This is a genomic window from Paenibacillus sp. FSL L8-0494, assembly GCF_038003695.1.
GTDB classification, from domain to species: Bacteria; Bacillota; Bacilli; order Paenibacillales; family Paenibacillaceae; genus Paenibacillus_AQ; species Paenibacillus_AQ odorifer.
Genome location: NZ_JBBOPQ010000001.1, coordinates 519,045 through 576,715, shown reverse-complemented (window position 1 = coordinate 576,715; position 57,671 = coordinate 519,045). Strand labels below are relative to the sequence as shown.

52 protein-coding genes, 1 pseudogene and 1 riboswitch (2 of these 54 cut by a window edge) are annotated in these 57,671 nt (G+C 46.3%); of the genes and pseudogenes, 18 read left to right on the top strand and 35 right to left on the bottom strand.

Annotation, left to right across the window (positions count from 1 at the left end):
* Positions 1–1,689 carry the 3' end of a 5'-nucleotidase C-terminal domain-containing protein gene (locus NYE35_RS02690; protein WP_094902049.1) on the top strand. 4,590 nt of this gene lie to the left of the window's left edge, so the window shows 1,689 of its 6,279 coding nt (coding positions 4,591–6,279); its start codon lies beyond the left edge, outside the window; it ends in the stop codon at positions 1,687–1,689.
* 104 nt (positions 1,690–1,793) lie between these two features.
* Here NYE35_RS02690 and NYE35_RS02685 read toward each other — a convergent pair whose 3' ends face one another.
* From NYE35_RS02685 to NYE35_RS02630, 12 genes are all read right to left on the bottom strand, one after another.
* Complete coding sequence (locus NYE35_RS02685) at positions 1,794–2,432, bottom strand: histidine phosphatase family protein (RefSeq protein ID WP_076273094.1); 639 nt, start codon at positions 2,430–2,432, stop codon at positions 1,794–1,796.
* Positions 2,433–2,469: 37 nt separating this feature from the next.
* Positions 2,470–3,273 carry an aminoglycoside N(3)-acetyltransferase gene (locus tag NYE35_RS02680; RefSeq protein ID WP_076273095.1) on the bottom strand — a complete coding sequence of 268 codons (804 nt, stop codon included), beginning with the start codon at positions 3,271–3,273 and terminating at the stop codon, positions 2,470–2,472.
* 73 nt (positions 3,274–3,346) lie between these two features.
* Complete coding sequence (locus NYE35_RS02675; protein WP_076273096.1) at positions 3,347–4,906, bottom strand: response regulator; 1,560 nt, start codon at positions 4,904–4,906, stop codon at positions 3,347–3,349.
* Entirely contained in the window at positions 4,903–6,813 is a 1,911-nt protein-coding gene (locus NYE35_RS02670; protein ID WP_081384018.1) for a cache domain-containing sensor histidine kinase, read from the bottom strand. The genes NYE35_RS02675 and NYE35_RS02670 overlap by 4 nt, the downstream gene beginning before the upstream one ends.
* Positions 6,814–6,931: 118 nt before the next feature.
* A complete protein-coding gene (locus tag NYE35_RS02665; protein WP_036682600.1) occupies positions 6,932–8,626 on the bottom strand; it encodes an extracellular solute-binding protein in 1,695 nt (564 codons plus the stop codon).
* Between the two features lie 92 nt (positions 8,627–8,718).
* Entirely contained in the window at positions 8,719–9,609 is an 891-nt protein-coding gene (locus NYE35_RS02660; RefSeq protein WP_036682603.1) for a carbohydrate ABC transporter permease, read from the bottom strand.
* 17 nt (positions 9,610–9,626) lie between these two features.
* Positions 9,627–10,616, bottom strand: coding sequence for an ABC transporter permease (locus tag NYE35_RS02655; RefSeq protein ID WP_036682605.1), 990 nt, complete (start codon positions 10,614–10,616; stop codon positions 9,627–9,629).
* Positions 10,617–10,789: 173 nt separating this feature from the next.
* A complete protein-coding gene (locus NYE35_RS02650) occupies positions 10,790–14,017 on the bottom strand; it encodes a cellobiose phosphorylase (RefSeq protein WP_341120095.1) in 3,228 nt (1,075 codons plus the stop codon).
* Between the two features lie 28 nt (positions 14,018–14,045).
* Complete coding sequence (locus tag NYE35_RS02645) at positions 14,046–15,383, bottom strand: glycoside hydrolase family 30 protein (RefSeq protein WP_094902053.1); 1,338 nt, start codon at positions 15,381–15,383, stop codon at positions 14,046–14,048.
* A gap of 396 nt (positions 15,384–15,779) precedes the next feature.
* Positions 15,780–16,796, bottom strand: a complete 1,017-nt coding sequence (locus NYE35_RS02640) for a LacI family DNA-binding transcriptional regulator (protein WP_036682614.1) — start codon at positions 16,794–16,796, stop codon at positions 15,780–15,782.
* A gap of 62 nt (positions 16,797–16,858) precedes the next feature.
* Positions 16,859–17,248 (bottom strand): hypothetical protein, encoded by a 390-nt coding sequence (locus tag NYE35_RS02635; RefSeq protein ID WP_235219475.1) that lies wholly within the window; start codon positions 17,246–17,248, stop codon positions 16,859–16,861.
* A gap of 384 nt (positions 17,249–17,632) precedes the next feature.
* Positions 17,633–17,818, bottom strand: coding sequence for a hypothetical protein (locus NYE35_RS02630; RefSeq protein ID WP_254924567.1), 186 nt, complete (start codon positions 17,816–17,818; stop codon positions 17,633–17,635).
* 189 nt (positions 17,819–18,007) lie between these two features.
* Here NYE35_RS02630 and NYE35_RS02625 point away from each other — a divergent pair.
* Positions 18,008–18,337, top strand: a pseudogene (locus NYE35_RS02625) (HNH endonuclease); the annotation flags it as partial.
* A gap of 65 nt (positions 18,338–18,402) precedes the next feature.
* On the opposite strand, the gene NYE35_RS02620 reads toward NYE35_RS02625, so the two are convergent.
* On the bottom strand, positions 18,403–18,600 hold the full coding sequence (locus NYE35_RS02620) for a YwbE family protein (RefSeq protein WP_036682616.1): 198 nt from the start codon (positions 18,598–18,600) through the stop codon (positions 18,403–18,405).
* A gap of 62 nt (positions 18,601–18,662) precedes the next feature.
* Between NYE35_RS02620 and NYE35_RS02615 the strand changes: the two genes are divergently transcribed.
* Positions 18,663–18,965: a hypothetical protein gene (locus tag NYE35_RS02615; protein ID WP_036682619.1), complete on the top strand. Its 303-nt coding sequence runs from the start codon at positions 18,663–18,665 to the stop codon at positions 18,963–18,965.
* Positions 18,966–18,967: 2 nt separating this feature from the next.
* On the opposite strand, the gene sdaAA is transcribed toward NYE35_RS02615, so the two are convergent.
* From sdaAA to NYE35_RS02595, 4 genes are all read right to left on the bottom strand, one after another.
* Entirely contained in the window at positions 18,968–19,846 is an 879-nt protein-coding gene (gene sdaAA / locus NYE35_RS02610) for an L-serine ammonia-lyase, iron-sulfur-dependent, subunit alpha (protein ID WP_036682621.1), read from the bottom strand.
* A complete protein-coding gene (sdaAB, locus tag NYE35_RS02605) occupies positions 19,843–20,553 on the bottom strand; it encodes an L-serine ammonia-lyase, iron-sulfur-dependent subunit beta (protein WP_036682623.1) in 711 nt (236 codons plus the stop codon). The genes sdaAA and sdaAB overlap by 4 nt, the downstream gene beginning before the upstream one ends.
* Before the next feature lie 154 nt (positions 20,554–20,707).
* Positions 20,708–21,127: a GNAT family N-acetyltransferase gene (locus NYE35_RS02600; protein WP_094902059.1), complete on the bottom strand. Its 420-nt coding sequence runs from the start codon at positions 21,125–21,127 to the stop codon at positions 20,708–20,710.
* A gap of 2 nt (positions 21,128–21,129) precedes the next feature.
* A complete protein-coding gene (locus NYE35_RS02595; RefSeq protein WP_038574055.1) occupies positions 21,130–21,705 on the bottom strand; it encodes a DUF4269 domain-containing protein in 576 nt (191 codons plus the stop codon).
* Positions 21,706–21,829: 124 nt separating this feature from the next.
* Between NYE35_RS02595 and NYE35_RS02590 the strand changes: the two genes are divergently transcribed.
* On the top strand, positions 21,830–22,729 hold the full coding sequence (locus tag NYE35_RS02590; protein ID WP_038568476.1) for an SDR family oxidoreductase: 900 nt from the start codon (positions 21,830–21,832) through the stop codon (positions 22,727–22,729).
* Between the two features lie 31 nt (positions 22,730–22,760).
* Positions 22,761–23,216 carry a hypothetical protein gene (locus NYE35_RS02585; protein ID WP_051491252.1) on the top strand — a complete coding sequence of 152 codons (456 nt, stop codon included), beginning with the start codon at positions 22,761–22,763 and terminating at the stop codon, positions 23,214–23,216.
* A gap of 16 nt (positions 23,217–23,232) precedes the next feature.
* Here NYE35_RS02585 and NYE35_RS02580 read toward each other — a convergent pair whose 3' ends face one another.
* The 3 genes from NYE35_RS02580 to NYE35_RS02570 form a co-directional block, all read right to left on the bottom strand.
* Positions 23,233–24,879, bottom strand: a complete 1,647-nt coding sequence (locus NYE35_RS02580; protein WP_094902063.1) for an NAD(P)H-hydrate dehydratase — start codon at positions 24,877–24,879, stop codon at positions 23,233–23,235.
* A 90-nt stretch (positions 24,880–24,969) separates the two neighbouring features.
* Complete coding sequence (locus NYE35_RS02575) at positions 24,970–25,602, bottom strand: NAD(P)-dependent oxidoreductase (RefSeq protein ID WP_076101322.1); 633 nt, start codon at positions 25,600–25,602, stop codon at positions 24,970–24,972.
* Between the two features lie 232 nt (positions 25,603–25,834).
* Positions 25,835–26,248 (bottom strand): GNAT family N-acetyltransferase, encoded by a 414-nt coding sequence (locus tag NYE35_RS02570; protein WP_254924569.1) that lies wholly within the window; start codon positions 26,246–26,248, stop codon positions 25,835–25,837.
* Positions 26,249–26,427: 179 nt separating this feature from the next.
* Here NYE35_RS02570 and NYE35_RS02565 point away from each other — a divergent pair, with 179 nt between their 5' ends.
* Positions 26,428–26,736 (top strand): hypothetical protein, encoded by a 309-nt coding sequence (locus NYE35_RS02565; RefSeq protein WP_094902065.1) that lies wholly within the window; start codon positions 26,428–26,430, stop codon positions 26,734–26,736.
* A 637-nt stretch (positions 26,737–27,373) separates the two neighbouring features.
* Here the strand turns inward: NYE35_RS02565 and NYE35_RS02560 are convergent.
* The 4 genes from NYE35_RS02560 to NYE35_RS02545 form a co-directional block, all read right to left on the bottom strand.
* Positions 27,374–27,598, bottom strand: a complete 225-nt coding sequence (locus NYE35_RS02560) for a YezD family protein (RefSeq protein ID WP_036682638.1) — start codon at positions 27,596–27,598, stop codon at positions 27,374–27,376.
* A 117-nt stretch (positions 27,599–27,715) separates the two neighbouring features.
* The gene (gene cysW / locus NYE35_RS02555; protein ID WP_036682641.1) at positions 27,716–28,579 is read right to left on the bottom strand and encodes a sulfate ABC transporter permease subunit CysW; all 864 of its coding nucleotides are present in this window, start codon (positions 28,577–28,579) and stop codon (positions 27,716–27,718) included.
* A 126-nt stretch (positions 28,580–28,705) separates the two neighbouring features.
* Positions 28,706–29,554 carry a sulfate ABC transporter permease subunit CysT gene (gene cysT / locus NYE35_RS02550; protein WP_076101316.1) on the bottom strand — a complete coding sequence of 283 codons (849 nt, stop codon included), beginning with the start codon at positions 29,552–29,554 and terminating at the stop codon, positions 28,706–28,708.
* A 93-nt stretch (positions 29,555–29,647) separates the two neighbouring features.
* Positions 29,648–30,775: a sulfate ABC transporter substrate-binding protein gene (locus tag NYE35_RS02545; protein WP_076101315.1), complete on the bottom strand. Its 1,128-nt coding sequence runs from the start codon at positions 30,773–30,775 to the stop codon at positions 29,648–29,650.
* Between the two features lie 387 nt (positions 30,776–31,162).
* Here NYE35_RS02545 and NYE35_RS02540 point away from each other — a divergent pair, with 387 nt between their 5' ends.
* Positions 31,163–33,430, top strand: a complete 2,268-nt coding sequence (locus NYE35_RS02540; protein WP_176462589.1) for an alpha/beta hydrolase family protein — start codon at positions 31,163–31,165, stop codon at positions 33,428–33,430.
* 129 nt (positions 33,431–33,559) lie between these two features.
* Here the strand turns inward: NYE35_RS02540 and NYE35_RS02535 are convergent, their stop codons facing one another.
* The gene (locus NYE35_RS02535) at positions 33,560–34,609 is read right to left on the bottom strand and encodes a lactonase family protein (RefSeq protein WP_038568464.1); all 1,050 of its coding nucleotides are present in this window, start codon (positions 34,607–34,609) and stop codon (positions 33,560–33,562) included.
* A gap of 249 nt (positions 34,610–34,858) precedes the next feature.
* Between NYE35_RS02535 and NYE35_RS02530 the strand changes: the two genes are divergently transcribed.
* The 3 genes from NYE35_RS02530 to NYE35_RS02520 all read left to right on the top strand — a co-directional run bounded on the left by NYE35_RS02530 (position 34,859) and on the right by NYE35_RS02520 (position 37,192).
* A complete protein-coding gene (locus NYE35_RS02530; RefSeq protein WP_036682650.1) occupies positions 34,859–35,119 on the top strand; it encodes a GlsB/YeaQ/YmgE family stress response membrane protein in 261 nt (86 codons plus the stop codon).
* Positions 35,120–35,326: 207 nt separating this feature from the next.
* A complete protein-coding gene (locus NYE35_RS02525; RefSeq protein ID WP_036682651.1) occupies positions 35,327–35,827 on the top strand; it encodes a CcdC family protein in 501 nt (166 codons plus the stop codon).
* A gap of 402 nt (positions 35,828–36,229) precedes the next feature.
* Positions 36,230–37,192, top strand: coding sequence for an L-lactate dehydrogenase (locus tag NYE35_RS02520; RefSeq protein WP_036682652.1), 963 nt, complete (start codon positions 36,230–36,232; stop codon positions 37,190–37,192).
* 109 nt (positions 37,193–37,301) lie between these two features.
* Here NYE35_RS02520 and NYE35_RS02515 read toward each other — a convergent pair whose 3' ends face one another.
* Together NYE35_RS02515 and NYE35_RS02510 are read right to left on the bottom strand one after the other, a co-directional pair.
* A complete protein-coding gene (locus NYE35_RS02515) occupies positions 37,302–39,344 on the bottom strand; it encodes a methyl-accepting chemotaxis protein (protein ID WP_235219477.1) in 2,043 nt (680 codons plus the stop codon).
* A gap of 180 nt (positions 39,345–39,524) precedes the next feature.
* Positions 39,525–41,768 (bottom strand): heavy metal translocating P-type ATPase, encoded by a 2,244-nt coding sequence (locus NYE35_RS02510; RefSeq protein ID WP_094902069.1) that lies wholly within the window; start codon positions 41,766–41,768, stop codon positions 39,525–39,527.
* A 264-nt stretch (positions 41,769–42,032) separates the two neighbouring features.
* Between NYE35_RS02510 and NYE35_RS02505 the strand changes: the two genes are divergently transcribed.
* Positions 42,033–42,794, top strand: a complete 762-nt coding sequence (locus tag NYE35_RS02505; protein WP_036682655.1) for a CPBP family intramembrane glutamic endopeptidase — start codon at positions 42,033–42,035, stop codon at positions 42,792–42,794.
* 363 nt (positions 42,795–43,157) lie between these two features.
* Here NYE35_RS02505 and NYE35_RS02500 read toward each other — a convergent pair whose 3' ends face one another.
* The 7 genes from NYE35_RS02500 to NYE35_RS02470 all read right to left on the bottom strand — a co-directional run bounded on the left by NYE35_RS02500 (position 43,158) and on the right by NYE35_RS02470 (position 48,692).
* A complete protein-coding gene (locus tag NYE35_RS02500; protein WP_036682656.1) occupies positions 43,158–43,523 on the bottom strand; it encodes an ArsR/SmtB family transcription factor in 366 nt (121 codons plus the stop codon).
* 100 nt (positions 43,524–43,623) lie between these two features.
* Positions 43,624–44,358, bottom strand: coding sequence for an ABC transporter permease (locus tag NYE35_RS02495; protein WP_036682657.1), 735 nt, complete (start codon positions 44,356–44,358; stop codon positions 43,624–43,626).
* 1 nt (position 44,359) lies between these two features.
* Complete coding sequence (locus tag NYE35_RS02490; RefSeq protein WP_036682659.1) at positions 44,360–45,076, bottom strand: ABC transporter permease; 717 nt, start codon at positions 45,074–45,076, stop codon at positions 44,360–44,362.
* Positions 45,073–45,984: an ABC transporter ATP-binding protein gene (locus NYE35_RS02485; RefSeq protein WP_036682661.1), complete on the bottom strand. Its 912-nt coding sequence runs from the start codon at positions 45,982–45,984 to the stop codon at positions 45,073–45,075. The genes NYE35_RS02490 and NYE35_RS02485 overlap by 4 nt, the downstream gene beginning before the upstream one ends.
* A gap of 70 nt (positions 45,985–46,054) precedes the next feature.
* Positions 46,055–47,482: a HAMP domain-containing sensor histidine kinase gene (locus NYE35_RS02480; protein WP_076103828.1), complete on the bottom strand. Its 1,428-nt coding sequence runs from the start codon at positions 47,480–47,482 to the stop codon at positions 46,055–46,057.
* The gene (locus NYE35_RS02475; RefSeq protein ID WP_036682664.1) at positions 47,479–48,153 is read right to left on the bottom strand and encodes a response regulator transcription factor; all 675 of its coding nucleotides are present in this window, start codon (positions 48,151–48,153) and stop codon (positions 47,479–47,481) included. The genes NYE35_RS02480 and NYE35_RS02475 overlap by 4 nt, the downstream gene beginning before the upstream one ends.
* A gap of 119 nt (positions 48,154–48,272) precedes the next feature.
* A complete protein-coding gene (locus NYE35_RS02470) occupies positions 48,273–48,692 on the bottom strand; it encodes a pyridoxamine 5'-phosphate oxidase family protein (RefSeq protein ID WP_036682665.1) in 420 nt (139 codons plus the stop codon).
* A gap of 160 nt (positions 48,693–48,852) precedes the next feature.
* On the opposite strand from NYE35_RS02470, the gene NYE35_RS02465 reads away from it, so the two are divergent.
* The 7 genes from NYE35_RS02465 (at position 48,853) to NYE35_RS02435 (ending at position 56,577) form a co-directional block, all read left to right on the top strand.
* A complete protein-coding gene (locus NYE35_RS02465) occupies positions 48,853–50,073 on the top strand; it encodes an MFS transporter (protein WP_094902071.1) in 1,221 nt (406 codons plus the stop codon).
* Between the two features lie 72 nt (positions 50,074–50,145).
* A complete protein-coding gene (locus NYE35_RS02460; RefSeq protein ID WP_051491254.1) occupies positions 50,146–51,609 on the top strand; it encodes a hypothetical protein in 1,464 nt (487 codons plus the stop codon).
* A gap of 158 nt (positions 51,610–51,767) precedes the next feature.
* Positions 51,768–51,878, top strand: a riboswitch (TPP riboswitch).
* A 161-nt stretch (positions 51,879–52,039) separates the two neighbouring features.
* Positions 52,040–53,089: an ABC transporter substrate-binding protein gene (locus NYE35_RS02455; protein ID WP_076273109.1), complete on the top strand. Its 1,050-nt coding sequence runs from the start codon at positions 52,040–52,042 to the stop codon at positions 53,087–53,089.
* A gap of 745 nt (positions 53,090–53,834) precedes the next feature.
* Positions 53,835–54,128, top strand: a complete 294-nt coding sequence (locus tag NYE35_RS02450) for a thiamine-binding protein (RefSeq protein ID WP_036682688.1) — start codon at positions 53,835–53,837, stop codon at positions 54,126–54,128.
* The gene (locus NYE35_RS02445) at positions 54,125–54,886 is read left to right on the top strand and encodes an ABC transporter permease (protein ID WP_036682669.1); all 762 of its coding nucleotides are present in this window, start codon (positions 54,125–54,127) and stop codon (positions 54,884–54,886) included. Before NYE35_RS02450 ends, NYE35_RS02445 begins: the two co-directional genes overlap by 4 nt.
* A 34-nt stretch (positions 54,887–54,920) precedes the next feature.
* Complete coding sequence (locus NYE35_RS02440) at positions 54,921–55,754, top strand: ABC transporter ATP-binding protein (protein ID WP_076101297.1); 834 nt, start codon at positions 54,921–54,923, stop codon at positions 55,752–55,754.
* A 229-nt stretch (positions 55,755–55,983) separates the two neighbouring features.
* Positions 55,984–56,577, top strand: a complete 594-nt coding sequence (locus NYE35_RS02435) for a hypothetical protein (protein WP_341120088.1) — start codon at positions 55,984–55,986, stop codon at positions 56,575–56,577.
* A gap of 713 nt (positions 56,578–57,290) precedes the next feature.
* On the opposite strand, the gene NYE35_RS02430 is transcribed toward NYE35_RS02435, so the two are convergent.
* Positions 57,291–57,671: the 3' portion of a WecB/TagA/CpsF family glycosyltransferase gene (locus NYE35_RS02430; RefSeq protein WP_038568435.1), read on the bottom strand. Its footprint extends 369 nt past the window's final position; only the last 381 of its 750 coding nucleotides appear in the window; its start codon lies beyond the right edge, outside the window — the gene reads right to left on this strand; its stop codon occupies positions 57,291–57,293.

The window sequence follows — 57,671 nt, the reverse complement described above, 5'->3', positions numbered from 1 at the left end:
GCCATGGAGAACGGGGTTTCCAAAACGCCGGCAGCAGACGGACGTTTCCCACACGTTGCAGGGTTGAAATTCTATTACGACTCTACGAAACCTGTGAACGAACGTGTACTGCGTATTGAAGTGAAAAACGGGGATAAATACGTCCCTCTGGATCTGAACGCATCCTACGAAGTAGCTACGAATGCTTTCACAGCTAAGGGTGGAGATTTCTATACTTCACTTGAAAAGGCCTATAAAGAAGGTCGCGTGAATCTGCTGTACCTACCGGACTTTGATGTATTTACGAAGTATCTGCAGAAGGTTGGAACGGTCACTGCGAACACTTCCGCCGTTGAGGGCCGGATTGTTGATCTGAAAGGTGCACCGCTGCCGGAGACAAATCCAACTCCGACACCAGACCCAACACCAGATCCAACTTCAGTGCCTACATCAGTACCAACATCGGCTCCAACAGTACCTACCGCTACAGCTACACCATCACCAACTGTTGCTCCAACTGCGGCACCAATTGCTTCAGCACAAGTAACAACAATTGATGCTGCTGATCTAACCAAACAACTTGCTGAACTGCCAGCGGGTAGTCAAGAGCTGGTTATTCCGGTTAAAGCTACTACAGGCGGCGCTCAAGTAGTACTTCCAGGCAGTGTGCTTGTTAAACAAGCAGCAGCACAGCCTAACACAGTTCTTACCTTTACTACTGATGGCGCTTCTTATTCCTTGCCACTCCGTGTTGTAAACAGTGCAGCGCTTGCCGCTCAATTAGGCACCAGCGACTTTACAATTACGGTATCTATTCTACTAGCGAATTCGGGAACACTAAGCAGCACAAACCAAGCTATCGCATCACAGCTAGGTAATGCTACTTTAGCTGCTCCAGTAATCGAATTCAGCGTTTCAGCGCAAGCCGGAAGTAAGAGTGTGCCGCTGAACAATTTCGGCAGTACTTACGTGAAGCGCACGATCAATGTACCTGCCGTCTTAAATTCAAATAACGCAACGGCAGTGGTCTTCGATCCTGCTTCAGGTAAGATCTCCTTCGTGCCTGCTATCTTTGTTCCTAAAACAGATGGAACAACGGACGTTACGATTAAACGGAACAGCAACAGCTACTACACCGTTGTTAAGTCTTCCAAAACGTTCGCAGATATTAACGGACACTGGGCTAAATCATCCATTGATCTATTAGCTACCAAACTAATTGTCAGCGGAACAAGCAACGATACGTTCTCTCCTTCACAGTCGATCACACGTGCTGAGTTCGCCGCATTAATTACGCGTTCTCTGGGACTTGCGACAGCTAATGGTGAGACCACATTTAAAGATGTAAACCCAAGTGCTTGGTATGCTGATGCTATACGCACCGCAGCAGAAGCCGGTTTGATTTCCGGTTATACCAATGGCAGCTTTAAGCCGGGTAGCCCAATCACTCGCCAGGAAATGGCCTCGGTATTAGCAAAAGCCATCAAGTACACAGGTAAAACCTTAAATGCCGATCCTGCAGCACTGGCTAAATTCAGTGACGCAGCAAGCATTCCTGCTTGGTCCCAAGCAGCAGTAGCAGAAATCGCTGCTGAGGGCATTATCCAAGGAGCAACGGACGGTTCCTTTGCTCCACAGAAGCTGGCAACTCGTGCCGAAGCGGTTACGATGCTGGAGAAGACATTGAAATCTCTCCAGTTTATCAACTAGCAAAAACTGATCTCCAGCTCTGAAGACAAAAAGGCGGTTCCCGAGTGCGTAACGCACCCGAGGAACCGCCTTTTTTAATAAACCAACCTGATCTGTAGGAAGTGTTATGATTCCATCCCAGCTTCACTCTCTTCGTAATGGCTCGTATCCCCGTGCAGCAGGATTTCCGGCACACCATCCGTAAAATCAACCCTGCATAAGCAGGTCGGATAAATGTAAGGCAGATCCCAGAGCTTAGGCAGCGCTCTGCCCTCAAAATAGGCCATTAACAGCTTAATCACTACTGTATGTGTGACGATAAGAATGGTCTCACCCTGATGGTCAACGAGAATTTCCTGAAGCTTGCCCAGCGCCCGTGCCTGCACCTCTGCGAAGGTCTCACTGCCCTCCACTTTAAACTGCTCAGGATCTTGCCAGAAATTGCGATGCTGCTCCGAATACTCGCTCTCCAGCTCATTAGAATCACGGCCTTCCCACACACCCATACCAATCTCTTTGAACGCCTCAGAGGTCTTAAGCGGAGTACTCCGCTCTCCACGAATAATCTCAGCTGTGCGCAGCGCCCTTGGGCTGGGGCTTGCATAGATGACATCCAGCTGTTCAGTGCGCATTCCCCGGCTCAGCCATTCTGCCTGTTGCACACCAAGAGCCGTCAGTTCAGAATCCATATGTCCCTGCATCCGATGCTGCACGTTCCATTCCGTTTGACCATGCCGGGTTAAAAATATCGTTGTTATACTCATGCCAGCTTCTCCTTCCGTTTCCCCTATCCAATGAGTTTTACTTCCTGTTCTGTTCCATCCAGTTCACTGCATAATCAACGATTTCCCGTTGCGGAATCAATTGAGCGGTTGCCGAAGCAACCTGTCCATATGTAATAAGTCCCGTCTCTTGTCCAAACTGATCTGCCAGCTGAACGAAATCGTCAGAATCCCAATCCAGCTCCTTAAATTCAACCCACTGTCTAACTCCATCCACCATAATGGGCGCCCCGCCAAGGGTTTCCTTCTTGCCAGCATAAGATGCGCGGCATTCGGCAAGATGCAGGGAAGTATTATTAAGATTGCCTACTCCCAGCAACAGTACATGTCCGCCCAGATCGTAAATACGAGCCAGCGGAGAATCTTCCCCCAGACCCATTTCAAGCGCATGACCATACATAACTTCATCTCTATGCTTGCCCCAAGCGGCAAACGAATGTATCGGATGGTCACTGCGTTTTACTCCGTTTTGTTTACGGAAGCAGTCCGGAATAACCCCCATTCCTCTAAGCTGGGTCAGGTCTGGATCATAAGGCGGCATCTGCTCGCGGATACTCTGCCACCACGCCTCCGGCACCGGTGGGTTGCTCCAGCCTGCGGGATCAGTCAGGTCACTTGAATGAGTAGGCATTACCAGCGTGCCAGATTCTCCGAGGACCTCCTCCAATGCCAAAATAACAGCGACCGGGCCCCCGGCTACCCATTGGCCTAACGATTTAAAAGAAGAATGCAATAAAATCGTCATGCCCGCCTTAACGCCCAGTCGACGAAAATCCGCTGCTAATGTCTGAACCGTAATCAAATTGCCTTGTATTTCTTCCACCCTTCATTCCTCCAATGAATCTTCTCAAATCCATTATATAGGAGGGCCGCTTCTAAATGCATCTTCAATAGCCTCAACACTCTTCGGATACTATTTTCGCTCTATAATCACCTGGGGAAATCCCCTCCAGCTCTTTAAAAACACGGGCAAATTGTTTACTGTTCTCGAAGCCTACCTCTTCTGAGACTGTTGCGAGCTTACTGCAGCCTTTTGCCAATAGCTCTTTAGCGTGACGGATACGGACCTTTTTTAAATAAATAACAAAATTCTCACCGGTATATGCCTTAAAGGCTTCGCTAAAATAAGAATAATTCAAGGATACATGATTGCTGACCATAGCCATATTCAGTGGACGGGCGTAGTTGGCTTCAATATAGCTCAGTGCCTCTTCCATATCCGCATGCTCGGTATGCGCAGACCTTACACCTACAATGTATTCATTCACACTCAAGAGTAAGTTCTCCAGCGCACGATAATATTCGTGGAAATGACGATAGTTGTACATATTGCCTACCGTACGATACAGCTTCAATACCTCTACCGAGGCTTCGCCATGCACCCGAAACACTTCATCCAACACCAGCTCGTTTACATTCTGTCCCACGGACTCCAGATAAGCTAGGTCCAGTTCCTTCAAATGCTCAGTTTGAAAAATCACAGATAGAAGATGCTTCATCTCCTTCTCGCGTTCTGTTCCCAGCATATTGAGCAGCTTGCGAAGCTCCTCCTTAGGTAACGGAAAGTTAGACCGTCCCTGGCCAACATCCCCATAATCCAATAAACTCACTTGCGGATATAAAAAAGTATATTGCAGTGCCCGGCATGCTTCCTTATAACAGGAACGGAGGTCCTCAAGACTTCCTCCTTCGCTGCTAATCCCAATCGATAATCCCTTTATTTCCTTAGCTTCAGCTTGTCTGGACAGCTCCATAAAATCCTGTTTTCTACTCCCGATCAAGACTAATTTGCCATCCCAATCCGTTGTGATTTCCGAGAAAAACTTTTCAAGCGGTCCGATCAATCGTTCCGCCAGTCCCTGAACATCCCCCGACTTCATTCTTGTTCCGTCATTGTAATAGTAATTCAACACACCAACTGTAAAAGGTGCTTGCAGATCACTTAGCCACTCTTGCTGCTCACGCTCCAGCGGAACCTCCTGCTGCATTAGCAGTCCCCGTAAACGACTGGACCGCAGTTCCCTGCGGAAGTGTTCCGTTTCCTGTTCCAGCTGCCTTGCGCTGAGATCCTGTTCTTCCTGTTCCTTATCGATATTCTTCAAAATTTCGAACAACTCATCTCGGCGAATCGGCTTCAGCAAGTAATCCTTTACGCGATAACGAATCGCGCTTTTGGCATATTCGAAATCATCATACCCGCTTAAGATCAGCACTGCCGGGCTTTTCTCACCACTTGTTACCTTAGATATCTGCTCCAACAGCGTAATTCCATCCATCACTGGCATACGTATATCTGTAATAATAATATCTGCACCTTCGGTCTTAAATATATCGAAACCCTCTGCGCCATTACTCGCCATTGTGATGGTATACACGGACGGAAATTCTCTTTCTATCATAGTCTTGAGACCGTAACGGATATTCTTTTCATCATCAATGATCAGTAGCTTCTTCATAGTTGTTTTTCTCCTGTCAAAAGAACTTTCGGCAAGGTCAGACGTACCATCGTCCAACTCCCTGCCTCACTCTGTACTACAAGCCCATATTCATCACCATAAAAGATTTGCAGTCGCTGATGTACATTTCTCAGTCCAATACCACCTGTTCGGCGGTCAACATCTCTCTGTTCTGAGGCACTCTCACAGCGCTCATCTTTCGCATAAATCGCCTCGTTCAAAGCAACCAAACGCTCTGGAGTTAAGCCGATGCCATTATCACGAAGCTCTATGCAAATATCACCTTCCGTTTCCGAAATATGAATATGAATGTTCGGGTCCTGTAAATTCTCTTTCCCGTCGCACCAAGCATGCTTAACACTGTTCTCTACAATAGGCTGCAGTGACATTTTCAGCACCTCCAGCTCCAAATATCGAGGTTCAATATGAAGCACTAACTTAACCGGATATTCAAAACGAATATTCATCACTTCAATGTAATTTTCGATATGGCGGACTTCATCCCGCAGCTTCACATACTCTCCGGACCATTTAAAATTATAGCGCATCATCCCACCCAGCGAAGTCAGTGCATCCGAGATCGTTCGCTGGTTCTCAATTTCAGCCAGCATTTTTATATTTTCCAGCGTATTATATAAAAAATGTGCGTCAATCTGGTTATGCAGCGTACGCAGCTCTGCCTCTTTAGACAACGCCTGCTTGCTCACTGCCTGAGCCACCAACGTATTGATGGTGTTCATCAGCTTGGAGAAATGATGGGCAAGCTCCCCGACTTCCCCTCCACCACGAATCATTATTCCAGTGTACGCTTCACCTCTGCGCACTTTTTTCATCGTTTCGGTCAATCTACGTAGATTTTTTAGAATAAAGGCATTTGTCACATAAGCGATCAGCGTTAGTAAAGTAATAAAGCCAACATTGGCTCCAATAATTAAGTTGCGCGTGCGGGAGATATCCTTCATCACTCCCTCCATTGACACTACATTTAACAAATAAGCATCAATTCGTTCTAGCGGAGTGTTAATTAACAAAAACGATTTACCATTCTCCGAGTAATTACTGTCCCATTCGCCAGTTTCCCGGAACTGCTTATACCGTTCTGCAATCATATCAGCCATCTCTAGATTATCCTGCAAAAAAGAATTGTCCGGCCTGGTGAAAAGCTGCAGCTCACTATCCACAAGGAACATCTGGGTCTGATTATCCCGTACATCTGTATACGTCTTGGGTGTAAACCGACTCAGCAGCATATCCACCTGCACCATGCCGATATGATTGTCTGCTGGCCGACTCTTCTCACGCAGCAAAGAAACCTTTGGCAGACTCTCCGTCGGTGCTCCCAAGTATCTCTGCATCAAATCCGGATCACTTTTCTGAAAAGACCAGTATTCCTGCCCCTTCAATTGAAGCGCTTTCTGAAACCATGGGGTGGAAGAAACTCGCTCTTCGCGAAAGATAATCGGCCAAATTTCATGCACCTTATTGCTTCTCGAATACAGCCGTAAATGCTCAATATTCGGATTATTAAATTGAATACGAGTCATATTCACATAGGCATTTGTATTAAAATCAACCAAATCTACTAGCTGCGGCTCGGTTTCATTCGCTAAGAATTTTTCTACTTCGGCATCAGAATAAGCCATTTGTGCCGCCCGTTCCATCGCCTCAATCTGATTATGAATGTGCAGCTTCTCCATTTGCGACAAATAATCATTTTTCTCGACGGCATCGCGGAGATAGGTATTATTAATGGCTTTATAGGAATAGACAGAAACCAGCATACACGGGCCTAAAACAATAAAAACATAAGCTGCAATTAAACGGCTCTGAAGAGATCTCCGCCCCCACCAATAACTAAAAGAATGCCATAATGCTCTGATTCGATCTCGCCTATTCACTTTATACACTTCTGTCCTGTCCACCTCGCTAAAATAGTGAATATTCAAATACTTAATAACTATTCCTTATTATAATTCGAAAATAACCCAAAAGCCCGCAGTTAGCGGGCATTTTGGGTCATGCTTTTTATTTTATGGACAGCTTCACTTTATTCTCTTCATATTTCTTTTGTTGGTAGGCATCAAATACATCTTCGCCTTCCTTCTTTCTCTTCTCTAAATACTCATTCCAAATCTTATCGAATTCCGCATCGGAAGAAGCCATGAGCAATTTCGGCATAGTTTTGCCGCGCAACTGTTTCAGCTTCGAAGCGATGATGCCTTCAGGAGAGTTTCCTGTTGGTTCGATTTGTTGGAACTCAGAGGAGCCTATGGATTTACCTCTAGTCCAATCTTCCAATTGCTTAAATGGTTCTACCGATTTAGGAGCCCATTGGTCCGTAATGTTCGTATTTTGCAGCATCCAGAATGTAAAGGAAGATCCGATTTGCTTATCAAACGTCGAACGGTCTTTATTCATCAAATCAAACACTTCTGGTTTAAATTGATCTTTTCCATCAATCGTATCGTAGCTGACACCTTTTTCGCCTAAGAACAAGTCTTTGTTGCCTTCTTCACTGTTCAAGTAGCTGAGGAAGCGGATAGCACGTGCTTTATCCTTAACATCTTTTGAGATCAGTGTTACCGTCCAACCGGAGATACCAGGGCCATCAAGGGTTGGTTTATCCAAGTTCGTATTGGAAGGTCCGTCAACAGCAATATACGTTTTGGTTGGATCCTGTTGGTAAATCGTTCCTAGCTGTGCTGCAAAATCTGTACGTTGATACAGCATTGCGAAATAACGGCCTTGGGCAATTTTTTCTTCCATTTGTGGGCGTTTGTCGATAAAGATATCTTTAGCCAGCAGACCGTCTTGATTCGCTTGACGAAGTGCCTTCATCCAGCGGATATATTCAGGATCAGTTTCACGAGCATATACCTTGCCATCTTTTTCTCTTGGGATTGCCAAGAAGTTCTGCAGGTAACCTTCCAAAGAATCGTTACCGTTCTCGGTAAATTCATGCAAACCAAGTGGAATAAGCGGCTGTCCATTTACGTCAGGGAATTTCTCTTTCGCTAATTTAAGCGCATTCAAGAAACCTTCTGGTGTGCGCATATCTGGACTTCCAATAGCTTCATACATATCCTTGCGGACAGCGAATACTTGGTTGGATACGTAATTTTCTCCATATTTCTCATAGTCGGCAGGAGAGGAAGAAGAGTTAGGATAGCCATACACATTGCCGTCTTCTTGTGTATACCAGCCCAGCTTATCAGCATCGGATACTTTAAAGAAGTACGGATCATATTCATCAGCAAGTTTGTTCAATGGAAGAACAAGTTCACCTTCGACCATTTTCTTAATCGCATCTTCCCAGAAGCCCAAAGTGATGAAATCAGGCAATTTACCGGATGCAATCAGCGTGTTAAGCTTCTCATTCTCGTTACCAGCCGGAACGATAAAATTAATATCAACTCCGGTCTTCTTAGTTACATATTGGGAGGTTGGGTCCACGCCCCATTTATTAGGGAACCATGAGAAGTTAAGGTACCAGTCAAATGTAATGGGTGAAGTATCAATCTTCCATCCCGGTTCATCTGCTGATAATGCAGCAGCAGTCGGTTCAGCACTTGCCTCCGTATTAGTAGCTTTAGCGCTGTTAGCATTACCTTCGGCATTCTTGCCAGCATTATTCCCGCTGGAGCAGCCTGCGGCTGACAATGACATCATTATTGCGAGAAGCAGAACTCCCATTGCTTTTGGCTTACGTTTCATGCCCATGCTTGTTTACCCCTTTTCTATGAATGTTAATTATAAGCTCAACCCCAGTGCCTACAGCTGTAGGCAACCAGAGGAGTTATCACTGCTAGACATCAGCCCTTAATGGAGCCGATCATCATCCCTTTAACGAAATAACGCTGCAGGAACGGATACACGAATACTATCGGCAATGTGGTCACTACCATCGTCGCCAGCTTAATGGACTGTGACGTTACGCTTCTCGTAACGCTGCTGCCTTGTACAGCGACCATCATTTGACTAGAGCTCGATTGTGCGACGACCCGGAACAAATACGTCTGAATCGGCTGCAGATCAGTATTATTGATATAGATCATACCCGTGAAGTAATCATTCCACTGATACACGCCATGGAACAGCGCAATGGTAGCAATTACAGGCATGGATACTGGAAGTACGATTCTTAAAAAGATGGACCAATCATTAGCACCGTCAATCCGTGCCGCTTCTTCCAGCCCATCGGGAATCTCCCGGAAAAAGGTCATGAAGATAATAAGATCAAAGAAGCTAAACATAACCGGAATAATATAGACTAGGAAATTCTCCAATAGGTGAAGGTCCTTCATCAGCAGGAAGGTAGGAATGAGTCCCCCGCCAAAAAAGAGAGTCACTGTACCCATAAGCATGTAGAACTTACCGCCAATGAGGTTTTTTCTGGAGAATGCATAAGCTACCATCGCTGTGAAAAATACATGCAGTACAGTACCCAAAAGTGTTTTGGCGACAGTAACCCACATCGCCTGCATGATGCCGGGGCTGGCAAACACGGCCTCGAAATTCTCAAAGCTGAACATCCGCGGCCACCAGTAGATTCCTCCCCGCATGGCGTCATTACCGTTATTGAAGGCGTTAACCAATACGTACCAGATCGGGTAAAGCGTTATGAAGCAGATACATAACATGATGAGGTTATTGATGATATCGAACAGGGCCTCGCCCTTCGTTTTACGCTTAAGTGCAAACATATATGGTCCTCCTTATCCTAGAACAACGATGTATCGTTGATTTTTTTAGATACTTGGTTGGCAATCAGCAGCAAGATTAGAGCGATAACCGATTTTAACAATCCAACTGCAGTTGAGTAAGAGAAGCGGCCTGAGAGAATCCCTGTATAGTACACATAGTAATCAATTACATTACTTGCACTATCATTCAGTGAGTTGCGCAGGACCAGAATCTGATCAAAGTTGGAGTTCAGCACTCCGCTGACCGCGAGAATGAAGAGAATGCTGATTGTCGATTTAATCGCCGGCAAGGTAACATACCACATCTTCTGAAATCTGCCCGCGCCGTCGATTGTCGCCGCCTCGTACATTTCAGGAGATACACCAGAAATTGCTGCTAAATAGATAATCGCTGACCATCCAAGTTCTTTCCAGATATCAGAGGAGATAATAATTGTCCAGAAGTAACCCGGCTCAGCCAAGTATGTAATTGGCTGATCAATAAGATGAAGCGCTAGCAAAATGTTATTGATAATTCCTACATCAGCAAGCCATGTAGCCAAAATCCCTCCGAGTACCACCCATGAGAGAAAGTGGGGCAAATACGAAATCGTCTGTATGGTCTTCTTGAATTTCATTGAACGAACTTCGTTCAGAAATAGAGCGAAGATTATCGGCAAGGGAAATCCGATAATTAGCTTAAACAAGCTAATGCCGAGTGTATTTTTAATTACATTCGAGAGATTGTCATCATCCATGAACTCTTTGAAATGTGTAAGTCCCACCCATGGGGCTTCTGCAATCGTTTTAACGATGTTGTAATCTTTAAAAGCAATGATAATTCCATACATGGGAATGTAGTTAAAGATTATCATCCACGCAATGCCGAGTAGAGCCATTGTCTGCAAATGACGCTGGGCAATGAACCTCTTCCAAAGCGGACTGCGATTTACTTTACCGGTTTCGAAATTGCCAGGAATTAACGGCTTCATCGCTGAGCTTACTTCCATGCTTTTTTTGTTCTCCATCCTTTGGACCTCCAGGCTCTATATCTGTATTTAATCTAAAGCGCTTACAATGTTTATGTATCCATTGTATTTGCTTTTGCCTGTCTCCGTAAGGCTTTGAATTTCGGATTATAGGTTCCATTTTTCGGATTCATTGAAAATTTAAGGGCGAGCCGCAGCTCGCCCCTCTATTTTTATGCTAATACTGCTTGAATTTGCGCGATTTCTCCACGCCGCAGAGCCTCTGCCTCTTCACCGCGCACGAATGCTCCAGATATTTTAGTCACAGTTCCATTACGGTATACAAGCATCAAAGATTGAATGCTAACCTTCTTCTCGCCAAAGGTATTTTCACGTTTTGGGTTAGAATAGATTACCGCCGTATTCCCAAGGAAAGTGAAGGACAGATTGCCCTCTTCATCAAACAGCCATCCTGGCAATACCGGATCGAGAGACAGCGTAAGCGCTCCATCCTCCATTCTGAAAACATGGCTTCCAGCCATCATTGTTCTCCACATGCTTAAGAATTCCGCGGTCGATCCACTAAGTCTCGCTACGAACCCTCTACCGTGGTTATTTGGATCAGGATTGCCTCCAGTTGCGATAAAAGATGAATTCTCCAGTGTACTGCGTCCATAAACAGCAGGATCAAGGAATGGCACCAGCGACGTCTTCAGCTCACCGTAGAATTCCTCGTACAGCCCGCCCTTCAGCAGCTCAAGCAGATACTTATAGGACATGTGCAGGAAGTTAGACTCCCGTTCTAGCCAGCCTGGTGTGAAGGCTCTCATTCGTCCGATTTCATGCGATTCACCTTCTAGACTAACAGAGGTCTGATACATAGATGTTGCCCGATCATACAGCTCTGTTTGCTTAATCAGATTATAGATCTCTTTTGCCTGCACCGGGTTCTTCATCGTTTTCAACCAGCGGGTAGGTCCTTCCAGGAAATAAGGCAAGGCATAAGCCTTAAACTCCTCAACCACAGTTTTTGGCAGTCCGTATCCGCTAATGACTGGCTGACCCTCAGCATCTGTTACCTGATGGAATTTCTCCGCTTCAAAACGGAAATAGGTGGGGGTAAGTCCATTGCCCATTTCTACCGCCTTGTTGATCCCCTCATCAATTTTAACTAGGAACTTGGAAAGGGCTTCGCGGATGTGCTCCAGCGTTACTGCGGACTCAACACCAGTAATGCCAAACCGGATACTTGCTCTATAAGCTTCACGGGCTGAAGCTACTGTATCCCAATAGTTGAATTGTCCCACTTCTCCTGCTAGGACAGCAGTTACCGCGTGATATACCGCTTCAAGCAGCTCCGCGATTTCTTCTGGCAGCTTTACAGCTCCCTGTACATTCTCAGCACCGTTCAGCACATCCAGCAAAAAGACTACAGTACGCTTCAGCTCAAAAGTCTCACTCATTCCGGAGCCAAACAATCCTGGCAGACCGTTCATGGCATCGTTCCAGCCCGGCTTGTTGCCTTCCATCTCCACACCCATGCCGTAAGGGTCAAGCGTAGCAAATTTATTCAAAGCAAGAGACAACATCTTCACGAACAGATTGGTGTGGTAAATAGCACCTTGCCCACCTTCAGCACGCAGCCAATGGGTATCTCCTGCTTTCCATTTCAGCTTATGCAGCTTCTCCTCATCCTCCAGGAGGGCGCCATATTGCCGGGCTTTTCCATCACTAATTACATACTTCTCACTACGTGGCAGCACATATGCTGGGCTGTCATAGAACGCATAAGTGTTATCCCCAAATAAAAGCTCCTGCTTCTTGTCAGGGAAGATGTCCAAATAACCTACTACGAGATCCAAATTATACGTCCAGTGATCAGACCAGAAGCCTTCGCCAAAAGCAGCCTCAATGTTTTGCTGTGACAGGGCTAGCAGACCCGACAGAAACTCCTGCTCACTAACCTTCAACGTAACGTTATGATCCGCAATGTAATTGATCAGGCTGCCTGGGGTGAACCGACTGTTGCATAGCTTAACAAGCTCAGCTTGATGATCCGCAGCCGCTTCTCCGATCCATTCCGCAGCCTTCGCTCTGCTGTCTGACTTCACTTCAAAGGTTGTTCCTTGAACACTAAGTGGGTTGTAGCCATCTGCTTGAATTAAGCTATAGAACATTTTGATGTTGAAGCTGCCCACCTTCGGATTAAAAAACACATCATTCCGGCGGTTCTGATTCATATCGCGGAAGTTTCCGTTCCCCTGTGAATAGTATTCTGGGGCAAGCGAGAAGAAGTTATAGTCGCGCTCCAAATCGCCATGTTTACGGGAATATAAATGAACCACAAAGCCATCTCCGCCATTGTCAAAAATAAAAGGATAGCCTCCACGCAGGAAGTTATCGAGATAGGACTGACGGCAATAAGCATCAAACACAGCCGATGAAGTGTGCGTGGCAATGTCTTCTGTTAATTCCTCTGTCAGACCTGCGGCTTCTTGGGATTTGGACAGAATATATTCATCTCGGCATAAATGCTCTGCCTTTTTATTGATTTTATCGATGTCATTTACATGCCCAACCAAAGTATTCAGGGTCAAGCTGCTGCCGGGTGCCAAACGTCTAGCCACACCACTGAAGCCGCAAGGAACCTTATTGACTGGATATTGTGGAAGCTCACTCAGCTCCGAAAGCGTTAATCCCGCAAAGCGGTCTGGGTAAGTAAGAGAGGTATTGCCGCCGAAAATAAGCTCGAAATCAACGATTGGCGCGACTTTTTCTCCTTCTCCAGTAAACGACAGATAGAAATGCCCATTTGTGATTTCGCTAACCTGCGCGCTATCGTTGGTGCTGGAACGCAGCTTATAGAACGGAATACCGTTCTCCAGATTGTATACGTCCATCCAGCTGCGCAGCAGGTTACCAATCTCCTTGTAGCCGCTGTTTTCTACTCCGTAAGGCAAGATCTCAGGCAGACCATCCATCAGCTCCAGTTCAATCTCTTTGCCCCCGATATTCTCAATCTCCACCCGACGTACCAACGCGGCATAATCGTCATTAGGCAGATTGAAATAGTGTACGGTCGTCTTCAGCCCATGCCCGGCATGGCTTTCTTCAAGGGTCAGTCCGTTAGGCAAAATGGTCATGATCCGCTTGGCGGCAGGATCTGGACGTGCCGATTGAAATGGCTCATAAATCTCTTGCTCGCCTTTTATTTTAATAAAGGTTCGGAAGCCGGTGGTTCCTACGTCTTTATAAGAGATATTTGCTGGAGAAAATTCCATGATTGGCGAGTTCTTGTCGCGTACTCCAAAGCTGCAAATCGCTTGCCCCCGGTTCACATAAAAAGTCCACATTGGAATTCCCTTAAGACCTGCAAGACCTGGCAGGAAACTAGAGAAAGGCTTTCCTGTATCAAACTGCTCCATTACAAAATTACCTGATTCGAAATAATAATTACTCACGTTAATGTCCTCCTAAACTGTTACTTATTTATGAAATCAGATGCGTTACGATAGAATGAGGGGATAGCTCGCAGTTGGCAATCTCTTCGCCAAGCCCCAAGGTTACCGTGCGAGCTTCTTCGCTCTCATTCATCAATATGACAGCAAGGCTGCCGTCCGGATTACGGAATGCTGTGGGTAGGATTCCTTCCGCTTCAGAAGTAAAGCCAATCCGTACCGCACCTGGCGCGATAAATTTACTGAAATGCCCGATATAATAATAAGAGCTGTTATAGTGCAATTCGTCTGTTGTTGTATCTGCAATAATTGGAGCATCACAGAGATTCCCTACATGATTGGGCCCGCCGGTCTCATCCAGTACCAGGTTCCAGTCCAGATACCCTTCTGTCCATGCATTGAGATCCCCAATCATATTTCTGCCGTAACGTTCACCTGTAAACCATTCGCCAAGCTTGACACCGCCCTCTTGACAGCCCTCAGTGAACAATAGATGTTTGTCAGGAAATAGATCATGTACCTTCTCTACCTTGTCGAACTCCTCACCACCATACCAGTGGATGCCTGTACCCCACACATATTGTGCAGCTTCAGGATCAGACAACACGACCGAAGCACGTTCGACCATAATATCGCGGTTATGATCCCAGATGACAATGTTCACATCGGAATGGCCTGCCTGCTGCATCACTGGACCGAGATGATTTTTAACAAAATCGCGTTCCTCTTCCGCACTATAAATGCAAGAATCCCAGACTTGAACAGCAGCCGGCTCATTCTGCACGGAAACCGCCCAAATAGGTACGCCTTCCTTCCCATAAGCTTCAATAAATTTGGTATAGTAGCGTGCCCAAACTTCAGCGTATTCTGGCTTGAGCGATCCTCCATTATTCATTTCACCATTTGTTTTCATCCATGCCGGAGGGCTCCAAGGAGAGGCCAACATCGTGAACGGTCCACCTTTTACCTGCATTGCATCCTTAATCAGCGGAAGCACCCACTTATGATCATGGGAGATATCAAAGGTAGCCAGCTCCGTATCATGATCAGCGACATAAGTATAATTTCCAAGCGCAAAATCACAGCTATGAATATGAACACGACCCATGTTATAGCCTAATCCCTCTACCGGATGAAAGTAGCGATGAATAACCTCTGCCCGTTTCTCAGGACTGAGCCGTGACAACGTATATGCCGCAGCTTCTGTGAAAGCGCCGCCAAATCCTATCATCTTTTGGAACTCCTGCTCTGGCTTAAGCTCTACATCGGCAGATCCAGAATCAACTCTTGTGCTAAAAACAATTGCCTCTTTCGGAGTTAAGCGTTCCCCTGTATCTTTTGCAGTTACTACAGTTTGAACTTTTGCCATTTCATCCATCTCCTCTAATTGTTTTGTTACTAACAACAAGCACTGTCTTTACTGGATCACCATCCGATGTTAGGGTTCGGAGCGATGGGCCACTGAAACGTTTGAGAAAATTCAAGGAAGCCTTCGGTAAACTTTGATTTCAGCTCATTCGAAACTTAAAATCGAAACCGGTTTCGAATGTTGCGAAAAAAAATGATCTAACGAAGAGCAGGAAAAAAAAGCGGCATAACAATATACCCATTATAGCCCCATTCCTCTGAATAAGCTGTAGCAAATACCACATAGGAAGAATTCGAGCTATGATGTCCTCTACTTTATCAGGACTCTTTTCTTTTCGTCAAGATTTATCCTGTGGGCAGCAGCCTGCTCTCTGTACTTATGGAATTTGATACAGCCCTAATTTCCGCTCGGAGGCGCACAGGATTCCCGTTCGATCACTTCTACCGGAACTAGAACCGCTTCCTTATCCAACTGTTTCCCTTCAATCGATGCTAAAAGAATGTCCGCTGCTCGGCTTCCTAAAAGTTCCGTATCCTGACGAATGGTTGTCAATGCAGGTGTAACATACTCAGCTAGATCAATATCATCGTACCCCACAACTGAAATGTCCAGCGGTACGGAAAGTCCACTATCTTTTACCGCCATAATAGCCCCTAAAGCTAACATGTCACCAGAAGCAAAAACAGCGGTTGGCCGATCAGGCAGCTTAAGAAGCTCCAGCATCGCTTGATAACCACTTTCACGAGAATAAAAAGCTCCATTCACAACATAGGATTCCGGCACTTCAAGCCCCTGCTGCTTCATAGCGTTCTTATATCCTAACTCCCGGGTTTTACCAGGGAAAGTGTTCATACCTCCGGAAATATGAGCAATCTTGCGATGACCCAAAGAAACTAAATACTCTATCGCAAGCTGAGCTCCAGCCGTATTATCCGAACATACCGTATGCGACTGCGTAGTCTCAAAATCCAGAATCACAGTAGGAATATCACTCTCTAGCAGCTCACGGAAATAAGGGTCCTCGTAATCAGACAAGAATACGACAACACCATCTACACCACGAATTCGGCAATTCTCCAAATAACCACTTTGTTTACCTCCAACATCCTTGGAAATAAACATGAGGGCATACCCCTTATCCACAGCAACCTTCTTAAAGCTCTCAATCACAGCGCTAAAAAAGGGATGGCGAATACCAAATCCCGTATTCTCTACAAACAATACACCGATGGTCCATGATTTCTTAGTAGTCAGTGTACGGGCATGGGAATTCGGCAAATATCCCATTTCTTGGGCAACCCGGAAAATTTCCTGGCGAGTCTTCTCCCGTACATCGGAATAATTATTAAACGCCTTGGATACCGTTGTAGGAGAGTAACCGGTTCTTTTGGCAATATCATATATAGTTGTCAATCCGGTTCACTCCTTGCCCAGACTAATGAAATACCTTCTGATACCTTCTGTTCACTGCAATTTTAACGTCTTTCGGTACCGCCGTCCAGCAAAAAGTAACTTTGTACGGAAGGAAGCAGCGTAAAGACTTGGATCAAAAGCCCTAGACTCATATAGATCAGATGTATGATTGCCACACTGTTCAACATATACGTCTGCACCATAATCCAAATAATTAACCCAAATCCGATATATAGGGACAATGCCCAGAAGCTATATAATTTCTTAAAGGGATTCAAAGTATTCACCCAGCGCAATTCTGGTCTCTTGATCAACCCATAAAACACAAACAAGGGCAGGATACCAAATACGATGAATAGCAGAATACCCGGAATTAAAAAATCTGAAAATGGCGATCTTTCCAGCATAGATGTGGGCATGTGTATCAGATCACCACTAGGATCTATGACCATTGACCCGCCTCCTGCTAACGCTCCAACCCCCAAAAATATATGAAGAATATAAAGCAATGTTACCGTAAACGGCCTTCTTTTGGTTGGTTCCATTTCAATACCCCTTCCCATGTTAAAAAAGTAGAGCATTCCTTACTGCTCTTTTCAATTTTACATGTTTTTCCTGAACGTCACCAAGATAGATATCACACAAAAAGCCGTATTTAAGCTTTTTTTGAGTGCGATGTGAACGATTGTATTTTACGCTATACTAAGATTAGAACGAAATGTTAACCCTGCCGACTGAATCTAATAAATAAAATACATTGGATCCTAAAAAACAAGGAGACAGGACGGGCGCAAAGACGCGCTGAACCTAACATATCTATGAACGATACCCATCTTTTATCCACCAAACAATGCACCTATTGCCAGCAACAGAAGCCGCTCTCTGAATTTCGTAAACGTACCGGCAAACGTTCCAAAGGCCAGTCTCGCCGTGGTGCTTGTCGGGAGTGCCGCAAACAACGACAAAACATAGATCTCACTCTTGCAGCAGGTCCCATTCCAGTACAACCTGATACCATTCAACCCCCTTCTTCAGCTGTCAAGGAACGCTCCAAACAAGGAAAGCCTTCTCCCACGGTTGCTTCTTCACCGCAATCCAACCCAAATCAGCGCATACGGGGCTTGGAACAACGAAGGAAACATTCTCATTCTCAAGGCGCGAAACTGAGTCCCAAAGATCCAACGCAATTGATTCCCTCTGCCAAAGGGAAAATTCTAATGCGTGGCCACAGTGATAAAGGACGGCACTGGCATCAGGAAATTGACTACGAGCTTGCGGTTACTCTAGTCAGAGAACATGCCGCTATCGTAGTGAATCGCCGAACCATCCGCAGGATATACAGCAATAAGGATTTCCGTGCTTATATATTGACCAGAGACAACTATACCTGCTACTTCTGTGGCTCCTATGGAGACACTATAGATCATCTGCTGCCCCGTGCTAAAGGTGGTCATACTACTCCGGATAATTGCGTTTGCGCTTGTACGTTATGTAATCAGACCAAGGCCGATCAGTCCGTTGAGGATTTTATGAGCAGATAAAATAGAAAAACGCCCCAATCTCAGTTGATTAGGGGCGCTTTTTAAATTAAAGGTGAATTTTATTATTAGTTAGCAACAATATTTTTAACTCGTCCTACCTGTCCACTGGTTAAACGCACCTTGATGCCATGCGGATGTCGAGGTGAGTTGGTGAGAATATCCTTCACCGTTCCATGTGTTAGCTTACCCGTCGGCTGATCCTGCTTAAGCACAATATCCACTTCAAGCCCAGGACGAATATCGGCTCTTACCTGTCCGTTCATGATGTAATCCCCTTTCAATGGGTTATAATGTTGTCAACTATACTAGATAAGGAGGAGACGTAATGGCCTTCGGCATCAACAGAGAAGAATTAACCCGCTGGAAAAAAGCAGTCTCCGCAGGAGAAATCGCCTTCTTAACCCATTACTGGCTAGACCCGCGTTTTCCCGGCATGACTACTGTCACCAAGGTAGGCTGTAGTGACCTAACCAGATTAACCTATTGGTGTGAGGAAAATGGACTGCCGGCTAAATATATTCATAATCGTTCCCCATTCCCCCACTTTGACCTTATGGGACCCAAACAAGCAGAAATCCTTCGGAAGGAAGGCTTATGGGAACAGTTGGAACGTTTCAAAATGCTCTAAAATTATTTCTTTTTACGTAAATCCTGCATGATCTTGCGGCCGGTAGGTGTCTGTGCTAATCCGCCACCTGCGGTCTCGCGGTGTTTTTCTGGCATAGCTGAGCCTACCTCAAGCATGACCTTGATTACTTCATCTGAAGGGATCACGCTACGTACACCAGCCAGTGCCATATCGGCGGCGGCGAGCGCGGTCACTGCACCGAATCCGTTTCTAACGATACAAGGAATCTCTACAAGTCCTCCCACCGGATCGCAAATCAGTCCTAATGTGTTCTTAAGCGCCAGTCCAACAGCATGCACTGCTTGTGCAGGCGTCCCTCCACGCAGTTCGGTTAAAGCTCCTGCCGCCATCCCGATGGCCGATCCGACCTCGGCCTGACAGCCACCCTCTGCGCCAGATACAAACGAATTGTTGGCAATGACATAACCGATTGCTCCCGCAGCGAACAAACCGGAAACCATATAATCATCATCCCAGCCAAACCGTTCCTGGCAGCTGAGAAATACACCCGGAATAATTCCGCATGAACCTGCGGTAGGTGTAGCAATTATTCGGCCCATTGAGGCATTAACCTCGGATACAGCCAAAGCATAGGCCATTGCTTGACCAGCGGGTCCACCTAGGCATGGTTCATCTGCTGCGTTATAGGCTCCTACACGCTGGGCATCCATTCCCGTAAGGCCGCTGCGCGAAGTGGTATCTTCATGCATCCCACGATGAACAGCCTCTTTCATGACCCCATAATACTCACGCATAGTGGCAAATTCCTGTTCACTGGAACGTCCAGATTCCGCGCTTTGCTCTTCGAGCATAAGAGCTCCAATGGTGAGGCCACGTTCCTCACATAATACAGCCAGTTGGCTAAGTGTTTGAAAATTCATGTTAAGCTTTCCTTCCCCTTCTCATCTTGCTTACCTTCGTTTAAATTAACCAATTTCACCGATTTCACCGCAGTGAGCGCTTTAAGCGCTTCAATAAGCTCAGGAGTAGCAGCTTCATCCAGCTCCAGTACCGTTAAGGCTGCACCGCTGCGATTCTTCCGATCCAGAGACATATGCCCTATATTAAATTGTCCGTTACGCATCACTTCTGTAACACTCGCCAGAACACCTAAATAATCCATATGATGAATCAATACCGTCGGATACATTCCCGTAAGCTTTACTCCAAAACCATCCACATCGACGATCTCAATGTTTCCACCACCGATGGATGTCCCCGTTAAAGTCAGCTCACTTCCTGTCTCTTGTCCGATAAGATGCAGTTTAACCGTGTTAGGATGAGGAAACAATCCCGTTCCTTGCTCAAAAGATACTTCCATCCCAGCTTCAGCCGCCAACTCCAGAGAGTCGGGTAACCGATGATCATCGGTAGCGTAATCCATAAGTCCTCCGACAATAGCCCGGTCTGTACCATGTCCCTGATAAGTAGCTGCAAAAGAACCAAAAAACGTCACTTCTGCCACACGCGGCACTTCACCCAGCACCTGCCTTGCAGCCCTTCCGATCCGTGCTGCACCGGCTGTATGCGAGCTTGAAGGCCCGACCATGGCCGGACCAATAATTGAAAACACATCTTTAAAACGCATAAAAGACCTCCTGCCTGCAAATAGGCAATTATCAAACTCATATATAGTATACTGCACTGGCAGTCGGAGTTCACCGTTACATTTGCTGTGATATATCCACTTCTAATCTAATGATATTTTACTTAGATAGTATCTTCATTTCGCATCTTATGTATCACAAGATATCCTGGGAGTATAACATAATTCCACCTCTATACTGCCAGCCTATCCCTTCCCAGAATCCTCTTCCTTGTTCATTGGTTCCTATAACCATCAGATGGCATTTTGCAATACCAGCTGTATGTAAATTACCGAGACAACGCTTTACAAGCTCACGCCCGATGCCCATGCCTCGGCAGTCATTACTAATCGCCACATGATACATATAACCTCTTCGCCCATCATGTCCACACAATGCAGTTCCTACAATCCGCCCGTCTTCATTCTCGCAGATCTGGCTGAAGCCAGCATTACGCTCCAGATAACGCGCAATCTCCAGCCTCGAATCTGCTTCGCTGAGTCCCATTCCCTCTGTATTTGCCCATAGCTGGTAGGCAGCTTCATAGTCATCTGCAATCATCTCTCGATAATTCATGTCTATCCCCTCGCTTGTATAGAATGACAAAAAGCATAAAGAGCACTCCGCGGAAGCTTCTCCAGCATCAGCAGCGCTTCGTAAGGGTCACCTTCCAAACCCAGCACTTGCGCGAAGGCAGGTTCGGTCTTCCACCCGTTCGTTTTCATTGTAATGATCTGCTGGCGAAAATCATTATCCAGCTGAGCTAGAATTTCCGCTTCAATGATCATATGTAAGTAACCATTCTGCAGAGCTGTGGGTCGCGGCTGCCCAAACAGTTCTATAGGCCAGCCCCCGGCCATAAAGTTAATTTTCGTTCGAGGGACCCCATCAACCACACGCGATACACTAGTAAAATCATCCATGGTTCCGAAATATCGACTAACAATGTCCGTAAACATTACGGAATCATGAACCTCACAAATAATATCCAGGTCGCTGCCCTTCACCTGAATTCCAAGCGGCACTGTGCCAACCAGCACCGGGTTATAGTCGGCCAGCAAACTCATAATATTTAATTTTCTTAACAGGGCATAGACCTCTTTTTGCACTGGAGTTCCGTGATTCAAATAATCTATATTTCGCCAATCATTCATCTCGGACAAACGCCCCTCCGACTAGGATATAAACACAGGTATAACTGGATAACAGCGCACGCTTTTCTAGGCGCATGCATAGAAATATACGGAAGATAGAAGGCAAGGAGGAGTGTATGTAAAAATGAATCCCACCTACCCCTACTATGGGGAACAAACGATATGTAAGGAACAGCCTATTGCTTTTCCCCCGCAGCACCAAGACCGTCAGCCAGGTCTAGAGAGTCTAATGAATCCTCGCCCCATCAGTGAAGATCCGGAGATTGCCGGCAGTGGAAAGCTGAAAGGAAAAATTGCACTCATCACCGGAGGCGACAGCGGGATTGGTAAAGCGGCGGCCATTGCTTTTGCAAAGGAAGGCGCAGATGTCGCTATAGCTTATTTATACGAAGCTTCAGATGCAGAGGTCACTCAGCGGCGAATTGAAGAATTAGGGCAACGTTGTTTGCGGATCGAAGTTGATTTACGCCATAAGGAAAACTGCTTCAAGGCTGTGGAGCATACCCTTCGCACTTTTGGCAAGCTGGACATCCTCGTCAACAATCATGGCGTCCAGTATCCACAAAAAAGTATTTTGGATATCACGGAAGCACAGCTCTACCAAACGTTTCAGACGAATATATTTCCATTCTTTTACCTGACGCAAGCCGCACTTCCACATCTAAAAAAAGGCGCAGCCATCATCAATACTGCGTCCATTACTGCCTATCAAGGAAATAAAGAGCTTATAGATTATTCCTCAACTAAAGGTGCGATCGTATCCTTTACCCGCTCTTTAGCCTTATCACTCGTAGACTCTGGCATTCGTGTCAATAGTGTAGCTCCCGGACCCGTATGGACACCACTAATTCCCTCCAGCTACTCCGCAGATGAGGTTAGTGTATTTGGGACGGATACACCCTTTAAACGTGCCGCACAGCCATATGAGTTAGCAGGAGCCTATCTTTATTTAGCGGGACCGGATTCTTCGTATGTTACCGGGACATGTATTCATGTCAATGGTGGAGACATGGTCACCAGCTGATGCATTACACCACGAGAGGAATGTATATCAAATGAATAAGATAAACGATTATGATATCTCTTCTGTCCGCCTGAGCAGTGGCATGTACGCATTAACCAAATTAGCCTGCGCAGGGTTAACCTACGTCCTTGTTACCTTACTTATGCTTGGATTTCCACAATCCGACGGAATCCCTGAAGGCTGGCCACTATCGATTCCTTATGCCATTTATGCTTATGGATTGCCTGCGGCGTTAGTAGCGGATATACTGCTGCATATTCTGCGTTCGAAATCGCAAATCCTGCCTCTGGCTGTATACGTCGTCACGGGTTTCGGCGCAGGTTTATGGCTGGCAGCGGAACAAGGTGCAGAGTATCTGCTATGGGGTCTGGGTGGAATTCTGGGACTGCTCATTCTTCGAGTGACCCAGCTTGGTGTGGAAAGATTCCCTCTGTTGCTGCCAGTATTCGCGCTGTTTCTGCCACTGCTCTGTTTACTGTTGTCATAAGCCTTATTAGGTGTATTCAAAGCGCTTCAATGATATCTCCGGCAATGATAGCCGCCGGATTATTCCGCTGACGGGCTGCTCTCTCTCCTGCTAATCCGTGCAGGTATACCCCAAAAGCTGCTGCCTGCGTAGCATGAAGTCCCTGAGCCAGCAGGCTGGAAATCATGCCCGTTAGCACATCACCGGCTCCACCAGTGCCCATGCCGGGATGGCCTGTGGTATTTACATAAGCTTGCCCTTCAGGAGTTGCTATCACGGTATGCGCTCCTTTTAACACAAGTGTAACCCCATGCTCCTTGGCATAGTCCATAGCCAGACCGATCCGGTCACGCTGGACCTCAGCCGTAGTTAGGTTGGCTAGACGAGCCATCTCACCTGGGTGAGGGGTCAGAATTACAGAATGACGCCGCACCCAACTCTTATAATCGGAGTCAGCCAGAATATTTAAGGCATCCGCATCGATAACCAGCGGGCAATCACTGCCTTCCCAAAGACTGCGAAGCCAATCTGTATCTCCCGGAAACCGTCCAAGACCAGGACCCACAGCTATTACATCTCGCTCTTCGCTTAACTTCAGTAGCTCTGACACGGTCTCAGCCACCCAGTTTCCCTCTTCACTGCCACCTACATCAGCCAGCATCAATTCAGGAACAACACCGATGACGGAAGGTAACAGCTTCTTAGGAAGCGCCCACGTCACCAGTCCGCAGCCCGTGCGTAGCGCAGCACGGGCTGCAAGTAGTCCAGCACCGCTCATCCGTAGGGTGCCGGCGGCAAGGAGTACATGCCCATAAGTACCCTTATGGCCTTCAGGCGACCGCCGCCGGGCCAGATCGACACCCAGATGGGCATGCAGCACTTCCGGTGTCAGCAGGTGTGCCTGCACACCGCTGTTAAGAGCCAGAGCAGTCGGAATGCCGATGGCCCGTACCTTGACATGCCCCGCCGCGCCTGCACCGGGGTATTGCAGGAGGCCTCGCTTAAGAAACGCGAGGCATACCGTCACTGACGCATGAATGCAAGGCTCATGCGTCTCTCCTGTGTCCGCGTTCAGACCACTAGGGATGTCCGCGGACACAATGACCTTGCCGCTGCTGTTCGCTGCGGCAATCAGCTCCGCATAGGCGCCGCGCGGGGCTCCCGCGCCGCCGGTGCCGAGCAGCGCATCCAAGATGCCGCTGCACTCGGCAAGGTCCAGCCGATCCCTGCCGTATACTACGGCAGGCAGGCCCATGGCTGCAGCCGCATCGCGCTGCAGGGCGGCCTCGCCGGAGAGCGACTCCGGCGGCACCGCATAGACGAGCGTGACGGCGATGCCGGTCTCGCGAAGGTACCGTGCGGCGGCGAGGCCATCGCCGCCGTTGTTGCCTTTGCCGACGAGGATGAACCATCGCTCGGCTGCGGCAGAGGCAAGCGTCAGCGCATGATCTGCGCTGACCTTAAATGCCTTGCCTGTGCCACCCAGCGCGGCCTCCCTTAGCCCGGTATCGTTCCTTTCGGCTGCATTCCTGCAGCCTGCCCCGCCTCTCTCCCGGCAAAGCGTGATGATCTCCTCGGCGATAACTCTTCCCGCATTCTCCATCAGCGCAATCGCTGGAATCCCCAGCTGCTGGATCGTTTCGCTGTCCAGCTGCCTCATTTGCTCAGCAGTTACCAGATACATGATTTAGCCCCTTTCCGCTATCTACCGTTCCAAAGCTTCACACGCAATTCCAAGTACAAGTCCGAGCGCAAGTCCGGCGCAAGTCTGATATCAGTAAGCGACAGTAAATCTGGCCCGACTAAAATTCCCTTCCTCCAGCTCGTCCACCATAGCTACAGCGAAATCCTCCACACTAATCTTGCTTTCACCATTCTCATCTAGAATAAGACGGTCCAATCCGATGCGGAAATGACCTGTACGACGACCTGGATGAACTACCGCAGCAGGACTGAGATACGTATAATCCAATTCTGTATTTTTGTAAATCTCATAAGCCTGCGCATGCGCCTCTGCAACTGGTTTAAACTCTTCCGGAAAATCCGGTGTATTCATCAGCAGCTCTCCAGTTTCAGTCTTTAAGCTACCTGCACCTCCAACAACCAACAGCCGATTTAACCCTGCCGTCTGCATACCCTCCACCAACGCTTTTGCCGCCGTAATCAGATCCTGCTCTTGCCCCGCTCCTGGTCCATAAGCACTGATTACCTCTTCATGGCCACGGACTGCAGCTGCTACTGAAGCCGGATCAAGAATATCCACCGTTGTTACATGTAAACGCTCGTGTTCGAGAGTTATTGACTCTGGATTGCGTACCGCAGCTGTTACTTCGTGTTTTCTTTTTAATGCCTCCTGTACAATTGCCTTTCCAATCGTTCCTGAAGCGCCCAATATTACAACATCCATCTTGTTGTTCCTCACATTCTACGAGCAAAGCCATTATCGTGCAGCCTTCTGCTCAATTATTTTTTTGATGCTCATCTGAATAGCTTTTCCCTTACAGCCTTTAAACATTATTTATCCCCTGAGATCCAATCGAAACCAGATCGCACCTACTAACCCGCTTTCAGACCAAAAACCCCTTAACCAATACAAGGGGCACTCTCTACTAAAAAAAGCAGCATGTATTCGCCTTAGCTTAGCGACGCAAAAACATTCCCTGAGAACGTGGCATAACCGATTCAAAACCATATTGTGCGTAGAGCTTCGAGGCTTCTCCATCTGCAATCAGACTTACATAAGCCTTGTCCGGTACAGTATTAAGGAACTCTCTAATTTCCCGTATGATCAGCTTTCCCAAACCTTGTCCTTGATGTGAAGGCTTGACCGCGATATCCGTGACCTGAAAAAAACATCCCCCATCGCCAATCACCCGCCCCATCCCGATTAGGTTATTCTCCTCATACAAAGTTACCGCAAAAATAGAACGAGGCAAACCGATCGCTGCACCTTCCACACTCATTTCACTCAGCCCAGCTTCTTTTCTCAGCGCCAAATACTGTTCCACTGAAGGCTGTTCATGGCGTATATCAAGCTTACTTGTTGTTTCCACCCGCACTCCTCCGTTCAGCATTGCTGTTCCCACTATATACGACTGCATGGTTCACAGGCAAGGCTCACTGCTAGGGATGTTTTTGAAACTGAGGGATAAGTTTTATATTCTTGAATTCCTTTACTGACTGTGTGGAATAGTATCTGTAACAATATTTATAAAAGGGTGGGTGAAGCATTATGTCTCCTGTAGCCAAGCTGTTCAAATGGGGAACATGCCTTTATGAAGCTTTTCTGGCTCTGCCGTTGATCGGCGGACTCTTTATCATTGCAAATGGTTGGGTCCCTTTGGCCATTGCCTTTTTGCTCCACGCTGTAGCCATTGTTGTGCTGCAGAGAGAGCATAAACCATTCATGGGTAACGTTCTGGGCATTATCACCTCGATTTTAGCTTTTATTCCGATCGTTGGTTGGATTATGCATGCCATCACTGTGTTCATCCTGTTAATGGAGGGCGTATCCGCCTCACGCCAAGCCCCTCGTTATTAACAAACGTACCTGCAACATCAAAATATGTAGCTGTCCCACGGGCCGAATCATTTGTAAAAGTCGTAAAAAGACAGATCATTCCCGGCGACCTATGGACCCAGATGACGTATTGCTGTGTTCTTACTGGTAAGCGGTCTGCTTCAACACTCATCATTCCCGGCGACCTACGGACCCGGATGACATATTACTGTGTTCTTACTCATGAGCGGTCTGCTTCAACACTCATCATTCCTGCGACCTACGGACCCAGATGACATATTGCTTTGTTCTTACTCATGAGCGGTCTGCTTCAACACTCATCATTCCTTGCGACCTACGGACCCAGATGACGTTATTTGCGCCTTTTCAGCTTTTGGAGCGTGGTTTCGGACTCCAGGGACGTTATTGCTTAGAATCAGGTCCATATGTGGTGTTTTTTATGCCAATAGCAGCTATGCGGTCCGTTAGCGTGGCAAATGTGGCATAATACTGCGTTTAGCGTCAACTGAGTCCGATGGGATGCGTCATACGTGCCAGAATATCCAAGCATACAAAGAAAAGGAGTTGCCCCAGCAGCCATTACGTGGCTTATGTGACAACTCCATAATCTTTTATCCAAAAAGATGAGATATATCTTTATGATTGCCCAGAGATTGAATCAACGTCCCGCGGATTGAGAATCGGCCCGCCGGCCGCCGTTTTCACCAATATAACGTCCATTTGCGTTGCCACTGCTATTCTCAAACCGTTTGCGTTCCGTACGCTCCATCTGAACAATCTGACCTTCATGCACCACAATATGCAATGAGCCAAATTCCATATCATCCAGAAGTCCTGCAATCCGCGTAAGCCATAAATCGTCCACTTTCAGCGGTTTAGCCATTCTCTAGCCTCCCTTTCTCACCAAAGGATTATATCCGCCTAAATTCCTTTTTTCCTCAATTCCGTTATTACCAACCAGTATACTATGAATTAACTTAGCATGGAACTAAAAGTCATGTCAATGGGCATTTTTTCGCGACAACCAGCTTTTAATAATCATCGTTACCAAAGCCAATAACAGGAGCAAAGAAGCTACTGCAAAAGATGCTGAAAATTGATATTCGTTGTACAAAATCTCAACATGCAGCGGCAGCGTATTCGTCTCCCCACGTATGTGCCCGGACACCACAGAAACCGCACCAAACTCACCCATGGCCCGCGCATTACACAAAATAATGCCGTATAGTAATCCCCATTTAATATTAGGCAGTGTGACTCTGAAAAAGATTTGCCACCCATGTGCTCCGAGTGTAATTGCGGCTTCTTCCTCCTGTGTACCCTGATCCTCCATCAGCGGGATTAACTCACGCGCTACAAAAGGAAACGTCACAAACAACGTGGCTAGCACGATACCCGGAAGCGCAAATACAATCTTGATATCATGTGCGCTTAGCCAAGGACCAAACCATCCGTTAGCACCGAAGACGAGCACAAAGATTAGACCGCCGATGACAGGCGAAACTGCAAAAGGGAGATCAATCAAGGTAATTAGAAACCCTTTGCCGCGGAAACGAAACTTGGTTACAGCCCACGCCGCTGTTACACCAAAAAAGGTATTCAGAGGCACCGTTACCGCTGCAACAAGCAGCGTCAATCGCAGCGCTGAGCGGGCATCCGGATCAGTCAGGGCAGCTATATATACATCCCAGCCCTTCTTCAGCGCCTCGGTTAACACAACAACTAATGGCAGAGCAATCAGCCAAAAAAGGACTAGCCCAGCCGCTCCGATCAACACCCATTTTACAATTGGGGTTTCTGTTGTCGCGGACGAGGACGCATTCTTTTGTAGCCGGGGGGTGTAGAGGGGGACGGTACCGGCCAAAATTATTCCTCCTTTAAGGGTTTTACGAAGACAAGATACTTCGAGTATGCAGTATCGACAACAGATACGAATTGTCTCCGAGTAAGTTTGAACATGATCGGATGTCAGCTGTCACGGAGATTACCCTCAACGAGAAGTCTTACGAACCCAGCGCTGAAGTGTATTAATAACAAGTAACATTAAGAAAGAGATGAGGAGCAATAGCAGGGCAACGGCGGTAGCTCCGGCATAATCATATTGCTCCAGTTTAGACATAATAAGCAGCGGAGCAATCTCCGTCCTCATCGGCATGTTACCGGAGATGAATACGACGGAGCCAAATTCACCGATGCCCCGAGCAAAAGCTAGAGCAAAACCTGTTAGCAGTGGCGGGAACAGCTCAGGCAGGACTACTGAGCGAAAGGTTCTCCAGCGGCCTGCGCCAAGGGTTGCCGAAGCTTCCTCCATATCTCTGTCCAAATCCTCCAGCACCGGCTGCACCGTCCGGACAACGAACGGTATGCCGATGAACATCAAAGCCAAGGTAATCCCGAGCGGAGTGAATGCCACCTTTAATCCCAGCGGCTCAAGCCAAGACCCAATCCAGCCATTGCCTGCATAGAGCGCCGTCAAAGAGACACCGGCTACAGCTGTCGGCAAGGCAAACGGGAGATCGATCAGCGCATCAAATATTCTTTTGCCCGGAAATTCATAACGTACCAGTACCCACGCCAGCAAAAGTCCTAGAATTGCATCTACAAAAGCGGCCGCAGCAGCTGTCGACAGGCTCACACGATACGAGGCTAATACCCGCGGGTCCGTAGCTACATCCCAGAATTTCGCCCAGCTCAGACCTGTAGAATTGAACAGCAGCGCCGAAAGTGGCAGTAGAACCACTAGACTCAGGTATAGTACACTGTAGCCCATCGTCAGCCCGAAGCCGGGCAGTATTTTGCGCCGTGTTGCTGCTGGTGTAGCCGTAGTGGTGACATTCATCCCCTATTCATCCTTTCTCGCCTTCGGCCTTTTAGCCGATCAGCCCCTACCGGGACAAATCTCAATGATTACATCCTCCGTTTCATTCATCTGTTATTTGGCACCTGGCACATAAATCTTGTCAAAGATCCCGCCATCATTAAAATGCTTCTCTTGCGTTTCTTTCCAGGTTCCGAATTTGTCAGCCAATGTGAACAGCTTGATTTCCGGGAACTTATCTTTGTATTCTTCTTTCACGCTATCTAATGTAGGACGGTAGTAGTTTTCAGCCGCGATTTTTTGTCCCTCTTCACTATAGAGGTACTTCAAGTACGCCTCGGATACCTCACGCGTGTCTCTTTTATCCACAACCTTATCTACTATAGCTACTGGCGGTTCAGCCAAAATACTCTCCGAAGGATTCACGATATCAAATTTGTCCGGTCCCAGCTCTTCCACAGATAAATAGGCTTCATTCTCCCATGCGATCAGCACATCACCAATTCCACGCTCCACAAACGTTGTCGTAGATCCACGCGCGCCGGTATCCAGCACTGGCACATGCTTGAACAGTTCTTTTACAAATTCCTCAGCCTTAGCCTCATCGTTATTGTTCTGGTCTAGTGCGTAGCCCCAAGCTGCCAAGTAGTTCCAGCGTGCTCCACCTGATGTTTTCGGGTTTGGTGTAATAACCTCTACGCCCTCTTTGAGCAGATCTGGCCAATCCTTGATTCCTTTCGGATTCCCTTTGCGTACAAGGAACACGATAGTCGAGGTGTAAGGCGAGCTATTATGATCGAATTTACTTTGCCAGCCCTCATTGATCAGTCCCTTTTCCTGCAAGGCATCAATATCATAACCAAGTGCTAATGTCACAACATCCGCTTCCAGACCATCAAGCACAGCACGGCTTTGTTTCCCTGATCCACCGTGGGATTGTTTAATGGTGACCTTCTGTCCTGTTTCTTTCTCCCAATAGGCAGCAAAAGCTTTATTATAATTCTCGTACAATTCGCGAGTAGGGTCATATGAGACGTTCAGTAGTTCTACTGGATCTTTAGATGGAGTTTTTGTTGCTTCAGCCGCATTTGTGGCCTCCGCTGAATGGGTTGTTGCTGGTGCGTCTGTTGCCGGACTAGCACTATTGCCGTTATTGTTATTGCTGCCGCAAGCAGCAGTAAGCCCTGCCGTCAGCAACAAGCTAAACCCTACAAGAAGCCCTTTATTCATCTTTTTCTTCATCTCTTCCACTCCCCCATGTTTTTTCGTACCAGACAAACCCTTGGGTAACACAAAAAGAACGGAGGAAAGCCTACGTATGGCAGGTCAAACCGGTCCTAAGACCGTGTCTGCGAGCCTAATGCAGGCGTTCCTCCGTTCGTACGGTAAGAACTTTCTTCAATTATTCCTATCTACTTAGTTGGTTTATATGGATATAATACTGAAACCCTTTAACTGTGTCAAACCTTTTTTTCCAGCCTATGTCAAAGAAAACTCCCACACACCACACCGTACAAGCTATGGGGTCGGTTCCTGTAAGATCCACTTGTTATTGATGCTATAAAGTAATATTATTGCTACAGCTTATGGGTTAAGAGAAAATACCGCTTTATGTCAGGGGAGAGAGTCATGGGTATGGAGTTAGAGTACGTCCCTGCGCCGTTGAAACCACGGCTCCACAGACGTATGGCTCAAGAAATTGGACGAAGAATTAGGGGAACCTACCGTTACGATACAGCAGTTTGGAGAACAGCTATAGCCGGTCTTTGGATAGTATGCTTTTTAGTCTTTAGTACAGCCGTGTTAGGCATTCCTACTGGATTAGGTAAACCTACCGATATCGCTCTTGCTGCAGGTGCAGGCACTGTCCTGCTGGCGATTTCCGGCAATATCTTAGCTGTTCTGCTAGCGTTGACCGGACTGCGTATCCCAAGATTATTTGCAGGCTGTGTATTGAGTGATTTTGGAGCTATTCTACTAATCTTATATTACGCAGATTTTGAGATTGAAGCCGCGGTTGTCATCGCGGTCGTGCTTGCACTGCTAGGGGCATTAGGCGGACTAGCCATCGGCCTGCTCCGCAGCAAAAGAATAACACTAGGGCTTCTGCTAACAGTGGCGGTGACTTTTTCCCCACTTGCGCTGGCAAGCGGAGTACAAGAACTTCCTATTTCAGAGTCGGTCGATATCAACGATACGGAAGTCGTTCCACTGACAGCCTCCGATCCGGGAATACCAGGCAATCTAGCTTATCAGACCTTCACCTATGCCAGTGGTACCGATCTTCATCGTGCCGAATACGGCAAGGATACAAGCTTGATATCCTCTACGGCCGATGCTTCTGCTTATATTAAGGATTGGTCAAAGCTGCGCACTTTATTCTGGGGTTTCGATTATAAGGCACTTCCCCTGAATGGTCGCGTATGGATGCCAGAAGGTGAAGGTCCATATCCAGTAGTGCTGATGGTGCACGGCAATCATATGATGGAAGATTACTCTGATGGCGGGTACGCTTATCTCGGCGAACTATTGGCAAGCCGGGGATTTATCGCGATCTCGCTCGATGAGAATTTCCTGAATTATTCTGCTTGGTCCGGCATTCCGGACAATGATTTTAAAGTACGTACTTGGATCCTACTGAAACATTTAGAGCAGCTAGCAGATTTTTCAGATGATCCGGGCAGTCCTTTTTATCAGAAAATAGATTTCACAAAAACCGCCCTGCTCGGCCATAGCCGCGGAGGACAAGCCGTAGCTATGGCCGCGGATGCCACTCGTTGGTTTAAGGATGATCCGGTGATGGCGGCAGTTAATCGCTTTAATATAACCTCTGTAATCGCGCTTGCACCGACGGACAAAACAATAGATGACCAGCAAGCCCGTCTCAAAGACATCAATTATTTGACCTTGCAGGGAGCCCGCGATGGAGATGTACATGATTTCTATGGTGATCGGCAGTATATACGCACTTCCTATTCCCAAGGATCATCTGCTTTCAAAAGCTCGCTGTATATTGCGGATGCCAATCACAGTCAATTCAACAGCGATTGGGGCGGGTATGATCAGACCTTGCCAGCTGGACTCTTTTTAAATCGGACACAAATCATGGATGCAGACAAACAACGGCAAATCGCCAAGGTCTATGTATCAGCTTTCTTAGAGACCACCTTGCATAAAAAAGAGGAATACCAAAGCTTGTTCCGGGATTATCGCAGCGGGCTGAAGTGGTTACCAGATACCGCCTACTACAATAGATTCCAAAGCGGGGGATATCGTCCTGTAGCCACATTTGACGATGACCGTAACAAAAACACTGTAGAACTGGGAACAGCAGCAGCATCGGGTATTTCTTGGTCAGAAGAGTTAGCTAAAGACCGGGAGTCGAAAAGCAAAGCCACCTATGGTGTTGTCCTTGAACGCACAGCCAGCAAAAACGAAGAAGCTTATTACAACATTAAGCTTAACGACAGTGTCCGTACTGAAACTGCTCTTTTAGGGGCAGATGGCCTTACGTTCTCCATGGCAAATCTGAATGACGACATGAATGAAGAAATGGATGTTCCACAACCTCCAAAGGTTGAGGTGGAGTTAACTGACCATAACGATACCTCAGCACGCTTGACGCTGGATGAAGTAATGGACATACTGCCACTTCCACAAACTCAGTTCACGTTATTCCCATGGCTTGAAGAGCGGATAAACGATGGCAAATACGGCGACCTTTCCGAAGCTGTATTTCAAACCTACGAGATGCCGTTCGAACAATTTCAGGAGGAAGAACCAGAGCTGGATCCTGACAACCTGACGGAAATCACCTTCTATCTTGAAGAAGAAGGCGACCGGATCATGCTTGATGACATCGGTTTTTACGATTTAGGTATCAGAAATACATTTTAACAATCACTTGCTATTATCCTTAGGTCTTCATTTGCAAAATAGGGCTATTCCCAACCTCCACTCACGAAAAAATGAATGGATTACGGGAATAGCCCTTATTTTTACGACATACAATAACCTAGTCTCAGCCTACAACGCTTGCACACAAACAGGTGACTTCATTTCCAATTCATTTCCTGTAGGGATTAATCTGCCACTCTCACTATCGATGGAGAACGAGGTAATATTATCACTATTCTGATTAGCAGCAAGCAGCTTATCCCCAATAATTGCAAAGTTACGCGGAGTACGCCCGCCGGTAACCTGCCAATCCACCGCTTCAAGCAGACCCGTTAATTCATCGATATGGAACAGGGCGATACTGTCTTGTCCGCGATTGGAGACATACAGGAATCTGCCACAAGGGGAGACATGAATATCGGAAGCTGTATCGTCACTACCAGCAGTATAATTATCAGGAAGCGTGCTAAGATGCTGTAAAATATTTAGATTTGCATCCTGTTCATCATTAGCAAATGCCGTTACTGTACAATTCAGTTCATTCGCCAGGTAGATCCATTGTCCAGAGGGATGCACCGCCAGATGACGCGGACCTGAACCAGGTGGCAGATTAAGCTCACGATGTTTTACCAGTTTGCCCTCTTCAGGGCGATAGATCACAATTTGATCCAGTCCCAAATCGCACACCAGCACATGTCTACCACTTGCGTCCGGAATGACAGAGTGCGGATGCGGAGCCTCCTGACGGTCTTCACGAATGCCTGAACCCACATGTTTTACTTGGTCGGACATTTCTTGAAGCGAACCATCTTCATTTACAGGAAAAGCATTAACATTGCCTCCCGAGTAATTGGAGACGAATATGTAATCTTCCTTAGGACTAATGGAGACATAACAAGGAGCGCCGCCTTCCGTAGAACGACTTCCAAGTGATTGCAACGCTTTAGTTGCGGGATCAATTGCATATGCGTAAACCTCACCTTGATCCTTCTCACTAACTGCATACAACACGCTGCCTGCACTATTCACAGCTAAAAACGATGGGTTCTCAATTCCCTCGGTACCCTCAAGAATTCTCATTTCCCCCGATAAAAGACTAAGCGCACATAACTGAATCGCCTTCTCATTCTCAGAGTTATACGTTCCTACATAAAACAATGCCTCATTAGCCCGTTCCATAATAGTGGCTCCTTTATCTTTATGTATTGTATTACTTCTTACTTACCCTTTACTAATAGGGGTTTACTCATAATTTTATAATATTTTTTCACTATAGCATGTTTATAGTTGTAATACATTATCGAAACTGCATTTAGAGCCTACTCCCTAACTATTCCGGAAGAAGTAAGTTTTTCCATGTGGTTTAAAGATGGTCACAAAGGTTAATAGTAGACATCGCAAACAACAAAACGAAGGAGTTGAAGTAACATGAGTTTTCTATGGATGTTAATCGTTGGTGGGGTTATTGGTTGGTTGGCTGGTCTGATTATGGGCAGAGATATTCCTGGTGGTGTTATCGGTAATATCATCGCTGGTATTATCGGTTCATGGCTCGGTGGCGTGCTTCTGGGAAGCTGGGGACCTAAAGTAAGTGATTTCTACTTCTTCCCTTCTTTGATCGGTGCGGTTGTGCTGATCTTTATCGTGAGCCTTATTCTTCGCTCGACAAGTGGACGCAGCCGTTCGTAAGTCTGGGCTGAGATAATAATATTCACATCAATAAATCCTCGTCAGAGTATGCTCTGGCGGGGATTTTTGTATGTATCGCTCCTTTAAGAAATAATTCCTAAGCTGGAATTGTAGCGGGTATGGAGCCAATACACTTCAATGTTTTGCCATCGTTTTTCTGTTATAATGAAGATACAAGTGACTGAAATCATAGAGAGGTCGTGTATCATGGGTAACATAAACCCCTCGCTTCTACATATTGGCTCTACATTAGGGGCTTTGTTCATGGCGCTGATGGTTATTTTCATTCGTCTAAAAGCAAGCGCACGTCCGGTTACCATTCGAAAAATATGGATTCCACCTCTCGGTATGTCGACGGGTTTTGCCATGTTTGTAGCACCTGCGGTCAGGTTCCCATTATGGTGGGCGGCAGTCGCCTTTCTGATTGGCTGGTTCATCTTCGCGTATCCTCTTATACGCAGCACCCATTTTGAACAACGTGATGGACAAATTTATGCTCAACGCTCCAAGAGCTTTGCGTTTATCCTGCTCGGACTTCTTCTAGTCCGCACTTTACTCCATGAATTTATTAACCGTTATGTGTCTATCCCACAGTCCGGTGGTTTGTTCTTTATTTTAGCCTTCGGCATGATTGTTCATTGGAGATTTTTTATGTTCAAGCGTTATAAGGCTATGACTTCCTCGGGGAGTCTGCTGCCCCAGCCATGATTGTCAACAATGATCCTAAGAAGCCATCTCAGGGTGCTTACCCGATATCCTTGAGATGACTTCTTACCTCTTGTAACTCAAGCTTATGTTATATCCTCTGCTTTTTTCTACTTTTCACCCTTTTCTGACATCAATTAGCCATCCTCTTATTACATCCTCTTTTAGTACTTTACATACACTATAGGGATAGATCACCTAAAATATCTAACGCATTATGTCACCTATTCAGCATTAAAAAGAAAAAATATACTCTTTGTAAGTCCGATGTCAGGTAACCTGCGAAGGGATACGTTAAACTATAAGCATACCTAACGATAAGCTTCCAAAAGACCTTAATGCTGAAATAAATATCATTTGGAAACCTATACTGCGTATAACTTTTAGAGAGTGAGGACAAGGCAATTGAAAAGTAAATCGAGAAAAGTAGCCATCGTCGGGGCCGGAATGGTGGGTTCAAGCTGTGCTTACTCCATGGTTAATCAGGCCATTTGTGACGAGATAATGATGATCGACCGCACCTATGATCGGGCTATGGCACAAGCACTTGATCTCTCGCACTGTATGGATTTCACAAGCACACGCACAAAGGTATATGCCGGAACCTATAGCGATTGTGCAAAGATGGATGTAGTTATCTTAACCGCTGGTGCTAATCCAACAGCCGGGCAGACCCGACTTGACGTATTGGAAGCCTCTGCTGTTATTACTAGAGAAATCATTACCAACATCATGGCTGGGGGATTTGATGGAATATTCGTAGTCGCCGCTAATCCGGTCGATATTGTCACTTATATGGTCTGGAAAATATCAGGTCTGCCTCGCCACAGAATTATCGGTACCGGAACCTCCATTGACTCGTCGCGCCTAAAAACACTGCTCTCCGATGTGTTCTCCATTGACCCGCGTAGTGTTAATGGCTACGCGTTAGGTGAACATGGCGAATCTCAATTTGTAGCTTGGTCCCATGTGACAATTGGCGGCAAGCCTATTCTACAAATTTTGGATCAGCATCGCGAGCGGTTCCCGCATCTGGATCTGGAGGATATCTCCCGCAAGACAAAAGATGCCGGCTGGGAAATTTTCACCCGTAAAGGCTCCACACATTTCGGGATTGGCAGCGCACTTGCCTACATTACCCGTTCGATCCTGAATGATGAGCACAAAATTATCGCCGTATCCGCCATTCTGGATGGAGAATACGGACATAGTGGTGTATGCACGGGTGTGCCCGCCATTATAGGCAACACTGGGATTCAAGAGCTGCTGGAGCTTAATTTAAATACAGAGGAAACCCAGAAATTGAACAACTCCTGCAATATTGTACGTGCAGGCATCGAGAGTCTACAGCTGGAAGAAAGCATTTAATCTCATAAAGAACAAAAAAAATCGCTACTTTGGGAATTGGTGAAATAAGCCCACCAGCTCCCAAAGAGCGATTTTTTGTATTATAAGGAGATGAATCTCAGTTTATCTCCTACTTTTTAAACTTCTCGATTTCTTCTTTCAGCACAGACATCACTTCATTAAGTGATTCCGCCGAGGACACGACATCCTTCATAATCTCCGTCTGCTCCGCTGAAGCTAATGAGACCGCCTGAGCATTCTCAGCAGATTCTTTAGCTATTCCGAGCATATCGGATATAGAAGCCGTTATTTCTTCTGTGCCAGCTGACATCTCTTCATTAATTGCTGACACATCCTGTATTTGCGACGATACTTCACGGATCGAAGAACGGATATGATCAAAGGAAACACCGACGTTTTGCATTTTTCCCATTCCATCGCCAATTTCCTCAATACTCTTCTTCATGGAATCCGCTGCACTTGTTGTCGAAGACTGAATGCCGCCGATCAGCTCCACTATACTAATGATGGAACTGTTCGTCCGCTCCGCTAACTTCTTCACCTCATTCGCAACTACCCCGAAGCCACGGCCATGTTCCCCAGCTCTGGCAGCCTCAATAGAAGCATTTAAAGATAATAAGCTTGTCTGATTGGATATCTCAGAAATTACATCCACAATTTGTCCGATCTGTTCCGATTGCTCACTTAATTTACCAATCATCTCGGCTGTCTGATTAGCTGTGGAACTGATAACAGCCATCTGTTGCAGTGTAGATTGGATTTCCAAATAGCCACTCTCTACTTCTGAGTTGACCGTCTCAGCCTGATCTGATACCGCTGCAGAGGACTCAGCAATACGTTGCAAACCTACGGCCATCTCTTCCGTTGCTCTTGCCGATTGCTCCGAGCCTCTGAATTGCTCTTCCATTCCTTGAGCCACTTCTTGGATAACTGTTGCTACCTCTGCTGAAGTATAAGACGACCGTTGAGCCGATTTCAGCATTCCTTCTGAGGAATAAGAAACCTCCACTACCGTTGTATCAATCTTGTTGACAATACCGGAGAGTGTCTCAATCATATCATTGATATTTTGACTCATCTCGCCGATTTCATCTCCGGATTGCACTTTAACCCTCTCATTCAGATGACCCTCTGCCACCTTTTTCATAGTGGAGGAAATAGCTTTAATGGGTCTAACGATAAGGCGAGTAAGGTAGAGAGAAACAAAAATTATGACGAGTATAACTGCCAATAAGATGAACATTGCTGTTCTTTGTGCAGAGGTCACTTTGGCAAAAACCTCTTTCTCCGGTACTGTTACAAGAAGCTTCAGGTCAGTATCTGGAATGGTCTTAAAGTATGTAATGACTTTCTTACCATCTTCGCCCTTATAAGTTTCGGACCCCTCTTTGTTGCTCAAAATCTTGTCAACGACCTTCTGAAGAGCCGGCTCTTTAGCGTAATCGGTAATTTTTTTGCCCATACGACTGACGTCTGGATAAGTATAATACATGCCATCATTTGAGATTACGTATCCAAATCCGGTATCCGCCATAGTAATTTCATTACTCATTTGGGCAAGAACTTCAGGAGTAATCGAGAAGACAATACCTCCCATAAATTGCTTATCCTTATCCATGACAGGAACTACGATCGGAATGATATATTTATCAAGCTGCTCCAGATAGGACATTTCCCCCAACACAGGCGCATGTGTTTCTTTCGCTTTCAAGAAATAGCTCGCATCTGCTACACTTGCGGTCATGTTCATCATATTAGTTAACTGGCCGTCTTTACTGATGACACTGTAACCTTCTGTCTCACTGTCACTTTCCTCCAGCACTTCTATCACAGGGAAGATACTCGCTGGATTCGTAAAATCGAACTCAGGATGCTGGGACACCAGATCCTTTACGGACGAGGTTTTGTTGGATAGCCACTCATCCATCCGGAATGTGTTCGTATTAATGGTGTCCTGCGCCATTTGCTCACTGTCTGTGCGTGTGACATTGCCGAAATAATCAAGTAAAAATATGGTCGCTACCATGAGCGGCACGATTGCAATAGCTAATATAACAGATGACCACTTAAGTTGAATTGACGTCGCTTTTCTCTTCGTTACATTTTTTCTCATTTTTTTCATCTTGTTTCCTTTCATTTCATTTTCATTCACGATGAAATAGCCTCCTCACTCCATTTGTTATAATGTCTCCTGATGTGGATATATCTTCTATATCGGCAAAAAAAGACAAATTCTTTGCTGGCAAATAAAAAAAATAAGCCCTAAGACCCCTAAAACTGGAATCCTAAAGCTCACTTTTGTTGAAATCATTTATTTAAACACCAAAGATACTTAACCCTCGTCTTGCACTTTTAAAGCTCGAATACTGTTCAGTACGGCTAGTACGGTTACCCCTACATCTGAGAATACAGCCTCCCACATCGTGGCAATCCCGAATGCACCGAGCAGAAGGAATATAGCTTTTACACCTAAAGCAAAAATAATATTTTGCCATACGATGGTCCGTGTACGCTTGGCAATTCCGATAGCTACAGCAATCTTCGAAGGTTCATCGGTCATAATTACAATATCCGCTGCTTCAATGGCAGCGTCGGAACCGAGTCCCCCCATAGCGATCCCGACATCGGCTCTAGCCAGTACAGGAGTATCATTAATTCCGTCTCCGACAAAAATAATCTTCTCGCGTGGAGACTTTTCACGATCCAGCTTCTCGATGGCCTCTACCTTATGCTGTGGTAAAAGCTCTGCGTGTACCTCATCTACCCCTAACTGCTTCCCTACATCTTCAGCTACGGCGGAAGCATCACCTGTCAGCATCACCGTCTTGCGTATACCAAGCTTTTTGAGGCGCTGAATGGCCTGCAGTGAGTCCTCCTTCACTTCATCGGCGATCACCAGATAACCCCCGTATTGATGATCTACCGCAATGTGAACAACTGTACCGCTCTGCTCTGGGACCTCATAAGCAATTCCCTCACGCTCCATCAGACGTGCGTTGCCTGCAAATACGGTCTTGCCTTCGATAGTTACTTCGATACCATGACCAGAGATTTCATTGTAATTCGTGATAGCTTCCTTAGAAATCTGTTCACCATAAGCCGTCCGAATCGACTCAGCGATCGGGTGATTGGAATGGCTCTCCGCATAAGCGGCTGTCCGCAGTAATTCATCCTTAGATTTGCCACCCGACGGATAAATCCCCGTCACCTTAAACTGTCCCTTGGTCAACGTTCCCGTTTTATCAAAGACAACTACCTTCACATCATTTAGGGCTTCCAGGTAGTTGCTTCCCTTAATCAGAATACCGCTGCGTGAAGCTGCACCAATCCCTCCGAAGAATCCCAGTGGAATCGAGACCACAAGCGCACAAGGACAAGAGATTACGAGGAATACAAGTGCTCGGTAAATCCAATCCGAAAAAGTCGCACCACTGATCAGCAGTGGAGGAACGACGGCCAGCAGAACTGCTGTGATCACTACTACAGGTGTGTAGGCACGTGCAAATTTAGTAATAAAGTTCTCGGTTTTAGCTTTGTTGCTTGATGCATTCTGCACTAGCTCCAGTATTTTGGATACGGCCGATTCTCCAAAGGTCTGAGTAACTTGCACAGTAATTACGCCGTTCCGGTTAATAAAACCACTTAACACCGCACTTCCTGGACCAGCTGATCGTGGTACCGACTCTCCAGTAAGTGCAGATGTGTCCATCATGGCGTTACCTTCAAGTATAGTTCCGTCAAGGGGTACCTTCTCACCGGGTTTAACAACAATCAAATCTGCGATGGCTACTTCCTCAGGTGAGACCTTCTTCAGATCATTTCCAAGCTTGAGATAGGCAAACTCGGGGCGAATATCCATAAGTGCCGTAATAGATCGGCGTGAACGATTCACAGCCAGACCTTGGAACAGTTCTCCAATCTGGTAAAACAGCATTACTGCCACGCCCTCTGGATACTCACCAATCGCAAATGCACCGATAGTTGCCAGAGCCATCAGGAAATTCTCATCAAACACCTGGCCACGGATGATGTTCTTAACCGCCTGCCAGACAACTTCACCACCCACGATAAGATAGGCTGCCAAAAAGATCAGCAATTCAACTACTCCATCCACGGGCAGGAATATCCCAGCTAGAGCAAGAATTCCACCAGCGCCTAACCGCAGCAATATTTTGCGTGTGTCGCCTTCCCCATGCTCATGTGTATGACCATGACCTTCAGCATCCTCATGATCATGATGATGTCCATCAGCTTGATGGCCGTGCTCATGACCATGCTCGTGAGCATGCGTATGTTCATGAGCACCGCTATTGCGCGCCTTGTGATTTCCCCCAACCTTCTCTTTCACATTTACGTTGGGCTCGAGTGCCTTCACCGTTTTCTTCGCTTCTACAATCGCTGATTCCTCATACCCTGCGGCGGTTTCCAACGTCATTGTTTTTGTTACAAAGTTAACGGAACAAGACGATACACCTTCAATCTTCTTCACCTTATCTTCAATTTTCATCGCGCAATTGGCGCAATCCAAACCTTCTAATTCCCACTGACGTTTTAATTTTCCTTGCATTGTATCCATACGGCACATCTCCTCAAATAAAAACCATATATGAGCACTTGTTCATATGTTATCTTAGCCCTATTATATTCCCTTTATATTTCAAGGTCAATACGCGATATACACCATTTTTCTACATTATCTTAAAAATTAAATCAATTGACCTTTACGTGAAAATATGTAAAATCATGTATGACCGAAAGTAAGTTTCTTACATACGAATGACCCCATTATCAATGAAGCTCGATGGGCAAATGATTTACACAGAAGGGATGAATTTAGAACATGTCAAAGCTAGCCAAAACGTCTTCTTTTTCACAGAAACACCCCATTTGGAGCGTAGTTATTATCGAGGTGTTATTACTTGTAGCCGTAACTGCCGCCGGGGCTTACGCAACCATTAAGGAACTTGCGTACAACGCCCCTGTACTTATCTCCTTCATCCCAATCGCGCTTGTACTCATCATCTACTTTACAGTTAAGCGCAAATGGAGCACGCTCGGCTTCCGACCTCTAAACACCATATCCTCGGGCAACTGGATCTATTATGCCCCACTAGTAGTGGTCCTGATTACCATATCCTTTAAGGGTTTTCGTGAGATCAGCGCATCCGAGGTACTGTTCTTTATTTTTTTCACCCTGCTGGTCGCTTTTGTGGAGGAAAGCATCTATCGCGGTTTGATTTTTAAGACCTTGCTTCCTAAAGGGGCTAAAACAGCAGTGATCACTTCAAGCATTCTCTTCTCTATTACCCACTTACTTAATGCATTATCCGGCACAGATATCACACAAATTCTTCTACAACTCGTATATGCGCTTCTGATCGGTTTTGCGCTAGCCTTGCTGATGCTAAAAAATAATAATATTCTTCCGCTAATATCCTTTCATTTTATACATAATTTAATTCAGTTTGTGGGCAATGATAATACGAGTGAATACATGGGAATCGATCTATTTATCCTGCTAGTGCTCGCAGTGCAATGTGTCTGGCTAGTGTTGTCCTTTAGAAAACCAAACCTAACGAAGAACCTAAATCAAGCCAGTTAATAAGCTAACCCTTGCTTCAAAATACAAAGCTTCAGTTGATTCAACTTGGTTTCATTAGAGCAATATTTGTCGCAACCCACACAGCTAACGGACCCAGTTGACCCTAAAAGCAGTATTATCCCCGGTTTAGCATAATATCGGACCCCATAGGCGCTATTGGCATGAAAAAGAGCAAAACAAGACCTCTTTCTAAGGAATAACTGCACTGAGGTCCGCAACTCTGCTCAAAAAGAGTTAATTTTGCAAATAAGGTCAACTGGGTCCGTAAGCCGTAGCGGATGATCAGGACTCGTCGGCATAATAAAAAGAGGGACTCCCAAAAGCCATCCAATGGCTGCTGGGAGTCCCCCTTTTTGCAACTAGCTATTCGTGTCGGACATGCTCGTGGGTCTGTAAAAAGATCTGCTCCACATGCGCATCGTTCAGCGAATAGAATACCGTTTTCCCCTCTTTACGGCGCTTCACGATCCGTAGATTCCGTAAATAACGGAGCTGATGGGATATCGCAGATTGGCCCATATCAAGGATCACGGACAAATCATGTACACATAATTCTTGCTGGGACAAAGCGTAAATGAGCCGCACTCGTGTTGGATCACCCAACGCTTTGAACATTTCTGCCATTTTATCAGTAATCCCACGGTCTGGCAGGATCAATGCAATGGATTCCGGTTCAAGCTCTGAACCCTTGCATGTATTGTCGCAATCTTCTAATGCCGTTGGCTCCATGCTCTCGCCCTCCTCCATCTTAGCTAATTATATTCTTTAATTATAAGAAAAACAGCACGGGATGTCCATTGAGGAGGAGTTTATAGCCTCTGATTATGAATTAGACTGCTTTACGATAAAAGGAGATTAGTCCTGCGGCAAAAAAGACAATCAAGCTCCCTCCCACTATCATCATCAGTGTCTCTAAAGGCAGATTAAAGGCACCAAATCCGTCATCACCATAAGGACTCATGGCTAACATCGGCTGTACCCAAGGATAATAGGGGCCGTAGGTTGAAGAATTAGCGATCAGTATATTGGGAATGGTCAGACTCACATTCAGCGCCAGCGGTGCGCCGAAGCTGCTCCAGCTTTGCGAGATCGCCAGCTGCAATGCGGCGAGTGGTAGGCAGGCTACAAAGCCGCCAAATACTGATTTTAGCAGCAGCGCCCAAGGGATTGGATCTGGAGCCCCACGGAACAAGCCCATTCCCAGCACCATAACGAGGAACGTTATTTGCACAGCAGCCAGCAATCCGATGATCATCACATATTTTGAGAGATACACCGACAACCGGGTTACAGGCAGAGACAACAATAGCTTCCAGCCACCGTCATGATGCTCATAACGACAGATCAGGGCCGCAAAAATGCCTGAAAGCACAGGCAGAAACAGCAAAGCATGCATCATTGACATCACACTTAACAGCAGCTCCCAAGTCATCTTCTCGCCTTGATTATCCGATAACAATCCGGGAACCAGTGATAAAACCGGACTTCCTATGACTAAAAGCCAAACATATGATTTAGACATTTTTAATCGCTCTGAGGATAATACTCTCCAAAATGACTTCATCTTAATCCACATCCTTTCGAGCGAAATGCACTGCACCCGGCAAAAACACCAGCATTCCCAGCAGCAGACCCGCACCGCTGAACAAGAGGCGATTAGAGGAGTCCCACGCCAAATATGGCCATGTTAAAGGCACCCACTCCGAAAGGAACATGGAGAAAAATGACGTCAAGGATAATGTGATCCCCAGGGCAACCGGCAGTGTCTGATTACGATTAGCCAGGGAAAGCCACAGCTGTAGCGCGATGACCGGCAGAGCCGCAATATAGGACATAAAGCCAATTCTGAGTACATCCACATAAGGAGTAAGATCAGCTTTGAAGCCCAAAATAAGCCCTAAAACAACTATCCCCACTGAGAGCAACAAACAGGAAACTGCCACAAGCAGCAGACAGAGCGTTAGCTTAGCCATAAACACTGAAGTACGGGAGATAGGCAGTGCCAAGAGCTGCTTCCACGAGCTCATCTGATGTTCGACATTTGCAATCAGCGAGCATACTAAAGTGCCTCCCAGAAAAAGAGCTGTGGGCACAAACCCGGACACATTATCCAGTAGTCCTCCCCATAAATCCGCGCTATACTGCTGACGCAGATAATCATAACGAAGGCCAAAGTTAAGGCCCTGCATGGCTACTAGACCAATCGGTCCTAGAAACACTAGAAACCAAATTCCTTTGCCGCGGATTTTAAGCCAATCCGCTGACAACGCCCGCCACATCATGATTCCCCGCCTCCCACAACCTGTAGGAAGAAGTCCTCAAGCGATTGTCTCCGCTCCTCTACACGATAGACAGCGTGCCCATTCTCTACCAAAGCTTTGACTAGCAGCGCTACTCTTGCATCGTTCATTCTTGAAAAAATCAGTTTTTGCTCATGTAGTGTCCCTTCATAGCCCCGGCCTCCAGCGAGACGTAACGCAGACTCTGGTTCCGAAACCGCAAGGCGTATCTCGCCAGCAGCCTGTTGTTGCAGATTAGCTATTGTATCTTGGTACACCATTTGCCCTTGGCGAATAATACCCACGGTATCTGCCATTTGTTCAATTTCACTAAGCAGGTGACTGGATACTACAACCGTAATTCCTTGCTCCTGTGGCAAACGTTTGATAAGCCCACGAATTTCCTGAATCCCTGACGGGTCGAGTCCGTTCGTTGGCTCGTCCAGAATAAGCAGCTCTGGATTCCCTAACAAGGCAGCTGCGATACCAAGTCTCTGCTTCATCCCGAGGGAGAACCCTTTGACCGGACGTCTCTCTTCCCCGGTTAGAGAAACAATATCTAGCACCTCAGCGATTCGTGACTTCGGAACATCCAGAATGCGGCGGATCGCTTCGAGATTGTCCACAGCGCTCAGATGCCCATAATACGAGGGGGATTCGACAAGCGACCCTACCTTCCGTAAAATTTGCAGCTTATTCTTCCGAAGATCCTGGCCGAACACTTCAATTTTTCCAGATGTCGGTGTAATTAGGCCAAGCAGCATACGGATTGTTGTAGTTTTCCCAGCTCCGTTGGGACCCAGAAAACCATAAATCTCACCCTTGCGGATATTTAAATTCAAATTTTCTACCGCAGCCCGGCCACGATATTTTTTCAATAAATCCTTAGTTTTAATCACTGTTTCTTCCATGTTCTTCACCTCGGTATACAGCATAACGTCCCAAGGTTAAGAACAAGGAAGTGCCAAGTTTAAGTTTTGTTTAAATTTCACGACGCGGATCAAAGATTACAATAGAAGTGCCTTCGCCTGTGCTCTCCATAACCCATTCCAGCTCCATATGCTTCATCAAAAGATCGACGATAGACAATCCCAAACCTGCCCCCTTGTAATCGGATGGACTCTGAATGCCTCGACCATGATCCGCAATAATTATGGCACGTTGTTCATTACGTTGCTCCGTTGAGATCCCGACATAATGCCCGCTGCTGGCATGTCGTACAATGTTTTGATACAAATTATCGAGAATACGGCGGAACCAGACCTCATCCACCCTCCAGAATAGCGGTTCGGCTTCCAGGTTAATATCAATGTCGAAGCCCTCTTTTTCCCATACGGGGTACCAAGCAGCCGCACTTTCCCGCAACAAGCGTAAAACATCTTTACGTTCCAGCTTTAAGGTTACCCGTCCACTATTGAGCAGATTGTAAGATAAAAGATTCTCGATCAGGACGCTAAGATCCGCAATACGCTCATCCATAAGCTGTAAGGACTGCTTACCTTTTGAGGTCAGATCCTCTTTGGTCATAACATGGATATGGCTGCGAATGACGGTTAGAGGTGTACGTAAATCGTGAGATAGATTCGAGACTAGACGCTTACGCAACTCTTCCTCTTCTATTTCCCTGCGTCGGCTTTCATCCAGTTTGGTTACCATCGTATTAAAAGCTTCCTCCAGGCGACCGATCTCGTCCAGTTTGCCTGTCACTATAGACTTAGGCATTCTATCCGGGCCTGTAATCATCATCGCGGTTTGCAGTTGCAATAGCCGTTTGCGAATTTTTCTAAAGAACATCCACGAAACCAGAGCGAACCCTCCAAAAAGGGTAAATAACACAAAGTTATACCAAGCCCAAGCCCCTAATCCCCCATAAGCCCCTTTGTTCAGCAGCTCACTTGGAATTTGCATCACTATAAATCCCTTGCCTGCCTCCACCTTGTCCCCCACGAAAGCAACGATGGCTAAAGGATCACGATTCGTACTTTCTTTCATAAATGAAATAGCCTCAGCCGCAGTCCACTGATCAGGAACTTCATGGTAAATCTTATCCGTATCCCCTTCATCAGGTGTGAGAATCAGCTGGGTTTTTCCCTGCCCGTCTACCCAAAACATAGTAGTCTCAGTGTATTTTCGACTCAGTTCATGCAGCCGCTGATTTATGGCTTCCGAAGAAGCATTTTCTAAGTGAAGTGCCTCCTTATGCCACATAGTCTCCAGCGGTGCAATATTCGAATACAGGGATGTATCTACAGGCGGGGCACCTTTAGTCACTTCGTTAACAATATTGTAGCCAACAAAAGACAGCGGAAGGACCACAGGGATAAATAGCAGTGCAGAAACGATAATTAGCAAATACCCTGATAACAAAGAGGAATTGCGTTTCTTGCGAATGCGCTCCAATCCTCTCATGCTCTTACCCGGTATCCGATCCCACGGACAGTTTCGATAATTTCCGGATTACCCGGATCAAGCTCCAGCTTTTCGCGCAAATAACGAATATGTACCATCAGAGTTTTATCCCCTTCGATATAAGCCTCACCCCACACGGCCTCGTAGATCTGCTCCTTCGTCATAATTTGGTTAAGATGACGCAGCAAATAGGAAAAAATCTGAAATTGCTTGCCTGTAAGCATGATTTCTTCCTGAGTCTGAGCATTTATCACGCGGTTATCCCCTTCATATACGACCAGATGTTTAAGTGTGAGCGAATCCTGTACAGATGCCCCATTCCGTCTGAGCAGCACCTCGATTCGAGCGGCCAATTCATCCGGATGAAAAGGCTTGGTCAAGTAATCATCTGCGAATTCCAAACCTTGCAGCTTATCATCAATCGAGGTTCGGGCGGAGAGCATTAAAATGGGCAGCTTAGGGTAGGAACGTTTCAATCGTTGCCCGATCGTAAACCCATCCAGACCAGGAAGCATAACATCGAGAATAGCCAGTTGGCAGGCGCCGGCTTCTTCCATCGCACCTTCGCCGCTCCGTAGCCAGCGGACACTATATCCTCTTTCGCTTAAATCAGCAGACACTACGCTGCCAATCTCACGATCATCTTCAATATATAACAGAGTAACGCTCATGTAGCTTTAGCTCCTCCCCGATATGAATACCTAAAAAGTTGAAGTCATTATAACACATCAAACAGCCCTCCTACCCCATAGGGGATAGGAGGGCTGTTTGATCAATTCAAGGCTATAGCTTATGGCTGCCATACTCCATGCTCTTTATTGCTACCTACATACTCAATACGTGTTGGAGTAAGCTCCAAAATCACATAATTAGGATCATCAGGTCCAGTAAACCATGGCTCCAGCTCTTTATTCCATACCTTGGAGCGCAAGCCTTCATCCTTAGAGACGGTAGCGGTCGCTTCAATCTCCAGCACATCTTTGCTTCCGCCGGCCTCATAGCCAAGCAGTACAAAAGCATTCGGATTATCGGATAGCTCCTCCACTTTATGAGTTTTGCGATTTGTAGCCAAATAAATCTTCAAACCCTCATGGAAAATGGCCATATAACGTACTTTCGGCTTATTTCCTTCTTCGATCGTACCAAAGGAACCGAACTTGTTGTCATCCAATGCTTTAATAATGAGTTGTTCCAGTTGTTTGTTATCCATTACGTAAATCTCTCCCTTCAAGCATGTAAACAAAAGTTTATATATCCAAGCTCACCGTTTGGATTTATCATAACAATGGTGCTTATTATAATGTACCCTTCAGGTTCACATTGAATCCGACCTTACTCCATAAACTACATCAAGATAAGGAGCTTACTTCGTGAAAAAACTGATTTGGATCGGCTGTCTCTCCTACTTCGTTATCGGTCTGGCACATGTTGTGCTGGGATCTATTCTGCCCGTTCTACTGCAACATTATGATCAAAATTACAGTGCTGGCGGTGAATTAATCTTTAGTCAATTCGCTGGTTTTTTAGCAGGCGTGTTGGTCTCTCCCCTACTTAATCGCCGCTTCGGTAAACGTGGAGGCATCCTCATTGCCACCAGTCTTCTAATAGTTGCAGAAGTTGCCTATGCCTTTCTACCGCCTTGGGGCTGGATGTATTTTATCGCTGTTGCCGCAGGTTTTGGTTTCGGGATGATCGAAGCGGTTATCGGCACCATCATTATTGGTGCTGTAACCGAAGGAACGGCTATTGCGATGAGCCGGCTCGAAGTTCTATTCGGGATAGGCGCACTCGTGATGCCGCTTATCGCCAGTCCGCTCATTGCTGCCGGAGCGTGGAGATTGGCCTTTCTAATCGTCGCTGCCTTCTCTTTGATTTCTCTTATCCTCTGGGCAAGAGGACACTTTGGTAATCTACAACGCATGCTGGATGAACGTGCCTCTGTCCAAGGAGCAGACAATTCGCATTCCTCAAGCTCACGTTCTAACAAAAAATTTCCGTATAAAGGTAAGCAATGGATTCTGCTAGGGATCTTCATCGTTTTCTTTTTTCTTTATGTAGGCACAGAGATGAGTTTAGTCAACTTTATGCCGGCTATCTTTATTGCCAAGCTAGGGATGACAGAGTCTGCGGCAGCACTGACAGTCACTTTCTTTTGGCTGGCGATGTCTACAGGAAGATTGTTTGCGGGTGTAATTGCCGAAAAAATATCTTATCGCGCGTACATTCTCAGCAGCTGTTTACTAACCTTGTTACTGCTGACACTCTTTCCGTTCACTGACAATCGAATGACTGCTTTCATTGTAATTCTGCTGCTGGGGCTGTTTATGTCCGGTATTTTCTCCATTGCATTGGTTTTCTCCAGCAAAATGCTGCCTGGCACCGAAGAGTCAACACCCAGCATTATGATTGCTTCCGGAGGCGTTGGTGGTGCTTTGCTACCTCTGTTTACGGGCTGGTCTATGGACCATTTAGAAGTGGCACAAACAGCCGGATTACTTGCCACTTTTGCTGCCTTCTTGTTCCTGCTAAGCATTGCCGCATGGAGATTCCAAGCCAGGCAAGCGGTGGAAGGAAAGAGTTCCAGTATTTAGAATAGTATCAACGTTATCCTTTTAGGGTAATGTGATCTATAAGCATATTCTGAGCACAAGGATGGACAATGAATGAATGAGTCTTTAAATGAGTCTTCAACTGAGCCTTTGTTACATACTGCGCTTATGCAGTTTATATTTCCCTTCTCTATAAAAAAGGGCGATTCTAAGCAGCTTATCCAGCAATTACAGGACGACGGATTCACACGTTTTTTTCTGGATAACAAAGAACTGGAAGCTGCCTATTATGGAGAAGGTTACTGTGTTTCCCATGAACGAATGGAGCGCACCTATTTACCGTTTGCCGCACACGTCCTTTTTCCGCGCAGGAAGGATGCCGACTCGTTTCGCCGTTTTTCCAGAGTAAATAATCTCGACTGCATTCTGGAGATTCCGCAGCAATCTATATTTTTCAAAATTCTCTCGACGGATATATTCATATGTCCCTTTCAGCTTGGATTCGTGACGATACGTGTCCAGCTGGAGGGGGATTCGATTCCCTTTAGTATTGCCCTAGAATTCGCGGATCGTTTCCGTGCGCTAGAGAAAACCTTCATACAGGATGACTACACTTATATTCATTGCGGGGAACAGACCTATGAGATGGTAGAGGATTTTGTCTTCCGAAATTTGGTGGATGGACTGGAGCCATATCTGGATCAATCGGATATCAATGGGGCTTATTTTGAGACCCTTCCTTTTTTCGTAGATGAAAGAATGCAGGTGCAAGCTTTTTACGGCTTTCAGAATGAAGAAGGTTCTGATGAGATTAGTGTAAATCTACGCTATCGCGCCTCACAGCTTGATGGAATTGATCTGAACGGAAAGCCCTATGCCAGTGCAAGCGATCCAGCGTATATTGCAAACTATTGTCATGAGCATTCCTATAATCGCTGGGGCCCAGACACGTATTATATGATGAATGAGCAGACCTTTTGCTGCATGACCCGGGCTGAACAGGAGATTGCTGTAAGTCTAGCCAACCAGATGTATGGGCAATATTATTACGGATTTTTACTCAATATTTTCCACAAAATCGTTCTGCTGAAGCTCGCCAATATGCACTCCCGACTTCGGATTAATCATGATTATGAGGAAATAGACAATCTAATCTATTCCATCAATAAGTTCTCGGCAAAGTTCTACTTCTTGGAGTTGATTTCCCAGTCGCAGGGCCGGGAGATATTTCTTCAGCTGCGTAAAGTATACGGAAACGACGCTTTATTCGAGGAAGTGAAAGAAACCTTAAATGACCTGTTTCAGTATCAGGATAAGTTTCAGTCCAAGCGACGGGATAATCTGCTGATGATTCTCACTGTATTTACGGTAGTAAGCGGGATTTACGGCATGAATCAGGTCATTGACGATCTGGATGGAAAGATTCAATGGAGTAAAATGATTGGATATTCCCCCTTTGAATTTCTTGCCCTCTTCGTGATCATGAGCGGGATTCTGATCAGCGTTGTCCTCACGCTAGGGGCGCTGGTTAGTGAGCTTAAACGGCGTCACCGCAAGAAATATAAAGATCTAGACTAGCAAAAAAGAAACTACTGGATTGGAAAAATTCAGGAGTGCACTACTAGACATTCCGAGTACAGCCGTCTATAATACACCGTATGCGAGAAATATAAGACATTAAGTATAGGTACAAAACTTATGCTTACTTATATTGCACATAGAAATACCCGTTAACTTCATAGAACCAGGGGTGCTGGAATTGGCCGGCTGAGATTGTATCCCACAAGATACTGACCCTTATACCTGATCTGGATAATGCCAGCGTAGGAATCGCCAATTGGTTCTGGTCCCTGTGACCTTGACTAACCTTGCGCCAAGCCAGCGTCCCGATCACTCGGGGCGCTTTTTTTGTAAGATCACTAAAAGATGTAGAAAAACGTACATACTACACTTTACGGTTCATGTTGTGAAGACGGGATTCTTGTAACCTTAAAGGAGAGAAGAAGACATGCACCTCAAAAAAGCACTTACGTTGTGCCTCACCTGTGTACTCATTCTTGCCATTGCCGGATGCGGCAGCAACAATGGGAATACAGCCGGAAACAAAGCAAATGCTACTGATCCAACTGCAGCGGCTGGGACGGATGCTCCAAAAGAGCTCACCAAAGTTAAAGTCGCACTCGACTGGACACCGAACACGAATCATACCGGTCTATACGTAGCTAAGGATCTTGGTTACTACGCTGAAGAAGGTCTGGACGTCGAAATCGTTCAACCAGGCGCAGCGGGTTCTGATACTATGGTTACTTCTGGCGAAGCCGCATTTGGCATCAGCGCGCAAGAAGGATTAACTCTAGCCCGTCTACAAGGCGTCCCCCTTGTCTCGATAGCAGCTATTATTCAGCATAATACATCGGGATTCGCCGCTCCAGTAGATCGCAATATTAAATCACCAAAGGATTTCGAAGGTAAAACCTACGGAGGCTGGGGCTCACCGGCCGAAGAAGCAGCCATGAAGGCTATCATGGATCCTGAAGGTGGCGATGTGAAAAAGGTGAAGTTGATCAGTATCGGTGAAGCTGATTATTTTACCGCCGTCAAACGTGACATTGATTTCGCCTGGATTTTCTACGCTTGGACTGGCGTTGAGGCTGAGTTGCGTGGCGAGCCATTGGATATGCTGTACTTAAAGGATTATGCGCCACAGCTCGATTATTACACGCCTGTGCTGACGACGAGTGAGAAGCAAATTGCAGATCATCCTGAGCTGGTGAAGGCCTTCATGAAAGCCACATCAAAAGGTTATCAATATGCCATTGATCATCCGGAAGAGGCTGCCGGTATGTTATCGAAGGCCGTTCCTGACCTGGACGCCGACCTTGTCCTAGCTAGCCAAAAATGGCTTAGCCCAAAATACAAGGACGATGCTGCCCGCTGGGGCGAGCAAAAAACCGAGGTCTGGCAAAATTACGGCGACTGGATGTATGATCTGAAGTTGCTGGATAAACCGCTGGATGCTGCTAGTGCATTCAGTAATGATTTTTTACCGGCGGAATAGAGAGCGGACTTCAGAACCAAGAAGGTTGGACGTCACTTGAGGAAGGAGGAACGGAGCGTAGTGATGTGCTACGTGAGTACCGGACTTCCCAAGTTCGTTCAAGATTCGATGTCGAGTTTGCTTCCTGAGTTACTTCGTTATCAAAGTTGGCTTTTTGAACTTACCTTATAATTTAAGAGTTCAAAAAGTCGGCTTTCAGAACCAAGAAGGTTGGACGTTACTTGAGGAAGGAGGAACGGAGCGTAGTGATGTGCTACGTGAGTACCGGACTTCCCAAGTTCGTTCAAGATTCGATGTCGAGTTTGCTTCCTGAGTTACTTCGTTATCAAAGTTGGCTTTTTGAACTTAACTTATAATTTAAGAGTTCAAAAAGACGGCTTTCAGAACCAAGAAGGTTGGACGTTACTTGAGGAAGGAGGAACGGAGCGTAGTGATGTGCTACGTGAGTACCGGACTTCCCAAGTTCGTTCAAGATTCGACGTCGAGTTTGCTTCCTGAGTTACTTTGTTATCAAAGTTGGCTTTTTGAACTTAACTTATAATTTAAGAGTTCAAAAAGACGGCTTTCAGAACCAAGAAGGTTGGACGTTACTTGAGGAAGGAGGAACGGAGCGTAGTGATGTGCTACGTGAGTACCGGACTTCCCAAGTTCGTTCAAGATTCGACGTCGAGTTTGCTTCCTGAATTACTTCGTTATCAAAGTTGGCTTTTTGAACTTACCATATAAAATGAGAGGATTGATTATTGTGGCTAACACCCTACTAAGCATTCAAGTAATTCCAAAAACTCCGAACAATGAGGATTCCATCCCATACGTAGATAAAGCGATTGAGGTCATTCAAAAATCCGGTGTTAAACATCAGGTGAATCCGCTGGAAACCACAATGGAAGGTGAGCTTAGCGAGCTGCTGGAGGTTGTGCGTCAGATGCAAGAGGCGTTGATCGAAGCAGGCAGTCCAAGCGTAATTTCGCAGATCAAAATCGCTCATAATCCTAACGGAATCAGCATGGATAAATTGACGGAGAAATATCGGCCGTGAGATCGACCTGGAAGCTAATATGGCCGCCCCTTGTGGCGGTCGTCTTCTTTTTAACCGTATGGCAGCTATCTGTATCTGTATTTCATATTGAATCCTGGATTCTGCCGAGTCCTGCTGATATTGCCCGTGAATCCACCAGTAACGCTTCTGGTCTTTGGGCTCATACGATGGCTACGCTGCGGCTCACTTTAATTGGTTTTCCCATCGGTACGGGGGTAGGTCTGATCGTCGCTTTGCTTTTGCATCTCTTGCCTTGGGCTAGACGGGCTTTTTATCCACTCATTATTCTGAGTCAAAATGTTCCCTCCATCGCGCTCGGCCCCCTACTCATTATCTGGTTCGGCTTTGGTCTTTTGCCCAAAATCGTGCTGATTACACTAGTATGTTTCTTCCCGGTAGCTGTCGCTGCGATGGGCGGCCTGGCCCAAAGTGATCAGGTCATGATGAATTATATGAAAATGGCTGGCGCAAGCAAGTGGCAAATCTTCACCAAGCTGGAGCTACCCTCTTCTATCCCGGCACTATTTTCCGGTGTAAAAATATCTGCTACTTATGCGGTTATGGGCGCCGTGGTCGCTGAATGGATTGGCGCGGATAAAGGTATCGGCTATTATATGCTTCTGCAGAAATCCGCTTATCGTACGGATCGGATGTTTGTCGCTATTGTTATTATTGTACTTTTAAGTCTTGTACTCTTTGCTATTATTGCATTGTTGGAAAAATGGCTGGTTCGCTGGAAGCCGCGCCGTAACTCATAGAAAGGAAGATGCCTGTATGTCTCAAGCGACGCAAATGCAACACAGAACAACAGAAGTTATAAGCTCCCCTGAAGCTCATACCGTGGCACCCGCCCTTGAAGTGAGCGGCATCTCCAAATCTTTTTTCCATCGTCGCCGTAAGACAAAAGTTCTGAATAATGTCTCTCTCAAGGTAGAGCAACAAGAATTCGTTTCGATCGTTGGTCCTTCCGGCTGCGGAAAAAGCACCTTATTCCATATGATTGGCGGCCTTGTGAAACCCGATGCAGGCACGATCCGCATGAACGGTAAGGTCGTTACAGGTCAACGCGGTGAAATTAGTTATATGCCGCAGCAGCCTGCTCTTTTTCCTTGGCGTACGATTGAGGATAATGTGCTGCTTGCTGGGGAGATCAAGGGCGCACTGCGGGATGGAGCCCGCGAGGAAGCACGCCAGTGGCTTGCCAAGGTTGGGTTAAGCGGGTTCGAACATGCTTATCCGCATATGCTGTCTGGCGGGATGCAGCAGCGTGCAGCTTTTCTCAGAGCATTGCTCGCTCCGCAGGAGCTAATGTTGCTGGATGAACCTTTCAGCGCACTCGATGCACTAACTCGCAGTGAAATGCAGCGCTGGCTGCTTGAGCTGTGGGAAGAGAATCGCCGCTCTGTGCTGTTCATTACTCACAACATCGAAGAAGCGTTGCTGCTCTCTAATCGTATCTATGTATTTTCCGGCCGCCCCGGCTCCATCCTGCATACAGTCGATGTGCCGTTTCCGCGGCCACGCCGTGATGAGATTACGGACTCTCCCGAGTTCCTTAAGCTCAAACGCCAGTTGTCACAGTGGATGCGAGAGGAACAAGCTAAAAATAGGCAGCCGCTAGCTTAATCGCTAAGCACTGTAAACTGATATCGCTGGTATAGCGGTGTCAGTTATTTATTTGCAGCGATAAATTCCCTAACATATTTACAATTGGTGCGGATGTATCTGCTCATTTAACAAATTTCACTCATCATAGTAGGGATCACATTAAATGTGTGGCGAAAACGGCCTCCGTGTTGGTAATGGATAGTAACCGGGTTGGGCTGGGGACATTTACGGGATTTATACCGTTGATTTGTTTCGTTGGGCCGGATTCGGCTCATTCTACGGGATTTATACCGTTGATTTGCTGCTTCGGGCCAGGTTCGGCTCATTCTACGGGATTTATACCGTTGATTTGTTTCGTCGGGCCGGATTCGGCTCATTCTACGGGATTTTTACCGTTAATTTGCTGCTTCGGGCCGGATTCGGCTCATTCTGCGGGATTTATACCGTTGATTTGCTGCTTCGAGCCAGACTCGGCTCATTCTACGGGATTTATACCGTTGATTTGCTTCGTCGGGCCGGACTCGGCTCATTCTACGGGATTTATACCGTTGATTTGCTTCGTCGGACCGGATTCGGCTCATTCTACGGGATTTATACCGTTGATTTGCCTCTTCGGGCCGGATTCGGCTCATTCTACGGGATTTATACCGTTGATTTGTTTCGTCGGGCCGGATTCGGCTCATTCTGCGGGATTTATACCGTTGATTTGCTGCTTCGGGCCAGATTCGGCTCATTCTACGGGATTTATACCGTTGATTTGCTGCTTCGGACCGGATTCGGCTCATTCTACGGGATATATACCGTTGATTTGCTGCTTCGGGCTGAATTGCACCCGATCTAGGGCATTTTTGCCTTTCTTTTACCACTTCGGGCGGAATCGCACCGATTCTAGGGCATTTTTTCCTTTCTTTTGCCTCTTCGGGCGGAATTCCAGTGACTCAAGGGAATTTATCCCCTTATTGTACCCCTTTAGCTTTTAGCTTGAATTAAATACGAGGCTATGGCATCAACCAGAATCGGTGTTGTTTATTATTATTAATTTGTTTAAAGGTCACAACTATAGTCGCACTTACATTCTACTCGCTACTCTTACACTTACTCCCACTACTCACTTTTACTCCTACTCCTTACCTCAATCCCACTACTCACTTTTACTCCTACTCCCTACCTCAATCCCACTACTCACTTTTACTCCTACTCCTTACCTCAATCCTACTACTCACTTTTACTCCTACTCCTTACCTCAATCCCACTACTTACTCTTGCCCCTACTCCTTACCTCAATCCTACTACTCACTTTTACTCCTACTCCTTACCTCAATCCCACTACTTACTCTTGCCCCTACTCCTTACCTCAATCCCACTACTTACTCTTGCCCCTACTCCTTACCTCACTCCCACTAACCACTATTACTCTTCCCCCTACTCCTCACCTCACTCCCACTAACCACTATTACTCTTCCCCTTACTCCTTACTTCCTACTCTCACACCTGCCTCCTCTTCCTCTCACACCAACCGAACCAAAAAAGGCCCCCATAAACGAGGCCTTTTCTTCATTTCTTAATCATAGCTCGGAACACGAATTTGGGCAGAACTGCCTGTCTGCGCCATCGCGACTTTTGTCCCTTCGCAACTGGAGCGAACAAAAGTCGATGCAACCACTCCAGATTGAGTTTTTTCCATAGCGCTGGTGCAGGAGTAACTTTTCCCGCTATTACATCCAAGCTGCCCCCCACGCCAAAAACAACTTTTACCTGCGTAAGCTCCTGTTTGTGCTTATATACCCATTTGTCAGAGTATGGCGCCCCCATCGCAACGATCAGAAAATCCGGCTGTGCACGCTGAATCTCTGCTACAATGGCAGGCTCCTCTTCCTTGGTAAGAAAACCATTATGTCTTCCTGCAATCTTCACATTCGAATATAACTCCGTGAT

Excerpts from the sequence above, each read along its gene's own strand:
- NYE35_RS02685 (WP_076273094.1), bottom strand. The coding sequence starts at position 2,432 with ATGAGTATAACAACGATATTTTTAACCCGGCATGGTCAAACGGAATGG.
- NYE35_RS02675 (WP_076273096.1), bottom strand. The coding sequence starts at position 4,906 with ATGAAGAAGCTACTGATCATTGATGATGAAAAGAATATCCGTTACGGT.
- NYE35_RS02665 (WP_036682600.1), bottom strand. The coding sequence starts at position 8,626 with ATGGGCATGAAACGTAAGCCAAAAGCAATGGGAGTTCTGCTTCTCGCA.
- NYE35_RS02660 (WP_036682603.1), bottom strand. The coding sequence starts at position 9,609 with ATGTTTGCACTTAAGCGTAAAACGAAGGGCGAGGCCCTGTTCGATATC.
- NYE35_RS02655 (WP_036682605.1), bottom strand. The coding sequence starts at position 10,616 with ATGGAGAACAAAAAAAGCATGGAAGTAAGCTCAGCGATGAAGCCGTTA.
- NYE35_RS02645 (WP_094902053.1), bottom strand. The coding sequence starts at position 15,383 with ATGGCAAAAGTTCAAACTGTAGTAACTGCAAAAGATACAGGGGAACGC.
- NYE35_RS02635 (WP_235219475.1), bottom strand. The coding sequence starts at position 17,248 with ATGGTCATAGATCCTAGTGGTGATCTGATACACATGCCCACATCTATG.
- NYE35_RS02620 (WP_036682616.1), bottom strand. The coding sequence starts at position 18,600 with ATGAACGGACAGGTAAGAGCCGATATTCGTCCTGGGCTTGAAGTGGAT.
- NYE35_RS02615 (WP_036682619.1), top strand. The coding sequence starts at position 18,663 with ATGGCCTTCGGCATCAACAGAGAAGAATTAACCCGCTGGAAAAAAGCA.
- sdaAA (WP_036682621.1), bottom strand. The coding sequence starts at position 19,846 with ATGAATTTTCAAACACTTAGCCAACTGGCTGTATTATGTGAGGAACGT.
- sdaAB (WP_036682623.1), bottom strand. The coding sequence starts at position 20,553 with ATGCGTTTTAAAGATGTGTTTTCAATTATTGGTCCGGCCATGGTCGGG.
- NYE35_RS02600 (WP_094902059.1), bottom strand. The coding sequence starts at position 21,127 with ATGAATTATCGAGAGATGATTGCAGATGACTATGAAGCTGCCTACCAG.
- NYE35_RS02595 (WP_038574055.1), bottom strand. The coding sequence starts at position 21,705 with ATGAATGATTGGCGAAATATAGATTATTTGAATCACGGAACTCCAGTG.
- NYE35_RS02590 (WP_038568476.1), top strand. The coding sequence starts at position 21,830 with ATGAATCCCACCTACCCCTACTATGGGGAACAAACGATATGTAAGGAA.
- NYE35_RS02585 (WP_051491252.1), top strand. The coding sequence starts at position 22,761 with ATGAATAAGATAAACGATTATGATATCTCTTCTGTCCGCCTGAGCAGT.
- NYE35_RS02580 (WP_094902063.1), bottom strand. The coding sequence starts at position 24,879 with ATGTATCTGGTAACTGCTGAGCAAATGAGGCAGCTGGACAGCGAAACG.
- NYE35_RS02575 (WP_076101322.1), bottom strand. The coding sequence starts at position 25,602 with ATGGATGTTGTAATATTGGGCGCTTCAGGAACGATTGGAAAGGCAATT.
- NYE35_RS02565 (WP_094902065.1), top strand. The coding sequence starts at position 26,428 with ATGTCTCCTGTAGCCAAGCTGTTCAAATGGGGAACATGCCTTTATGAA.
- NYE35_RS02560 (WP_036682638.1), bottom strand. The coding sequence starts at position 27,598 with ATGGCTAAACCGCTGAAAGTGGACGATTTATGGCTTACGCGGATTGCA.
- cysT (WP_076101316.1), bottom strand. The coding sequence starts at position 29,554 with ATGAATGTCACCACTACGGCTACACCAGCAGCAACACGGCGCAAAATA.
- NYE35_RS02545 (WP_076101315.1), bottom strand. The coding sequence starts at position 30,775 with ATGAAGAAAAAGATGAATAAAGGGCTTCTTGTAGGGTTTAGCTTGTTG.
- NYE35_RS02540 (WP_176462589.1), top strand. The coding sequence starts at position 31,163 with ATGGGTATGGAGTTAGAGTACGTCCCTGCGCCGTTGAAACCACGGCTC.
- NYE35_RS02535 (WP_038568464.1), bottom strand. The coding sequence starts at position 34,609 with ATGGAACGGGCTAATGAGGCATTGTTTTATGTAGGAACGTATAACTCT.
- NYE35_RS02530 (WP_036682650.1), top strand. The coding sequence starts at position 34,859 with ATGAGTTTTCTATGGATGTTAATCGTTGGTGGGGTTATTGGTTGGTTG.
- NYE35_RS02525 (WP_036682651.1), top strand. The coding sequence starts at position 35,327 with ATGGGTAACATAAACCCCTCGCTTCTACATATTGGCTCTACATTAGGG.
- NYE35_RS02510 (WP_094902069.1), bottom strand. The coding sequence starts at position 41,768 with ATGGATACAATGCAAGGAAAATTAAAACGTCAGTGGGAATTAGAAGGT.
- NYE35_RS02505 (WP_036682655.1), top strand. The coding sequence starts at position 42,033 with ATGTCAAAGCTAGCCAAAACGTCTTCTTTTTCACAGAAACACCCCATT.
- NYE35_RS02500 (WP_036682656.1), bottom strand. The coding sequence starts at position 43,523 with ATGGAGCCAACGGCATTAGAAGATTGCGACAATACATGCAAGGGTTCA.
- NYE35_RS02495 (WP_036682657.1), bottom strand. The coding sequence starts at position 44,358 with ATGAAGTCATTTTGGAGAGTATTATCCTCAGAGCGATTAAAAATGTCT.
- NYE35_RS02490 (WP_036682659.1), bottom strand. The coding sequence starts at position 45,076 with ATGATGTGGCGGGCGTTGTCAGCGGATTGGCTTAAAATCCGCGGCAAA.
- NYE35_RS02485 (WP_036682661.1), bottom strand. The coding sequence starts at position 45,984 with ATGGAAGAAACAGTGATTAAAACTAAGGATTTATTGAAAAAATATCGT.
- NYE35_RS02480 (WP_076103828.1), bottom strand. The coding sequence starts at position 47,482 with ATGAGAGGATTGGAGCGCATTCGCAAGAAACGCAATTCCTCTTTGTTA.
- NYE35_RS02475 (WP_036682664.1), bottom strand. The coding sequence starts at position 48,153 with ATGAGCGTTACTCTGTTATATATTGAAGATGATCGTGAGATTGGCAGC.
- NYE35_RS02470 (WP_036682665.1), bottom strand. The coding sequence starts at position 48,692 with ATGGATAACAAACAACTGGAACAACTCATTATTAAAGCATTGGATGAC.
- NYE35_RS02460 (WP_051491254.1), top strand. The coding sequence starts at position 50,146 with ATGAATGAGTCTTTAAATGAGTCTTCAACTGAGCCTTTGTTACATACT.
- NYE35_RS02455 (WP_076273109.1), top strand. The coding sequence starts at position 52,040 with ATGCACCTCAAAAAAGCACTTACGTTGTGCCTCACCTGTGTACTCATT.
- NYE35_RS02440 (WP_076101297.1), top strand. The coding sequence starts at position 54,921 with ATGCAACACAGAACAACAGAAGTTATAAGCTCCCCTGAAGCTCATACC.